At 71.6% G+C, this 55446-nt stretch carries 54 protein-coding genes (1 of these 54 only partly in view); 14 read left to right on the top strand and 40 right to left on the bottom strand.

Annotated features, from left to right (window positions below; translation table 11 throughout):
- Positions 1–275 carry the beginning of a putative bifunctional diguanylate cyclase/phosphodiesterase gene (locus tag ACFWPS_RS12925; protein ID WP_383704319.1) on the bottom strand. The gene continues 2677 nt to the left of window position 1, outside the view, so the window shows 275 of its 2952 coding nt (coding positions 1–275); the start codon lies at positions 273–275; the stop codon falls past the left edge of the window.
- Positions 276–743: 468 nt separating this feature from the next.
- Entirely contained in the window at positions 744–1694 is a 951-nt protein-coding gene (locus ACFWPS_RS12920) for a 2-hydroxyacid dehydrogenase (protein ID WP_383704158.1), read from the bottom strand.
- Positions 1695–1768: 74 nt separating this feature from the next.
- Here ACFWPS_RS12920 and ACFWPS_RS12915 point away from each other — a divergent pair, with 74 nt between their 5' ends.
- Together ACFWPS_RS12915 and ACFWPS_RS12910 are read left to right on the top strand one after the other, a co-directional pair.
- Positions 1769–2770 (top strand): aldo/keto reductase, encoded by a 1002-nt coding sequence (locus ACFWPS_RS12915; protein WP_383704155.1) that lies wholly within the window; start codon positions 1769–1771, stop codon positions 2768–2770.
- Positions 2771–2932: 162 nt separating this feature from the next.
- Positions 2933–4108 (top strand): PQQ-dependent sugar dehydrogenase, encoded by a 1176-nt coding sequence (locus ACFWPS_RS12910; RefSeq protein WP_383704154.1) that lies wholly within the window; start codon positions 2933–2935, stop codon positions 4106–4108.
- Positions 4109–4121: 13 nt separating this feature from the next.
- On the opposite strand, the gene ACFWPS_RS12905 is transcribed toward ACFWPS_RS12910, so the two are convergent.
- The 6 genes from ACFWPS_RS12905 to ACFWPS_RS12880 all read right to left on the bottom strand — a co-directional run bounded on the left by ACFWPS_RS12905 (position 4122) and on the right by ACFWPS_RS12880 (position 9708).
- The gene (locus ACFWPS_RS12905) at positions 4122–4367 is read right to left on the bottom strand and encodes a DUF6191 domain-containing protein (protein ID WP_383704152.1); all 246 of its coding nucleotides are present in this window, start codon (positions 4365–4367) and stop codon (positions 4122–4124) included.
- Between the two features lie 22 nt (positions 4368–4389).
- Positions 4390–7425: an AAA family ATPase gene (locus ACFWPS_RS12900; RefSeq protein WP_383704150.1), complete on the bottom strand. Its 3036-nt coding sequence runs from the start codon at positions 7423–7425 to the stop codon at positions 4390–4392.
- Between the two features lie 188 nt (positions 7426–7613).
- Entirely contained in the window at positions 7614–7799 is a 186-nt protein-coding gene (locus ACFWPS_RS12895) for a hypothetical protein (RefSeq protein ID WP_383704148.1), read from the bottom strand.
- 206 nt (positions 7800–8005) lie between these two features.
- Positions 8006–8671 (bottom strand): hypothetical protein, encoded by a 666-nt coding sequence (locus tag ACFWPS_RS12890; protein ID WP_383704145.1) that lies wholly within the window; start codon positions 8669–8671, stop codon positions 8006–8008.
- Positions 8672–8706: 35 nt separating this feature from the next.
- Entirely contained in the window at positions 8707–9282 is a 576-nt protein-coding gene (locus ACFWPS_RS12885; protein WP_383704143.1) for a GNAT family N-acetyltransferase, read from the bottom strand.
- Positions 9283–9381: 99 nt separating this feature from the next.
- Positions 9382–9708, bottom strand: a complete 327-nt coding sequence (locus tag ACFWPS_RS12880; RefSeq protein WP_383704141.1) for a hypothetical protein — start codon at positions 9706–9708, stop codon at positions 9382–9384.
- A gap of 186 nt (positions 9709–9894) precedes the next feature.
- Here ACFWPS_RS12880 and ACFWPS_RS12875 point away from each other — a divergent pair, with 186 nt between their 5' ends.
- Positions 9895–10704 carry a methyltransferase domain-containing protein gene (locus ACFWPS_RS12875; RefSeq protein WP_383704139.1) on the top strand — a complete coding sequence of 270 codons (810 nt, stop codon included), beginning with the start codon at positions 9895–9897 and terminating at the stop codon, positions 10702–10704.
- 56 nt (positions 10705–10760) lie between these two features.
- Here the strand turns inward: ACFWPS_RS12875 and gatB are convergent, their stop codons facing one another.
- The 6 genes from gatB to ACFWPS_RS12845 form a co-directional block, all read right to left on the bottom strand.
- On the bottom strand, positions 10761–12275 hold the full coding sequence (gene gatB, locus ACFWPS_RS12870; protein ID WP_383704137.1) for an Asp-tRNA(Asn)/Glu-tRNA(Gln) amidotransferase subunit GatB: 1515 nt from the start codon (positions 12273–12275) through the stop codon (positions 10761–10763).
- 15 nt (positions 12276–12290) lie between these two features.
- Positions 12291–12533, bottom strand: coding sequence for a hypothetical protein (locus ACFWPS_RS12865; RefSeq protein ID WP_089098594.1), 243 nt, complete (start codon positions 12531–12533; stop codon positions 12291–12293).
- Positions 12530–14023: an Asp-tRNA(Asn)/Glu-tRNA(Gln) amidotransferase subunit GatA gene (gene gatA / locus ACFWPS_RS12860; RefSeq protein WP_383704135.1), complete on the bottom strand. Its 1494-nt coding sequence runs from the start codon at positions 14021–14023 to the stop codon at positions 12530–12532. Before gatA ends, ACFWPS_RS12865 begins: the two co-directional genes overlap by 4 nt.
- A gap of 6 nt (positions 14024–14029) precedes the next feature.
- Positions 14030–14326, bottom strand: a complete 297-nt coding sequence (gene gatC / locus ACFWPS_RS12855; RefSeq protein ID WP_007384860.1) for an Asp-tRNA(Asn)/Glu-tRNA(Gln) amidotransferase subunit GatC — start codon at positions 14324–14326, stop codon at positions 14030–14032.
- Between the two features lie 113 nt (positions 14327–14439).
- Positions 14440–14931, bottom strand: a complete 492-nt coding sequence (locus ACFWPS_RS12850; RefSeq protein WP_383704133.1) for a cupin domain-containing protein — start codon at positions 14929–14931, stop codon at positions 14440–14442.
- 36 nt (positions 14932–14967) lie between these two features.
- Positions 14968–15339, bottom strand: coding sequence for a DUF4267 domain-containing protein (locus ACFWPS_RS12845; RefSeq protein WP_383704131.1), 372 nt, complete (start codon positions 15337–15339; stop codon positions 14968–14970).
- A 97-nt stretch (positions 15340–15436) separates the two neighbouring features.
- Here ACFWPS_RS12845 and ACFWPS_RS12840 point away from each other — a divergent pair, with 97 nt between their 5' ends.
- Complete coding sequence (locus ACFWPS_RS12840) at positions 15437–16015, top strand: TetR/AcrR family transcriptional regulator (RefSeq protein ID WP_383704129.1); 579 nt, start codon at positions 15437–15439, stop codon at positions 16013–16015.
- A 156-nt stretch (positions 16016–16171) separates the two neighbouring features.
- On the opposite strand, the gene ACFWPS_RS12835 is transcribed toward ACFWPS_RS12840, so the two are convergent.
- The 3 genes from ACFWPS_RS12835 to ACFWPS_RS12825 form a co-directional block, all read right to left on the bottom strand.
- A complete protein-coding gene (locus tag ACFWPS_RS12835; protein WP_383704126.1) occupies positions 16172–18412 on the bottom strand; it encodes a putative bifunctional diguanylate cyclase/phosphodiesterase in 2241 nt (746 codons plus the stop codon).
- Positions 18413–18625: 213 nt separating this feature from the next.
- Positions 18626–20821, bottom strand: coding sequence for an NAD-dependent DNA ligase LigA (ligA, locus tag ACFWPS_RS12830; RefSeq protein WP_383704124.1), 2196 nt, complete (start codon positions 20819–20821; stop codon positions 18626–18628).
- Positions 20822–20834: 13 nt separating this feature from the next.
- Positions 20835–21836, bottom strand: coding sequence for a methionine synthase (locus ACFWPS_RS12825; RefSeq protein WP_383704122.1), 1002 nt, complete (start codon positions 21834–21836; stop codon positions 20835–20837).
- Between the two features lie 316 nt (positions 21837–22152).
- On the opposite strand from ACFWPS_RS12825, the gene ACFWPS_RS12820 reads away from it, so the two are divergent.
- Both ACFWPS_RS12820 and ACFWPS_RS12815 read left to right on the top strand, forming a co-directional pair.
- Complete coding sequence (locus ACFWPS_RS12820) at positions 22153–23346, top strand: cytochrome P450 (RefSeq protein WP_383704120.1); 1194 nt, start codon at positions 22153–22155, stop codon at positions 23344–23346.
- A 156-nt stretch (positions 23347–23502) separates the two neighbouring features.
- The gene (locus ACFWPS_RS12815; protein ID WP_383704118.1) at positions 23503–24726 is read left to right on the top strand and encodes a cytochrome P450; all 1224 of its coding nucleotides are present in this window, start codon (positions 23503–23505) and stop codon (positions 24724–24726) included.
- Between the two features lie 11 nt (positions 24727–24737).
- Here ACFWPS_RS12815 and ACFWPS_RS12810 read toward each other — a convergent pair whose 3' ends face one another.
- Both ACFWPS_RS12810 and ACFWPS_RS12805 read right to left on the bottom strand, forming a co-directional pair.
- Positions 24738–25439, bottom strand: a complete 702-nt coding sequence (locus tag ACFWPS_RS12810) for an SDR family oxidoreductase (protein WP_383704116.1) — start codon at positions 25437–25439, stop codon at positions 24738–24740.
- 16 nt (positions 25440–25455) lie between these two features.
- Positions 25456–25995: a TIGR00730 family Rossman fold protein gene (locus ACFWPS_RS12805; protein WP_383704114.1), complete on the bottom strand. Its 540-nt coding sequence runs from the start codon at positions 25993–25995 to the stop codon at positions 25456–25458.
- A 157-nt stretch (positions 25996–26152) separates the two neighbouring features.
- Here ACFWPS_RS12805 and ACFWPS_RS12800 point away from each other — a divergent pair, with 157 nt between their 5' ends.
- Positions 26153–26479, top strand: coding sequence for a DUF427 domain-containing protein (locus tag ACFWPS_RS12800; RefSeq protein WP_383704111.1), 327 nt, complete (start codon positions 26153–26155; stop codon positions 26477–26479).
- Here the strand turns inward: ACFWPS_RS12800 and mnmA are convergent.
- Positions 26455–27591: a tRNA 2-thiouridine(34) synthase MnmA gene (gene mnmA / locus ACFWPS_RS12795; protein WP_383704109.1), complete on the bottom strand. Its 1137-nt coding sequence runs from the start codon at positions 27589–27591 to the stop codon at positions 26455–26457. The genes ACFWPS_RS12800 and mnmA overlap by 25 nt on opposite strands.
- Positions 27592–27651: 60 nt before the next feature.
- Between mnmA and ACFWPS_RS12790 the strand changes: the two genes are divergently transcribed.
- Both ACFWPS_RS12790 and ACFWPS_RS12785 read left to right on the top strand, forming a co-directional pair.
- Positions 27652–28314, top strand: a complete 663-nt coding sequence (locus ACFWPS_RS12790) for an N-acetylmuramoyl-L-alanine amidase (protein WP_383704107.1) — start codon at positions 27652–27654, stop codon at positions 28312–28314.
- Between the two features lie 223 nt (positions 28315–28537).
- Positions 28538–30169: a multicopper oxidase family protein gene (locus tag ACFWPS_RS12785; RefSeq protein WP_383704104.1), complete on the top strand. Its 1632-nt coding sequence runs from the start codon at positions 28538–28540 to the stop codon at positions 30167–30169.
- Positions 30170–30243: 74 nt separating this feature from the next.
- Here ACFWPS_RS12785 and ACFWPS_RS12780 read toward each other — a convergent pair whose 3' ends face one another.
- Both ACFWPS_RS12780 and ACFWPS_RS12775 read right to left on the bottom strand, forming a co-directional pair.
- Positions 30244–31377, bottom strand: coding sequence for an FG-GAP repeat domain-containing protein (locus tag ACFWPS_RS12780; RefSeq protein WP_383704102.1), 1134 nt, complete (start codon positions 31375–31377; stop codon positions 30244–30246).
- A gap of 40 nt (positions 31378–31417) precedes the next feature.
- A complete protein-coding gene (locus ACFWPS_RS12775) occupies positions 31418–32467 on the bottom strand; it encodes a formylglycine-generating enzyme family protein (RefSeq protein WP_383704100.1) in 1050 nt (349 codons plus the stop codon).
- A 323-nt stretch (positions 32468–32790) separates the two neighbouring features.
- Here ACFWPS_RS12775 and ACFWPS_RS12770 point away from each other — a divergent pair, with 323 nt between their 5' ends.
- Positions 32791–33579 (top strand): SDR family NAD(P)-dependent oxidoreductase, encoded by a 789-nt coding sequence (locus tag ACFWPS_RS12770; RefSeq protein WP_383704098.1) that lies wholly within the window; start codon positions 32791–32793, stop codon positions 33577–33579.
- An 87-nt stretch (positions 33580–33666) separates the two neighbouring features.
- Here ACFWPS_RS12770 and ACFWPS_RS12765 read toward each other — a convergent pair whose 3' ends face one another.
- The 6 genes from ACFWPS_RS12765 to ACFWPS_RS12740 form a co-directional block, all read right to left on the bottom strand.
- The gene (locus ACFWPS_RS12765; protein ID WP_383704096.1) at positions 33667–34407 is read right to left on the bottom strand and encodes a GntR family transcriptional regulator; all 741 of its coding nucleotides are present in this window, start codon (positions 34405–34407) and stop codon (positions 33667–33669) included.
- A 122-nt stretch (positions 34408–34529) separates the two neighbouring features.
- Entirely contained in the window at positions 34530–35027 is a 498-nt protein-coding gene (locus ACFWPS_RS12760) for a carboxymuconolactone decarboxylase family protein (RefSeq protein WP_383704094.1), read from the bottom strand.
- Positions 35028–35046: 19 nt separating this feature from the next.
- Positions 35047–36528, bottom strand: coding sequence for a carboxylesterase/lipase family protein (locus ACFWPS_RS12755; protein ID WP_383704092.1), 1482 nt, complete (start codon positions 36526–36528; stop codon positions 35047–35049).
- Positions 36525–37745, bottom strand: a complete 1221-nt coding sequence (locus ACFWPS_RS12750; protein WP_383704090.1) for an amidohydrolase family protein — start codon at positions 37743–37745, stop codon at positions 36525–36527. Before ACFWPS_RS12750 ends, ACFWPS_RS12755 begins: the two co-directional genes overlap by 4 nt.
- Entirely contained in the window at positions 37742–38563 is an 822-nt protein-coding gene (locus tag ACFWPS_RS12745; protein WP_383704087.1) for a fumarylacetoacetate hydrolase family protein, read from the bottom strand. The genes ACFWPS_RS12750 and ACFWPS_RS12745 overlap by 4 nt, the downstream gene beginning before the upstream one ends.
- A 7-nt stretch (positions 38564–38570) precedes the next feature.
- A complete protein-coding gene (locus ACFWPS_RS12740; protein WP_383704085.1) occupies positions 38571–39455 on the bottom strand; it encodes a fumarylacetoacetate hydrolase family protein in 885 nt (294 codons plus the stop codon).
- Between the two features lie 107 nt (positions 39456–39562).
- On the opposite strand from ACFWPS_RS12740, the gene ACFWPS_RS12735 reads away from it, so the two are divergent.
- Both ACFWPS_RS12735 and ACFWPS_RS12730 read left to right on the top strand, forming a co-directional pair.
- On the top strand, positions 39563–40315 hold the full coding sequence (locus tag ACFWPS_RS12735; protein ID WP_383704083.1) for an SDR family NAD(P)-dependent oxidoreductase: 753 nt from the start codon (positions 39563–39565) through the stop codon (positions 40313–40315).
- Between the two features lie 39 nt (positions 40316–40354).
- Positions 40355–41137: an SDR family NAD(P)-dependent oxidoreductase gene (locus ACFWPS_RS12730; protein WP_383704081.1), complete on the top strand. Its 783-nt coding sequence runs from the start codon at positions 40355–40357 to the stop codon at positions 41135–41137.
- Positions 41138–41336: 199 nt separating this feature from the next.
- Here the strand turns inward: ACFWPS_RS12730 and ACFWPS_RS12725 are convergent, their stop codons facing one another.
- The 8 genes from ACFWPS_RS12725 to ACFWPS_RS12690 all read right to left on the bottom strand — a co-directional run bounded on the left by ACFWPS_RS12725 (position 41337) and on the right by ACFWPS_RS12690 (position 50288).
- Positions 41337–43364, bottom strand: coding sequence for a hypothetical protein (locus ACFWPS_RS12725; RefSeq protein WP_383704078.1), 2028 nt, complete (start codon positions 43362–43364; stop codon positions 41337–41339).
- Between the two features lie 133 nt (positions 43365–43497).
- Entirely contained in the window at positions 43498–44307 is an 810-nt protein-coding gene (locus tag ACFWPS_RS12720) for an ABC transporter ATP-binding protein (RefSeq protein WP_383704075.1), read from the bottom strand.
- Positions 44304–45131 carry an ABC transporter permease gene (locus ACFWPS_RS12715; protein WP_383704072.1) on the bottom strand — a complete coding sequence of 276 codons (828 nt, stop codon included), beginning with the start codon at positions 45129–45131 and terminating at the stop codon, positions 44304–44306. The genes ACFWPS_RS12720 and ACFWPS_RS12715 overlap by 4 nt, the downstream gene beginning before the upstream one ends.
- Positions 45128–45895 (bottom strand): ABC transporter permease, encoded by a 768-nt coding sequence (locus tag ACFWPS_RS12710; protein WP_383704069.1) that lies wholly within the window; start codon positions 45893–45895, stop codon positions 45128–45130. Before ACFWPS_RS12710 ends, ACFWPS_RS12715 begins: the two co-directional genes overlap by 4 nt.
- Positions 45892–46899 (bottom strand): ABC transporter substrate-binding protein, encoded by a 1008-nt coding sequence (locus ACFWPS_RS12705; protein ID WP_383704066.1) that lies wholly within the window; start codon positions 46897–46899, stop codon positions 45892–45894. Before ACFWPS_RS12705 ends, ACFWPS_RS12710 begins: the two co-directional genes overlap by 4 nt.
- A gap of 25 nt (positions 46900–46924) precedes the next feature.
- Entirely contained in the window at positions 46925–48295 is a 1371-nt protein-coding gene (locus ACFWPS_RS12700; RefSeq protein WP_383704063.1) for an FAD-binding oxidoreductase, read from the bottom strand.
- A gap of 234 nt (positions 48296–48529) precedes the next feature.
- Complete coding sequence (locus tag ACFWPS_RS12695; RefSeq protein WP_383704060.1) at positions 48530–49369, bottom strand: amidohydrolase family protein; 840 nt, start codon at positions 49367–49369, stop codon at positions 48530–48532.
- 82 nt (positions 49370–49451) lie between these two features.
- Positions 49452–50288: an SDR family NAD(P)-dependent oxidoreductase gene (locus tag ACFWPS_RS12690; RefSeq protein WP_383704057.1), complete on the bottom strand. Its 837-nt coding sequence runs from the start codon at positions 50286–50288 to the stop codon at positions 49452–49454.
- A 164-nt stretch (positions 50289–50452) separates the two neighbouring features.
- On the opposite strand from ACFWPS_RS12690, the gene ACFWPS_RS12685 reads away from it, so the two are divergent.
- Complete coding sequence (locus ACFWPS_RS12685) at positions 50453–51778, top strand: hypothetical protein (protein WP_383704054.1); 1326 nt, start codon at positions 50453–50455, stop codon at positions 51776–51778.
- Positions 51779–51849: 71 nt separating this feature from the next.
- Here ACFWPS_RS12685 and ACFWPS_RS12680 read toward each other — a convergent pair whose 3' ends face one another.
- The 4 genes from ACFWPS_RS12680 to ACFWPS_RS12665 all read right to left on the bottom strand — a co-directional run bounded on the left by ACFWPS_RS12680 (position 51850) and on the right by ACFWPS_RS12665 (position 54634).
- Positions 51850–52680, bottom strand: a complete 831-nt coding sequence (locus tag ACFWPS_RS12680) for an intradiol ring-cleavage dioxygenase (RefSeq protein ID WP_383704051.1) — start codon at positions 52678–52680, stop codon at positions 51850–51852.
- Between the two features lie 147 nt (positions 52681–52827).
- Positions 52828–53991 carry a cysteine desulfurase family protein gene (locus tag ACFWPS_RS12675; RefSeq protein WP_383704048.1) on the bottom strand — a complete coding sequence of 388 codons (1164 nt, stop codon included), beginning with the start codon at positions 53989–53991 and terminating at the stop codon, positions 52828–52830.
- 167 nt (positions 53992–54158) lie between these two features.
- The gene (locus ACFWPS_RS12670) at positions 54159–54431 is read right to left on the bottom strand and encodes a DUF4190 domain-containing protein (RefSeq protein ID WP_383704317.1); all 273 of its coding nucleotides are present in this window, start codon (positions 54429–54431) and stop codon (positions 54159–54161) included.
- Between the two features lie 35 nt (positions 54432–54466).
- Positions 54467–54634, bottom strand: a complete 168-nt coding sequence (locus ACFWPS_RS12665; protein ID WP_383704045.1) for a hypothetical protein — start codon at positions 54632–54634, stop codon at positions 54467–54469.
- Between the two features lie 120 nt (positions 54635–54754).
- On the opposite strand from ACFWPS_RS12665, the gene ACFWPS_RS12660 reads away from it, so the two are divergent.
- A complete protein-coding gene (locus ACFWPS_RS12660) occupies positions 54755–55390 on the top strand; it encodes a TetR family transcriptional regulator (RefSeq protein WP_383704042.1) in 636 nt (211 codons plus the stop codon).
- The last annotated feature ends 56 nt before the right edge of the window (positions 55391–55446 follow it).

Raw genomic sequence — 55446 nt, 5'->3', positions numbered from 1 at the left:
ACCGCGTTGCCCAGGGCCGCCATCGCCGAGGAGAGGGCGAAGAGCAGCCAGGCAGGTCGAAAGCGGACCCGCGGGGAGCGGGCGTAGAGGAAGCACGACACGGCGGCGGTGCCGGCGGCCGCGGTCAGACCGAAGTCGCCCATGAACAGGGCGATCTGGTTCGAGCCCCAGTCGAACGCGGAACCGACGGCGTATCCCGCGCAGATCAGGGCCAGGACGAGTTGGCGGACCACGCCGGTCCCGCCGCCGGTGACCGGCGGCCGGGGGTGCGGCATCCCCGCCGGAGGCTGTGCCCGCAGCGCTCCGGGGAGGGTGGTCGTCACAGGCGTCGACGCTGTCACCGGATCCTCCCGGTCCGCGCCGTTCCCGGGTCCCTCGGGTCCCGGTGCGCTGGGTGCGCATGCCTTCTGCGGCCGCTGTGCCTGCGGTGGTGGTGATGGCTGGTGTGGTGGCCGCGTCTGCGCGCAGCTGTGCGCCAGGGTCGCCGCCGGCGGCTCCGCCGCGTCGGATCGTTCGTCCATAGGCCGTGCATCGCCCGTCGCCCCCCTCACAAATCTGAAATGTCCATCCCCGGCGCCGAACGGTGCGCGGCGCAGCCCCTTCCGGGACGATACACCAGTCTCGTCACTCAGGGACATAGCTTCTCTACGCTCCGTAACGACCAGCGGCTATGCGCGCACGCACCGCGTCCGGAAGGTTGCGGACCGTACCGGAAGCGGATTACACGCGTATTGCCGCGATGGTCAGTTGTCGGTGGATCCCGTCGTCAAAATCACGTTTCGCAATGGCTCCCGGTTCACGAAACGGTTCAACTGCTGGGTGACGACGCGCTTGGCGCGCGGCAGGAAGGCCGAGGTGGGGCCGCCGACATGAGGGCTGATCAGCACTCCCGGCGCATGCCACAAGGGGTGTCCGGCCGGCAGCGGCTCGGGGTCGGTGACATCCAGGGCGGCGGTGAGGCGGCCGCTCTCCAACTCGGCGAGCAGGGCCTTGGTGTCCACGACGGGACCGCGCGCGATGTTCACGAGCAGCGCACCGTCCTTCATCCGCGCGAGGAACTCCGCGTTGACCAGGCCACGCGTGGTGTCCGTGAGGGGCGTGGAAAGGATGACGACATCGGCTTCCGGAAGCAGATGTGGCAGTTCGGTGAGCGGAAGCACGGGACCGCGCGCCGAGGCGCGCCCGGAGCGCGCGACGCGCGCCACCCGCGCAACCTCGAACGGTACGAGCCGGTCCTCGATGGCCGCGCCGATGGCGCCGTAGCCGACGATGAGGACGGACTTGTCGGCGAGGGCGGGATGGAAGCCGCTCTCCCAGTGCTCCCGCTGCTGGGCGCGCACGAACCCCGGGATGCCGCGCAGGGACGCCAGCGTGAGGGCGAGGGCGAGCTCGGCGGTGCTCGCCTCGTGCACCCCGCGCGCGTTGCACAGCGGCACGCCGGGCGCGATGAGGTCGATGGCGGCGATCATGTCGTCGACCCCGGCGGTGAGGGTCTGGATGAGCCGGACGTTCCGCATCCCCTCCAGCGGCCGCACCTTGACCTGCTGCCGCTTCATGTAGGGGACGACGTACACGGCACAGTCGGCGGGGTCACCGGGAAAGTCCTGGTCGCCGTCCCAGAAGAGGTAGTTGAGCCCGTCGGGGAGGCCACTGAACTCGGCCGGCGGGATGGGGAGCCACACGTCGGAGGTCATGGTCAGGAGGCTATGTCAGAGGTGTGCGGGCCTGCGGGTTAGGTTGGGGGCCGGAGAAGGAGGTTCACGGGCTGGTGGAGCGCAGGACGATCGGCGCGGGGGCGCTCGCGGTGGGGGCCGTCGGACTCGGGTGCATGCCGATGAGCTGGGCGTACAGCGGGTCGCGACAGCGGGGCGACGAGTCTCTGAGAACGGTGCACCGGGCGCTGGACCTGGGCGTGACACTTCTGGACACGGCCGACATGTACGGCCCGTTCACCAATGAGCTGCTGCTGGGGCGGGTGCTCAAGGAGCGGCGCGCGGATGCCTTCGTGTCGACGAAGGTGGGCCTGCTGGTGGGCGACCAGCACATCGTGGCGAACGGCCGGCCCGGCTATGTGAAGCGGGCGTGCGACGCGTCGCTGCGCCGGCTCCAGACGGATGTCATAGACCTCTACCAGCTGCACCGCGCCGACCCCGAGGTTCCCGTCGAGGAGACCTGGGGCGCGATGGCGGAACTGGTGCAGGCGGGGAAGGTGCGGGCGCTGGGGTTGTGCGCCGTGGGGGCGCGCGGGGGGCGCAGGTCCGGCGCGCGACTGCATGACGCGACCCTGCGTCAGCTTCAGCGGGTGCAGCAGGTGTTTCCGGTGAGCACGGTGCAGGCGGAGCTGTCGGTGTGGTCGCCCGAGGCGCTGGAGGCTCTGCTGCCGTGGTGCGCGGCGCGTGGCGTGGGGTTCCTCGCGGCGATGCCGCTCGGCAACGGCTTCCTGAGCGGCACGCTCACGCCGGGTGAGGGGTTCGAACCGGACGATCTGCGGGCGCGGCACCCGAGGTTCACCGCGGAGATGATGGCGGCGAACCAGCCGATCGTGGCGGGGCTGCGGCGGGTTGCGAGCCGGCAGGGGGGCGACGGTGTCACCGCCGCTCAGGTGGCGCTGGCGTGGGTGCTGGCGCAGGGGCGGCATGTGGTGCCGGTGCCGGGGGCGAAGCAGGGGCGGTGGGTGGCCGAGAACGCCGGTTCGGTGGGTGTCCGGCTGACCGCCGGGGATCTGGCGGAGCTGGGCGGGCTGCCTGCTGCGCGGGGCTCGTGGGATTGAGCGGTTGTCGAAAGTGCCGCGATCTGCCGGTGGTTCGGTGCGGCGACGTCGTGGCTGGTCGCGCCCACTCGGCGGAGCCGCAAATCGATACAGCCCCGCGCACCTTACGGGGCGCCTTGTACTAACGTCGGTCGGAGGAGCCGGGGTTGTTTCGAAGGGACCGTGAGCGTGCGACGTCGAGGTGGGGCCGCGGTGTTGGCCGTGGCCGGGGTCCTGGTGGTGGCGGGGTGTTCCTCCGGGGGCGGTGGTGGGGGGCTGCCCACGGCGCCCTGGGCCGAGTCGTCGGCGAGCGGCTCCGGGGCCTCCGCGTCCGCCACGGCGAGTGAGTCCGCCGCGCCTGCCAAGGGCTCGGTCAAGGTGCTGCGTACGGTCGCCGAGGGGCTCAAGTCGCCCTGGGGGCTGGCGCCGCTGCCGGACGGAACCGGGCTGCTGGTGTCCGACCGGGACGACGGGACGATCAGCAAAGTCGACGAGAAGACCGGGAAGATCACGGAGCTGGGGATCGTCTCCGGGGTGTCCGCGGCCGGTGAGGGGGGCCTGCTGGGGATCGCCCTCTCCCCCGACTTCGCCTCGGACCACATGATCTACGCGTACTTCACGTCGGCCTCCGACAACCGCATCGTGCGCCTGCTCTGGGACGAGAGCAAGCCGGCCAAGGAACAGCTGGGCGCCCCCGACACGATCTTCAAGGGGATTCCGAAGGGGTTCATCCACAACGGCGGCCGCATCGCCTTCGGCCCGGACGGAATGCTCTACGCCGGCACCGGGGAGAGCGGGCAGCGGGGCCTGGCGCAGGACAAGGGCTCTCTCGGCGGGAAGATCCTGCGGCTGACACCGGAGGGCGACCCGGCCCCCGGCAACCCGTTCCCCGACTCCCCCGTCTACACCTACGGCCACCGCAATGTGCAGGGCCTGGCCTGGGACGACCACCAGCGGCTGTTCGCCTCGGAGTTCGGGCAGGACACCTGGGACGAGCTGAACGCCATCAAGCCCGGCGGCGACTACGGCTGGCCGAACGCGGAAGGCAGGTCCTCCGACCCGAAGTACGTCAACCCGATCGCCCAGTGGCACACCGACGACGCCTCCCCCAGCGGCATCGCCTATGTCGACGGCGTGATCTGGATGGCCGCTCTGAAGGGCCAGCGGCTGTGGCGCATCCCGCTGGACGGCACGACCGCGGCCGCCGCACCGCAGGCCTTCCTCACCGGCGAGTACCGCCGCCTGCGCACGGTCGTGACGGCGGGCGGCGACAAGGTGTGGCTGGTGACCAGCAACACCGACGGGCGGGGCAAGCCGAAGGCGGGCGACGACAGGATCCTGGAGCTGGAGGTGAAGTAGGCCGCGCCGCCGCTCACGCCTCGTCGTCCCGGGAGTCCGCCGAGGGCTCCGCTTCGGATTCCTCTTCGGACGCCGCCGCGGACGCCGCCGCGGGCTCCTCCTGTGGAACTCTGATGACGACCTTGCCGGACGCGAGGTCTATCGGTCCGCGTCCGGGATCCGTGTCCCCCACGTCCTCCCGGGTCAGCTCGAGCCGCTTCTGCTCCTCGTGGGTGTGTTTGCGGCCGGGTGCGAAGAGCTCCTCGAACATGTTGAACACGGTGCCTCCTGTGCCGGTCCCCTTATCTGGTCGGGTCGAGGGCCTCGGCGGGGAACAACCCGAGTCTGTGTGCCACCGCCGCCGCCTCGCCCCTTCCTGCAACGCCCAGCTTGCCCAAAATGTTCGAGACGTGGACGCTCGCGGTCTTCGGGGAGATGAAAAGCTCCTCGGCGATCTGGCGGTTGGTGCGGCCGGCCGAGACCAGGCGGAGGACGTCGCGCTCCCGGCTGGTGAGGCCGAGGCTCTCGGCGGGGTCGAGGACCCGCGGGGCGGCGCGGGTGGTCAGGGTGAGGCGGGCGCGCTGGGCGAGAAGGGCGACGGCCTCGGCGAGCGGGCGGGCGCCCAGGTGGTCGGCGACGGCTCCGGCCAGCCGGAGGAGTTCCGTCGCGCGGTCGCGTTCGTCGTCGCCGGTGGCCTCCTCGAGCAGGGCCTGGGCGAGGCGGCGGCGGACCCTGGCGAGGTCGTAGGGGCGGTCCAGGCACTCGAAGTCGGTGACCACGTCCGACCAGACGGCGGCGGTGTCGGTGCCCCGGGCGCGGTGCAGCTCGGCGCGGGTCCAGCGCTCGTACGCCTGCCAGACGGGCGCGCCGGTGGTGAGCTTGCGCGCGGCCTCGGCGAGCCGGTCGAGGGCCTCGGCACGACCGTCGGCCGCCGCGGGCAGGACGCGGGCGTCGGCCTCGGCGGTGGCCGCGGCCAGCAGCAGGGGCCAGCCGTAGCGGTGGGTGCCGGGCGGGAAGCCGGCCGTCAGGGCGCGGTCCAGCTCGGCGCGGGCGTCGAGGAGCCTGCCCTCCTCGGCGGCGACGTCGAGGGCGATGCGGGCCACGGGCAGCTGTACCTGGGGCATCGGGTCATGGGTGCCGTAGTGAGCCTGGGCGAGGGCCAGTTGGCGGCCGGCCTCGGCGGCGTCACCCCGGGCGAGGGCGATATGGGCGAGACGCAGGGCGCCGGCGCCGCGGGGCTTGGCGCTGGCCGCGGAGCCGAGGGAGGCCGCCGCGGCTTCGGCGGCCTCGTCCCAGTCGCCGAGCGCGTACAGCGATTCGGAGAGGTTGCCCCAGATCCATGCCTCCGAGTCCAGCAGGCCGTATCTGCGGGCGAAGGCGAGGCCCTCTCGCATGATCGGCACGGCCTCCCGGGAGCGGCCGACCGACTCCAGCTCGGAGGGGAGGTTCGTGTAGACGCGTCCCGCGACATGGGCGACGCCTTCCCGGAGCACGGCGTCCTTGACCCGGTGCAGCTCTTCCAGGCCGTTGTCGACGTCACCGGCGTCGACCATGAGGCAGCCGAGGGTGACCCGGGCATTGAGCTCGATCTCACGCGCACCCACCATCCGCGCGTACTGCACGGCCCGCTCGGCGGCGGCGAAGGCCTCGGGGCCGGGTTCGTGCTGCATGGACCAGCTGGCGGCGTTGGCCAGCACATCGGCGTGCACCTCGGAGGGCGGCAGGCCGCGCACCAGGTCCTGGGCGGTGCCGAGCTCCTGCCAGCCGTCGCCGCGGGCCAGGCCCTGGACCAGCCGGGAGCGCTGCACCCAGAACCAGGCGGCACGCTGCGGGTCGTGCTCGTCCTGGAGGATCCGCAGCGCCTTCTTGGTGATCTTCAGGGCGCGTTCGCGCTCCCCGCAGAAGCGGCCGGCGACCGCCGCCTCCGCCATCAGGTCGAGGTAGCTCAGCGGAGTGGCTGCCGGATCGCAGCCACAGGGAGGGTAGACGTCGGTGTAGTCGACGGGGCGCAGGGCCGCGCGGATCTCCCCGGGGGCGATGTCCCAGAGCTCCATCGCCCGCTCCAGGAGCCGCAGCTGCTCGCTGTAGGCGTGCCGGCGGCGGGCCACGACGGAGGCGTCGAGGACGGCGGGCAGTGCCTTGGCCGGGTCGTGGGCCTGGTACCAGTAGCTGGCCAGGCGGGTCACGCGCGCGTCGGCCGGCACCAGTCCCGGGTCGGCCTCCAGCGCCTCGGCGTAGTGGCGGTTGAGCCGGGAGCGTTCGCCGGGCAGCAGGTCGTCGGCGACGGCCTCGCGGACCAGGGAGTGCCGGAAGCGGTAGCCGTCGCCGGCGGGGGTGGCGGTGAGGAGGTTGGCGCCTACGGCGGCCCGCAGCGCCTCTATGAGGTCGTCCTCGGCGAGCCGGGCGACGGCGGCGAGCAGCCGGTACTCGACGGTGGAGCCGCCCTCGGCGACGATCCGGGCCACCCGCTGGGCGCTCTCGGGCAGCGCCTCGACCCGGACCAGGAGCAGGTCGCGCAGGGAGTCGGTGAGCCCGGTGCAGCAGCCCTCGACGGCGGCCACGGCGAGTTCCTCGACGAAGAAGGCGTTGCCGTCGGAGCGTTCGAAGATCTCGTCGACCTGGGCGGGGTCGGGTTCGGTGGCGAGGATGCCGGCGATCTGGCGGCCGACCTCCTCACGGGTGAAACGGGCGAGTTCGAGGCGGCGGACGGTGCGCAGCCGGTCGAGTTCGGCGAGCAGGGGGCGCAGCGGGTGGCGGCGGTGGATGTCGTCGGAGCGGTAGGTGGCGAGGACGACGAGCCGGCCGGTGCGCAGGGTGCGCAGCAGGTAGGCGAGGAGGTGGCGGGTGGAGGCGTCGGCCCAGTGCAGGTCCTCCAGGGCGACGACCACCGTGCGCTCGGCGGCGACCCGCTCCAGCAGGCGTGCGGTCAGCTCGAAGAGACGGGCCATGCCCTGTTCGTCGTGGCGGCCCGAGGTGGCCTCGCCGAGCTCGGGCAGCAGCCGGGCCAGCTCGTCCTCCTGGCCGGCGGCGGCCGCGGCCAGTTCGTCGGGCAGGGCGGCCCGCAGCGCGCGCAGGGCGGTGGAGAAGGGGGCGAACGGCAGCCCGTCGGCGCCGATCTCCACACAGCCGCCCAGGGCGACGACCGCGCCTTGGCGGCAGGCGGCCGTGGCGAACTCCTCGACCAGCCGGGTCTTGCCGACGCCGGCCTCGCCGCCGAGCAGCAGCGCCTGCGGCTCGGCGGCCCCGGCACGCCCGAGCGCGTCGTTCAGTGTGTCCAACTCGTCGCTGCGGCCTACGAACACGGGACTCACGGACCTGGTTTCCACAGGCCAGAGCATCGCACGGGGCCCGGAGCCCACGGCAGCGGTTTTCCACAGCGCCGGTGCGCTTGTCGTACCTGTGAATGGCGGCGAGGGAAGCAACGGGGGAAACCGGTGGCCGACCCCCGTACGGCCACCGGCTTCCCCGTTCCGGGCTTGACCGTTCCCGGCCTCCGGGCGGTCGGCGCCGCCCGGCCGCCCCGTGTTCACGCGGCGCGCGGGAGCCGGCGCCGGCCACGGCGGTCGGTATGGGCCTCCTGCGCCACCGCGGCGTCCCGGGCCTCTCGGCGAGCGGCGCGGCGGGAGCGGACGGCCTCACGGGCGAGGCGGGCGTCGTCGGCCTGCCGGCGCAGTTCGGCGGAGCGGATCCGGTGGAGTTCGTACTCGAACATGGTGTGTCCCTTGTGAGAGCGGGTGGTTGGGCTTCGCTTTCCGCGATGCCTCCACCTTCGTCTCCCAGGGGGGTGCGCCACATCGGGAGAGTTCCGCATCTTCGCGGGGCCGCCTGACCCCGGACACGCGTAAGGGGCCTTAGTACGTCCGTAAGGTGCTTACGGACGCCCTAAGGCCCCTTCTGACCTGGGCTGTCGCGGCTGGGTCAGCTGGTCGACGGCAGGCCGAGGAGTGCTTCGGAGTACTTGAGGACGGCCAGCAGCAGGCCGATGACTGCGATCGCCACGCCGGCCCAGGCGACCGACTTGATCCACGGCGCCTGCGGCTTGCCGGGGGCGCCGAAGGCGGGCCGGGCCAGCACCACGACGGCGGTGAGCAGCGCGGCCAGCGCGAACAGGCCGGCCCACAGCGCGGTGGTCTGCCACGCGTCGCCGTACACCTCCTTGACCTGCGTGGCGACGCTCGCGGTCGACGAGGTCTGGAGCTGGCCGATGAGGGTCTCACGGGCCGCGGCCACCGTACCGATCCAGCCACCCGTGAGGGAGACCAGGCCGAGCGCGACGGAGACGACGGCACCGGCGCCCTGACCGACGCCGGACGGGCCCTCGGCCTCGGCCAGGTCCCCGGCAAGGTCGGCGTCGTCCTCCAAGTGCTCCACGTCCTCCGCGTCCTCCGCGTCCTCCGCGTCGAGGTCGGCGTCCGTGCCGTCGGCGGCCTCGGTACCGGCGGCCGCCGCCTCCGGCTCGGCCCCGGCCTCGGTACCGGACTCCGACGCGTCGTCGGCGCTCTTGGTGACGCTCACCTTCTCCTCGTCGGTCGTGGCTTCGGCGCCCGTCGCGGCACCGGTCTCGTCAACTGTCTTGGTTCCCATGTCCGGCACCGTACGGATCCTGTCTGAGAGGCGTCTTAATGATCGTTCTCTACGGCACGCGCGCGTGCTTCACGCCATTCCGGGGCGAGGATCGACCACACCTCCAGGTCGTGCCGTAGGCCACCATAGGGGTGCGCCTGGCGGCGTACGCCATCGCGGGTCATCCCCAGCCGCCGGGCCACGTTCAGGCTGGGCACGTTGCCCGAGGCGGCGACCCACTCGATCCGGTGGATGCCGCGCTGCTCGACCGCGAAGTCGAGGAGGACCCGCATCGCGCGCGTGACGAGTCCGCGCCCGGTGCCGGCCGGCTCCAGCCAGCAGCCGACCTCGGCGTTCCCTTGTTCGGCGTCGAAGTTCAGGAACAGCACCCCGCCGACGAGCGTGCCCTCCAGCCACAGGCCGTGCAGGGAGCCGGTGTCGGCGGCGCGCAGGTCGGCGTACCGCTGGAGCACGGCGCGTGCGGAGGGCACGTCCGTCGCCTTGGAGCCGAAGGGGATGAACTGCCCGATGAACTCCCGCCCGCGTTCCAGGTGGGCCAGGAACTCCTCGGCGTGCCAGGGCTCCAGTGGGCGCAGTTCGGCTCCGTCGTCACCCAGGGATATCGCGTACATCGTGCTTCTCCGGTTCCACCGCGTCCTCGGCCGGCACGTCGAGCCTCTCATGCGCGGCGCGGCACTCGGGCGGCTCGACGCCGGTCCGGGGCGGGCATGTCAGTCGAACTGGTCTCCGAGCGCCATCACCATGGTGCCCAGGATCATCAGCCAGAGGGCCCAGCGGGTACGGCCGCGGGCCCCGATCGCCCCCGCGAACACGCACACGGCGGATCCGGAGCCGTAGGCGGCCGGCACCACGGCGGCCACGCCCCCGCCCACTCTCATCGAGGCGGCGGTGAGTCCCATCAGGGCCAGCAGCACCCCGGTCACGGTGGCGGTCCAGCGGGCCCGACGGGCGTCCTCGAAGAGGTCCTCGTCCTCGTCTTCCGCGGCCTCCACCTCGGTTATCTCGGGTTCGGCGTCGGATTCGGCGTGTCCGGTCATGGCGGGCGAGCGTAGTACCCGCACCTGAGGAAACCGGCTGCGGACCAGGTCGGCAAATGCTAGCTTCCGCTGGTCAGCCTTGACCGGCCCCTCGCCGACGACCGAAGCGGGTGCATTGTTTGACGGTTCGAATGAGCTCCTACGCATCGCCCTTCACTACGAAGATCACAAGGAGCCCGTTCACCGATGTCCGACGCCGTCTCTCCCGCACCGTCGAAGGACGCCCCCCTCACTGACCGTCTGACCCTGCCCCGGTACCCGCTCAGCAGCACCTACGACGCCCGCTGGGCCGTCGAGAACCAGATGGGCCCGCACGCCCTGTGGCTGCTGGAATGGCTGGCCCCCGCCCTCGGCCTGGACGCGCTGCGCCCCTGCGCACGCGTGCTCGACCTGGGCTGCGGCCGGGCGATGACCTCGATCTTCCTGGCCAGGGAGTTCCATGCGCAGGTCACCGCCGCGGACCTGTGGATCAGGCCCGACGACAACGCCGGGCGCATCGCCGAGGCGGGGTTCGCCGACCGCGTGCAGCCGGTCCACGTCGAAGCGCACGACCTGCCCTTCGCCGAGGGCAGCTTCGACGCGATCGTCTCGGTCGACGCGTACCAGTACTTCGGCACCGCCGACCTCTATCTGCCCACGCTCACCCGGCTGCTGAAGCCCGGCGGACGGATCGGGATCGTCGTGCCCGCGGTCCGCGAGGAACTGGACGGCGCCGAGCCGCCGGAGCACCTCAGGGCGCACTGGGACCCCGGTTTCTGGGCGTTCCACTCCGCCGGCTGGTGGCACCGGCACTGGACCCGCAGCGGGGCCGTGCAGGTCGAGGCCGCCGACTGGCTTGAGGACGGCTGGCGCGACTGGCTGCTGTGGAGCGAGGTGTGCGCCGCGGAGAGCCCGTACCCGGAGATGGCCCGGATGGCCCGGGAGTCGGTGGAGCTGGTGAAGGCGGACCGGGGGCAGCTGCTCGGCTTCGCCCGGATCGTGGGCCGCCGCCGCTGACGCGGTACGGCCCCGGAGGCAGCGCCTCCGGGGCCGTACCAGGTGCGTGCCGCTGCTCAGCCCTCGCTGACGCCCAGCTTCTCCAGGATCAGTTCCTTGACGCGGGCCGCGTCGGCCTGGCCCCGGGTCGCCTTCATGACCGCGCCGACCAGCGCGCCCGCCGCGGCCACCTTGCCGCTGCGGATCTTGTCGGCGATGCCCGGGTTGCCGGCGATGGCCTCGTCGACGGCGGTGCCGAGCGCGGAGTCGTCGGAGACGACCTTCAGACCGCGCTTGTCGACGACCTCGTCCGGGGTGCCCTCGCCGGCGAGGACGCCCTCGATGACCTGGCGGGCCAGCTTGTCGTTCAGGTCACCCTTCGAGACCAGCTCGGTGACCCGGGCGACCTGCGCCGGGGTGATCGCCAGCTCGTCGAGTGAGGCGCCCGACTCGTTGGCGCTGCGCGCCAGTTCGCCCATCCACCACTTGCGGGCGGAGGCCGCGTCGGCCCCGGCGTCGATGGTGGCGACGATCAGGTCCAGCGCACCGGCGTTGAGGATCGCCTGCATGTCGAAGGCCGAGATGCCCCACTCGGCGAGCAGCCGGGTACGGCGGGCCAACGGCATCTCGGGAAGTGCCGCGCGGATCTCCTCGACCCACTCGCGCGAGGGCGCCACGGGGACCAGGTCGGGCTCCGGGAAGTACCGGTAGTCCTCGGCTTCCTCCTTCACGCGGCCCGAGGTCGTCGACCCGGTGTCCTCGTGGAAGTGCCGGGTCTCCTGGATGATCGTCCCGCCGCCGTTGAGCACGGCCGCGTGCCGCATGATCTCGAAGCGGGCCGCACGCTCCACGGAACGCAGCGAGTTCACGTTCTTCGTCTCGCTGCGGGTACCGAACTTCTCGCGGCCGTGCGGGCGCAGCGACAGGTTCACGTCGCAGCGCATCTGGCCCATCTCCATCCGCGCCTCGGAGACACCGAGCGCCCGGATGACCTCGCGCAGCTCACGGACGTACGCCCGCGCGACCTCGGGGGCCCGCTCGCCCGCGCCCTCGATCGGCTTGGTGACGATCTCGATGAGCGGGATGCCCGCGCGGTTGTAGTCCAGCAGGGAGTGGGACGCGCCGTGGATACGGCCCGTGGCGCCGCCGACGTGCGTCGACTTGCCGGTGTCCTCCTCCATGTGGGCGCGCTCGATCTCCACGCGGAAGGACGTGCCGTCCTCCAGCTGTACGTCGAGGTAGCCGTTGAAGGCGATCGGCTCGTCGTACTGGGAGGTCTGGAAGTTCTTCGGCATGTCCGGATAGAAGTAGTTCTTCCGGGCGAAGCGGCACCACTCGGCGATCTCGCAGTTCAGCGCGAGACCGATCTTGATCGCGGACTCGACGCCGGTCGCGTTGACGACCGGGAGCGCGCCGGGCAGGCCGAGGCAGGTCGGGCAGGTCTGCGAGTTGGGCTCGGCGCCCAGCTCGGTCGAACAGCCGCAGAACATCTTGGTCCTGGTACCGAGTTCGACATGGACCTCAAGGCCCATGACGGGGTCGTAGGACGCCAGCGCGTCCTCGTACGACACCAGGTCGATCGTGGTGGTCACGGTGAAACTTCCCTCTCAGCCCAGCAGGACGTCGTCGTCGCCCAGCCGCTTCAGCTCGCGGTACAGCAGGGCGAAACCGGTGACGATCGCGACGGCGGACACGGTGGCGTCGATCAGCCGGAGCGTGTCGTGCTCAGCTCGGGCCTTCTTGATCTGCTTGGCGACACCGACCGCGCCGAACGCGGTGGTGGCCATGGACAGGTACGTACCGGACTTCGACTTCTTGAAGCCCTTGGCCTTCGACAGTGCGTTGCTCACAGCGACGGTGCCTCCTCCAGGAGCGGGTGGCCCCACCTTTCCACGAAGGCGGCCTCGACGGCGGCGCCGACCTTGTAAAGCCGGTCGTCCTTCAGCGCCGGGGCGATGATCTGGAGGCCCACCGGGAGGTTGTCCTCCGGGGCGAGACCGCAGGGCAGCGACATCGCCGCGTTGCCCGCGAGGTTCGTCGGGATGGTGCACAGGTCGGCCAGGTACATCGCCATCGGGTCGTCGGCGCGCTCGCCGATCGCGAAGGCGGTGGTCGGCGTCGTGGGCGACACGATGACGTCCACCTGCTCGAAGGCCTTCTCGAAGTCGCGCGTGATGAGCGTGCGGACCTTCTGGGCGGAGCCGTAGTACGCGTCGTAGTAGCCGGAGCTCAGGGCGTACGTACCGAGCATGATGCGGCGCTTCACCTCCGGGCCGAAGCCCGCCTCACGGGTGAGGGAGGTGACCTCCTCGGCCGAGTGGCCGCCGTCGTCGCCCGTCCGCAGGCCGTAGCGCAGGCCGTCGAAGCGGGCGAGGTTGCTCGAACACTCGCTCGGCGCGATGAGGTAGTACGCCGACAGCGCGAGGTCGAAGGACGGGCAGTCCAGCTCGACGATCTCGGCGCCCAGCTCCTTCAGCAGGGCGACGGACTCGTCGAACCGCTGGATGACACCTGCCTGGTAGCCCTCGCCGCGGAACTGCTTGACGACACCGACACGCATGCCCTCGACGCTCCCGTTGCGGGCGGCTTCGACGACCGCCGGGACGGGCGCGTCGATGGAGGTGGAGTCCAGCGGGTCGTGCCCGGCGATGACCTCGTGCAGCAGCGCCGCGTCCAGGACCGTACGGGCGCAGGGCCCGCCCTGGTCCAGGGAGCTGGAGAACGCGACCATGCCGTACCGCGAGACGGCGCCGTACGTCGGCTTGACGCCCACCGTGCCGGTGACGGCGGCCGGCTGGCGGATGGAGCCGCCGGTGTCGGTGCCGATGGCGAGCGGCGCCTGGAAGGAGGCGAGGGCCGCGGACGAGCCGCCGCCGGAGCCACCGGGGATCTTGGTGAGATCCCAGGGGTTTCCGGTCGGCCCGTAAGCGCTGTTCTCGGTGGAGGACCCCATGGCGAACTCGTCCATGTTGGTCTTGCCGAGGATGACCACGTCGGCGGCCTTCAGCCGCTTGGTGAGCGTGGCGTCGTACGGCGGGATCCAGCCTTCGAGGATCTTCGAACCGACCGTCGTCGGAATGCCCTGGGTGGTGAAGATGTCCTTCAGTGCGAGCGGGACGCCGGCGAGCGGCCCGAGCTTCTCGCCCCTGGCCTTCTTCTCGTCGACGGCGCGCGCCTGCGCCAGGGCGCCATCGCGGTCGACGTGCAGGAAGGCGTGCACCTTCTCGTCGACGGCCTCGATGCGGGCGAGGTGTGCCTCGGTGACCTCGACGGCCGTGAGCTCGCCGGAGGCGATCTTCGCGGCGATCTCGGCGGCGCCGAGCTTGATGATGTCCGTCATGACTGTCTAGTCCTCCCCCAGGATCTGCGGCACCTTGAAACGCTGCTGCTCCTGGGCCGGGGCGCCGGAGAGCGCCTGCTCGGGGGTGAGCGAGGGACGGACCTCGTCCGCGCGCATGACGTTCGTCAGCGGCAGCGGGTGCGAGGTCGGCGGTACGTCTTGGTCGGCGACCTCGCTGACGCGGGCGACCGCGCCGATGATGTCGTCCAGCTGGCCTGCGAAGTGTTCGAGTTCTTCGGGCTTCAGCTCCAGACGCGCCAGCCGGGCGAGGTGGGCGACCTCCTCGCGCGTGATGCCAGGCATGCAGCGTTCCTCTGGGGTGAGTGTGTGTGGTTTGGAGCCAATCCTATGGGGCAGGGCCCGGTGACCGTGAAACGGTTTCCCCTCGGGCCCCGAAACCTCCGTACATCCGCGGCTCAGTGCCGGGTGTCCCAGGCCTCGCTGCGCAGGTAGTGGTTGTCGTACAGCTCCTGCACCTCCAGGAGGCTCTCCAGGGTGGCCTCGCCCAGGCGCAGGCGCTGGAGGTGGCGGAAGTACTCGAAGCGCTCCACGCCCGGGGTGATGACGATGAGGATGTCCGCGGTGCTGCCGGGGACGGCGGCGAAGGCGTGCGGCGCGCCGGGCGGGATGACGACCAGGTCGCCGCGTTCGGCGGTGACGACGTCGTCGCCGGAGAGCAGGTCGGCGGCGCCGTCGAGCAGGTAGAACATCTCGGCGGAGTTGCGGTGCAGATGCGGTACGGCGCCGTCGGCGCCCTCGCCGAGGGTGACGCGGACGGTGGAGAGCGCGCCCCCGGTGGCACTGCTGTCGGCGAGCAGCTTGACCCGGGTCGGGTCACCGCCGACCACCTCGGCGTCGGCCTCCCGCACGATCACGGACTCATCGAACTTCGGTACGAACAACGACATTTCAGAACCCCCTGTTGATGATGACGTGTCGCCTGGTCAGACGAGGAACAGCAGCACCGCACTGATCAGCACGACGACCGCGGTGGCGAAGTGGATCCCGAACGCGACCGCCTTCGTCCCGCCGTTCCGCAACACCACCAGCGTGTCGCAGAGCGGCACGAGTGCCACACAGAGCATGAACCAGGCCTCGGCGCGGGTACCGGCGAAGGCGAGCAGGGCGAGGCCTATGACACCGAAGGTGCCGTCCCTGATGCCTTTGATCGTGAGGTAGGCGCCGGCGTCGCCCTTCGGGTCGGCGGGGACGCCGTAGCCGACGGCGGCGGGCCCGGGCCGGAACAGGAACCGGTAGCCGAGGAACACGCAGAACAGGTCGAGCACGACGGCGAGCGTGTAGGCGGTGACAGTCATGACGGACTCTCCGTTTCCGTTTTTCTAGCATTGCTAGGCCTGAGAGCGAACCTAGCAGAGCATGGACAGATTGGCTAGCACTGCTAGAATCCGGAGCATGTCGATTCAAGGGCGCCGGGAGCGCGAGCGGGCAGAGCGGGAGCAGCTGATCGTCACGGCCGCGCGGGAACTCGCGGAGGCGGAGGGCTGGGACGCGGTGACGACCCGCCGGCTGGCCGCCGAGATCGAGTACAGCCAGCCGGTCCTCTACAGCCACTTCAAGGGCAAGGACGCGATCATGGCGGCGGTGGCCGTCCAGGGCTTCGCGGAGATGGCGACGGAGCTGCGGACGGCACGTGCCGCGGCGAAGGGCACACGGGAGTCACTGGCAGCGGTGGCGGAGGCGTACACCTCGTTCGGCCGTCGGCGCCCCGCGCTGTACGACGCGATGTTCACGCACCGGGTTGACCTGCCGTTCGCGACCCAGGAGGCCCCGGAGGCCCTGTGGGCGGCGTTCGGTGAGCTGCTCCAGGCGATCGAGCCGATCGCCACCGGCGACGACGACCCCGGCATCCTGACGGAGACGTTCTGGGCAGGCCTGCACGGCCTGGTGACGTTGACACGCAGCGGCCGCCTGCCGGAGGAGGCCCACGAGACGAGACTGGCGCTGCTGGTGGGGCACTTCACAACCCCGTAAGGACAGGTCTCTTGGGGGCGCGGGACTGTGTCTGATATGCGGCTCCGCCGCGTGGGCGCGAGCAACCACAACGCACCCGCAGCCGCCAACACGACCGCACCCCCACGGCAGACGCTCACCTCTTGAGAGACGGTGAACGGGCGGGCGGGTGGGAAACTACTCGGCGGCCGGCAACGCAGCCCGCGGACGCTGCCACCCCCGCGACCCCCGCGCCAGCAGCCACGCCGTGGCCTCCTCCGGCGGCATCGCCGCGGCCACCAGCCACCCCTGCACCGCGTCACACCCGAGGTCCCGCAGCCGCTCCCACGTCTCGTCGTCCTCCACACCCTCCGCGACGACCAGCAGCCCCAGCGAATGCGCGAGGTCGACCGTGCAGCGCACGATCTCCGCGTCCTCGTTGTCGACGGCCAGCCGGGCCACGAAGGACCGGTCGATCTTCAGCTCGCTGACCGGCAGCCGCCGCAGATGCACGAGCGACGAATACCCGGTGCCGAAGTCGTCGAGCGACATCTTCACGCCGTGCCCGTGCAGCCCCGCGAGGGTGTCGGCGGCCCGCTGCGGGTCCTCGAGAAGCACATGCTCGGTTATTTCCAGCTGCAGCGCCCCGGCCGGCACCCCGTGCCGTGCCAGCCGCGCCGCCACCAGGCCCGCGAACCCCGGCGTGTGGACGTCCCGCGGCGAGACGTTGACCGCCACCGGCACCCGCAGCCCCTGCGCCCGCCACCGGGCGACCTGCGCGAGCGCGGTCTCCAGCACGTACTCCGTCAGATGGGGCATCAGCCCGGACGACTCGGCGATCGCTATGAACTCGTCCGGCGGCACCTTCCCGCGCTCCGGGTGCACCCATCGCACGAGCGCCTCGAGTCCGGCCACCTGGCCGTCGAAGCGCACCTTCGGCTGGTAGTGCAGCTGCACCTCGTGGGCGTCCAGGGCGCGCCGCAGATCGCCCAGCAGGCCCAGCCGGTCGGGGGTGTTGGAGTCCCGCTTGGACTCGTACACCTCGACGCCGGTACGGTCCCGCTTGGCCTGGTACATCGCCACGTCGGCCCGGCGCAGCAGCCCCTCCGCGTCGAGCGCGTGGTCGGGGAAGACGGCGACACCCGCGCTGGCCTCAAGCACCAGGGTGAGGCCGTCGAGGTCGAGCGGCGAGGAGAGGGCCGTGACCAGGCCGCGGGCCACCCGGGTGGCCGAGGTGGTGGAGTCGGCGACCGGAAGTAACACCGCGAACTCGTCACCGCCAAGCCGGGCCGCCTCCGCTCCGCGCGGCAGCGCGGCCCGCAGCCGGTCGGCTATCTGGAGCAGCAGCCGGTCACCGGCGAGATGACCGAGCGTGTCATTGACCGAACGGAACCGGTCGAGGTCGATCAGCATGAGGGCGGAGCGGGCACCGATGCGTTCGGCGTCGTCGAGGGCGGTCCAGATGCGCTCAAGGAGCCACTGCCGGTTGGGCAGTCCGGTCAGCGGGTCGCGCAGCTGCTCCTCGGCGCGGGCCCGGGCTATCCACAGGGTGGAGTCGAGGGCGACCAACGGGATGGAGAACAGCGGCAGCAGCAGCGGCTGGGCGACGGCGACCACGCAGATCAGCGGGGCGATGCCGAGCAGGGCGACGGCGACCAGGCCCTGGCGCATCAGGGCGGTGCGGGCGACGGTGGGCAGGCCGCCGCCGCGTGGAGCGTGCAGGTACCAGAGCAGGGCCCGGGTGACGGCCAGGTAGGCGGCCGCGACGAGCACGACCTCGGGGGCGGCGGCGACGCTCCAACTGGCGGGGTTCCAGGGTGACTCGACCGTCGGGACGCGTCCGAACACGCCGAGCACCAGCGCGCCGGCCCCGATGCCGAGGATGTCCACCGCGCCGTGCAGGACACCCTGCCGCCAGCGGTGGCGCCTGGCTATGCCGACCAGGACGACGACGGTGAGGCTGACCATGCCGGCGGGCACCCAGCCGTAGAGCAGGAGGACGGCGAGGGTGAGGGCGGCGCCGGAACCGGTGCCGCCCCACCAGCGGGCGCGGCCGAGCAGGACGAGGTGGCCGACGATGATGCCGGTCAGCACGGCCAGCGACCAGCCGACCGTGCCGGACGGGAAGAGGGCGTGGTTGTCCGAGAACGCGCGGTAGAAACCGGCGCCGAGGACGAACGCGGCGGCCGCGACGACCCCGGCGGGCAGCGCGGGCCAGGACAGGTGCCGTTCGTGATCGGTGCCGACCAGGCCGGGCGGTGGCTCGACGGCGGCCAGCGGCAGCGGGTCGCGGGCGTCCGCCGCGATGCCCGCCATCGGCACACCCGGCAGGCCGGGGCGCCGATCGCCCCGCACCGTCCACCGGCTCCCCCGCCACGCGCACGCCCGGCGGCGCAGCGGCGGCCGCGCGCCCGGGGCGGCGCTCTCGGTCGGTTCCATTCCCGTCCCTCTCACAGCCGGCGGTGCCCACGCCATGCGGTCCGTGCCCAGCCGGAGCACGGGAATGCCCCGACCGCAGCTGGGCACGGCAGGTGCACATCTCAACAGTAGGCCGCAGAAGGCTTCCACGGGCAGCGGTCGTCTACGGTTGCCCGATTGCGCCCCGGCCACCCGTATGCATCTGATATGCGCCGAACGGGTGGCCTTCAACCACTACTCCTCGGTCGGAAGGGCGACTTCGGCCGCCGCGTCCGGTCCCTGCTCCAAAAGGACGACAAATCCGTCCTCGTTCAGAACCGGAACCTTCAGCTGCATCGCCTTGTCGTACTTCGATCCGGGGTTGTCACCCACGACCACGAACGCTGTCTTCTTGGACACCGAGCCGGTCACCTTGGCCCCGCGGCTCTGCAGTGCGTCCTTGGCGCCGTCGCGCGTGTAGTGCTCCAGGGTTCCGGTCACGACGACGGTGAGGCCCTCCAGCGGGCGCGGCCCCTCGTCCTCTCCGGTGGACTCGTCCTCCAGCGGGACTCCAGCGGCCTTCCACTTTCGGATGATCTCGCGGTGCCACTCCTCGGCGAACCACTCCTTGAGCGCGGTCGCGATGATGCCGCCGACGCCGTCGATGCTCGACAGCTCCTCCTCGGTGGCCTGCTCGATGCGGTCGATGGAACGGAACTCGCGGGCCAGCGCCTGGGCGGCGACCGGCCCGACGTGCCGGATGGACAGGCCGTTGAGGAAGCGGGCGAGCGGGCGGGTCTTCGCCTCCTCGATCTTCTCCAGCAGCGCGAGGGTGTTCTTCTTGGGCTCGCCCTTCTGGTTGGCGAAGACCGTGACGACCTTCTCCTCGCCGGTCTTGGGGTCGCGCTTGGGCAGCCCGCTGTCCGGGTCCAGGACGTACGCCTTGATGGGCAGCAGCTTCTCGACGGTGAGGTCGAACAGGTCGCCCTCGTCGACCAGCGGCGGCTCGGCCGGCTCCAGCGGCCGGGTGAGCGCGGCCGCCGCGACCCCGCCGAAGTGCTCGATGTCCAGGCACTCGCGGCCCGCGAGGTAGGAGACACGCTCTCTCAACTGGGCGGGGCAGGTCCTGGCGTTGGGGCACCGCAGATCGATGTCGCCCTCCTTCATGGCCCGCAGCGGCGTCCCGCACTCGGGGCACTCGGCAGGCATCACGAACTCCCGCTCGCTGCCGTCCCGCAGGTCGACGACGGGGCCGAGGATCTCCGGGATGACGTCACCGGCCTTACGCAGCACCACCATGTCGCCGATCAGCACGCCCTTGGCCTTGACGACATCCTGGTTGTGCAGGGTGGCGAACTCCACCTCGCTGCCCGCCACGGTGACCGGCTCGACCTGGGCGTACGGCGTGACGCGCCCGGTGCGGCCGACACCCACCTTGATGTCGATCAGCCTGGTGTTGACCTCTTCCGGCGCGTACTTGTACGCGATCGCCCACCGGGGGGCACGGGCCGTCGAACCGAGGCGCCCCTGGAGGCGGATCTCGTCCAGCTTCACGACGACACCGTCGATCTCGTGCTCCACGGAGTGCCGGTTCTCGCCGTAGTAGGCGATGAACTCCCGTACGCCGTCGAGGTCGTCGACCACCCTGTTGTGCGGGGAGGTGGGCAGACCCCAGGTCTTGAGCAGGTCGTAGGCCTCGGAGAGCCGGCCGAGGCCCTCGAAGCCCTCCAGGGCGCCGATGCCGTGCACGACCATGTGCAGCGGGCGGGTGGCGGTGACCCGCGGGTCCTTCTGGCGCAGTGAACCGGCCGCCGCGTTGCGCGGGTTGGCGAACGGCTTGTCGCCGGCCGCGACCAGCCGTTCGTTGAGCTCGGCGAACTTCTCCATCGGGAAGTAGACCTCGCCGCGGATCTCGACCAGGTCGGGTACCCGCTCGCCGTTCAGCCGGTCCGGGATCTCGGCGATCGTACGGACGTTGAGCGTGATCTCGTCACCGGTGCGGCCGTCACCGCGGGTCGCCGCGCGGGTGAGACGGCCGTGCTCGTAGGTGAGGTTGACGGCGAGGCCGTCGACCTTCAGCTCGCACAGGAAGTGGTACTCCTGGTCGCCCAGTTCCCGGTGGATCCGCTCGGCCCAGGCGGCCAGGTCCTCGTCGTTGAACGTGTTGTCCAGCGACAGCATCCGCTCGCGGTGCTCGACCGCCGTGAACTCCGTCTCGTACGCCCCCGCGACCTTCTGGGTCGGCGAGTCGGGCGTGCGCAGCTCGGGGTACTCGTCCTCCAGCGCCTCCAGCGTCCTGAGGAGCTTGTCGAACTCCGCGTCGCTGATGACCGGAGCGTCCTTCGCGTAGTACCGGAAGCGGTGCTCCTCGATCTGCTCAGCGAGCCGCGCGTGCTTCTCCCGTGCCTCGGCGGGCACTGCCGTCTCCGCCTGCTGCTTGTCGCCGGCCACCGTTTTCCTCCCGTTACTCTGGGTTGTCCGCGAGTGATCTCGCCGCCCGGACGCAGTGGGCGAGCGCCTGCCGGGCGTACGCGGGGGAAGCGCCCGCCAGCCCGCACGCCGGGGTGACCGTGACGGACTCCGCGAGAAGTCCCGGTCGCAGCCCCAGCCTGCGCCACAGCGTCCTGACACCCATGACGCTACCGGCAGGGTCTGACAATGCCGTGTCCGTGCCCGGCACGACACCGACGAAGAGCCGGGTCCCCGCTTCCACCGCTTCACCGATCACGTCGTCGTCACGTTCGGTGAGGAGCGAGAAGTCGAAGGAGACGGCGGCCGCTCCGGCTCGGCGGAGCAGGGCGAAGGGGACGTCGGGGGCGCAGGAGTGGACGACGACCGGGCCGTCGGCGTGCACGCCGAGCACGTCGCGCAGGGTGGATTCGACGATCTGGCGGTCGACGGCGCGGTGGGTGCGGTAGCCGGAGGCGCTCTTCACCTGGCCGCGCAGCACAGCGGTGAGGGACGGCTCGTCGAGCTGGAGCACCAGATGGGCGCCGGGGACGCGGCGCTGCATCTCGGCCAGGTGGAGCCGCAGGCCCTCGGTGAGGGAGGCGGCCAGGTCACGGCAGGCTCCGGGATCGGAGAGGACCGACTCGCCGTTCCGCAGCTCCAGGGCGGCGGCGAGGGTCCAGGGGCCGACCGCCTGCACCTTCAGCGGACCCTCGTACTCCTGGGTGAACTCCTCCAGTGCGTCCAGGTCCTCGCCCAGCCAGGACCGGGCCCGCCGGGTGTCCCGGCCCGGCCGGTCGCCGAGCCGCCAGCCGCTGGGCTCCACGCGCGCGTACAGCTCGACGAGCAGGCCCGCGGTGCGGCCGATCATGTCGGCGCCGGGGCCGCGGGCGGGCAGCTCGGGCAGGAAGGGGAAGTCCTCGAAGCTGCCGGTCGCGGTCTTGGCGGCCTCGCGGGCGTCGGTGCCGGGAAGCGAGCCGACACCTGTGGCGGGGCCGAAGTCGGAGATTGCGTTCACGTGAGGAGCCTAAGCGGGGCGGGCGGGGCGATGTGCGGCCGCACCACCCGGAACGCACCACCCGGAGCGCATCACCCGGAACGCATCACCCGGAACGCACCGCCGACAGGGCCCGGCGGACCGCTGGGCACATCGCACCATTCACCCCACTCATTCCGCTCGCCCCATTCGTTCCGCTCAACGGCACAACGGGCGACAGGGCGCGGCCCGCTCCGCAGGCTGGATCCGTCGGCCGGGGCGCCCCGCGCGGCACCGCAGACCGGCTTCCGCGGCTCTCCGCAGACCGCGGCCCCACCACCGCTCAGGGAGGACACCCATGACGTCGTCGCCGCACCGTCCCGTGCCCGGCGCCACCGGATCGTCCGGCCGGCACGGCGACGAGCTCTCCTTGCTGAAGGCGGAGTTCGAGGACGGGTCCGACGTGTGGCGCTCGGCGCTGGGCGGTGCGGTGTGCGTGGCCGACCCGGAGGCGGCGCGGGCGGTGATGGGCAACCGGCACGGTGTCGTCGCGGAGACCTCGGACTTCTACCACCACCGGCACGGCGTCTTCGGGCCGCGCTCGGCACAGCTCACGATCGGCCGCGCGGCCCGGAGTCTCGTACAGCGTCATCTTCTGGAGCACCGGGCCGACCTGCCCCGGCTGGTCGCCGAGCGGCTGGCACCGCGCAGCGAGTGGCCGGACGCCGGGAACCTGCTCGTCCTGCGACATCTGCGGGACGTGCTGCTGCACCCGGACGCACCGCCCCACCTGCACCGGACGGTGGAGGCGATCGTCGCCCGCGCGGTGCTGGCCGGTGCCCGGCGGCGCCACTCCGCGCCGTCCCGGCTGCTGTTCCGGCGTCGTGCGCTGCACGCCCTGCACACGGAGATACGGGCCCGGCAGCGCGCGGCACGGCCGCTGGACCACCCGGCGGGGCCGCGCGACCTCGTCGACGTCGTCGTCGGCGGGGGCGGCCCGGACGCGGATCCGCGCGAACTCGTCGAGGTCTACCTGTCGTTCCTGTTCGCCACGGCCGGGTCGATCGGGTTCGCGCTCGGCTGGTCGGTGCTCCTGCTGGGCACGCACCCGGACCGGGCCGCCGCGAACCCGGGCCGGACCGTCCGCGAGGCACTGCGGCTGTGGCCGGTGGCGTGGCTGTTCGCCCGCACCCCGAGCCGCGCGCAGGAGCTGGGCGGCACGTCGGTCACGCCCCGGGACCGGCTGATGGTGTGCAGCTACCTGGTGCACCGGCACCCCGGCTACTGGGAGCGGCCCGACGAGTTCGTCCCGGAGCGCTGGGCCGAGGGCGCGCCCGACGGGGCCTACCTGCCGTTCGGTCTCGGTCCGCACACCTGTGCCGGCGCGACCGTCACCGTACGGCTGCTGGAGGACCTGGTGGACCTCCTCACCCGTGACTGGCGGGTGTCGGTCACCCCTGACGGCGGCGGGCCCCAGGTGGGTCCGGCGCTGGCTCCGCCGCGGTTCACCGCGGTGCTGAGCCGTCCCGACGGCTGTCCCGAGAGGGGGTGACGAGCATGCGCGCGCTGTACCTCAAGACGAAGTCGGTCCTCAACGTCCGACGCACGTACGGGCAGTTCTGGTACCTGTACCACCACATCTGACCGGCCCGCGCGGGGAGGCGACAGCCGGTCGGCTCCCCGCGCTCCCACGAGGGGAACGCCCACGATGACCACCCCGCAGCACCCCGAGGACTTCCTGAGTGCCATGCGGCGGCGCAGCGCCCGGGAGGACGGGATCTTCTGGGCCGACGACCAGCGGCTCGGGGTCTTCGAGCCGGAGGCGGCCCGCCGGGTCAGCGCCGTCAACTGGCAGCGGTACGTCATGCACGACCGGCTGGTCGACATGGTGCGCCGGCGGCGCAGCCCCGAGATGCGGTGGAGCCGGATCCGCTCCGCCTGGATGACCCAGCTGCACGCCCTCGCGACGGAGGAGCAGCACGGCCTGCTGATCGAGCGCATGGAGCGGGTGCTGGACGCGCGGACCGGGCAGGACACCGACCTGACCATGCTGATGCAGGACGTGGCGCTGCGGTCGCTGCTGCCCGTCGCGCTCGGCGGGCTCACCGGCGCCGAGGCGGATCTGGTCCGCCGGGACCTGGAGATGAAGCTGGCGCGGCTGGTGTCGCCCGCGCCGGGCGGCGTCCTGCACCACCTGCGGCACGTCGCCGTCCAGGTGCGGGCCGGGCTGGTGGTGCGCCGGGTGCTGCGGCAGCGCGCCGGTGGCCGGCGCGGGCGTGAGCCGGACCTCGCCGACCCCTTCGTGGACCTGCTGCCGGAGCTCGGCATGGACCGCGCGCTGGACGTGGTGACCACCGTGCTCACCGCCATCGGGGGTCCGCCCGGGACCGCCGCCGCGAGCGTGCTGTACGAGTTCGTCCGGCAGCCCGAGTGGCAGCGCCGGCTCGAAGCCGAGCTGAGCGCCGTGGACCCGGTGGAGTTCCGTACGGCGCCCACCAGGGTCGCCCCGGTCACCCACCGGTTCGTGAAGGAGGTGCTGCGGATGTGGAGCCCGCCGCTGCTGCTGGTGCGCCGCTCCACGTTCGGGTTCGACCTGGGGAAGACCCGGCTGGAGCCGGGGCAGTGGTATCTGCTGAGCCCGCATCTGATCCACCGTGACGAGCGGGTCTGGAAACAGCCCGACGTGTTCGACCCGGACCGTTTCCTGCCGGGCGCGCCGCACGGTCCGGCCGACCGGACCTGTTACGTGCCGTTCGGCTGGGCGCCGAAGAAGTGCATCGGCGCGAACATCGCCGTCGTCCAGCTGATGGCCCTGTGCCACCTGCTGTGCACCCGCTACCGGCTGACCGTGGCGGATCCGGAGGCGGTCACGATGGCCCTGCGGTTCGCGCCGGTGCCGGAGAACTTCCGGGGCCGGCTGACGCTGCGGTGAGCCCCGCCGCCCTACTGGCCGGGCAGCGGGCCGGGGCGCACGGTGAGGTCGTTGATCTCCGCGTCCCTCGGCAGGTCCAGGGCGGTCAGGACGGTGGTCGCCACGGACTCCGGGGCGATCCACCGCGCCGGGTCGTACTCCTTGCCCTCCTGCTGGTGGACCTTCGCCTGCATCGGGCTCGCGGTGCGGCCCGGGTAGACCGAGGTGACCCGGACGCCGTTGCCGTGCTCCTCGGCGCGGAGGGAGTCGGCCAGGGCCTTCAGGCCGTGCTTGGAGGCCGCGTACGCCGACCAGCCCGCGTGCGCGTTGAGTCCCGCGCCGGAGTTCACGAACAGCACATGGCCGTGGGCTACGCGGAGCTGGGGCAGGAAGTGGCGGGTCAGCTCGGCCGGTGCGATCAGGTTGACGTTGAGCTGGTGGCGCCAGGACTTCGGGGTCAGCTCGCCGACCTCGCCCAGGTCGACGACGCCCGCGATGTGCAACAGCGAGTCCACGCGGTCCGGGAGGGTCTGGTGGGAGAAGGCCCAGGAGAGCTTGTCCGGGTCCGCCAGGTCGCCGACCAGGGTGCGGGCGCCGGGGAACTCGGCGGCCAGTTCCTTGGCGCGGCCCGCGTCGCGCGCGTGCAGCACGAGTTCGTCCCCGCGCGCGTGCAGGCGGCGGGCCACGGCGGCGCCGATGCCGGAACCGGCGCCGGTGATCACATGAGTTGCCATGGGGCCCATGCTCGCATCAGCGGGCGCCGAGACCCTGCTCCAGGCGGGCCAGGGCCTGTGCCGGTTCCTCGGCGAAGAACATCAGCTCCGCCAGGGGGCGGGGCAGGAAGCCCTCCGCCTCCATGCGGTGGAACTGTTCCTTCAGGCCGTCGTAGAAGCCGGCGGTGTTGAGCAGGACGACGGGCTTGTCGGTGCGGCCGTGCTTCTTCAGCTCCAGGATCTCGGTGGCCTCGTCGAGCGTGCCGGTCCCGCCGACCATGATGACCACGGCGTCGGCCTTCTCCAGGAGGAGCCGCTTGCGCTCCGCGAGGTCGGCCGCGATGAGCATCTCGTCGGCGCCGGGGCGGGCCTTGTTGGCGAGGAAGCCGACGGAGACGCCGATCAGCTTGCCGCCGGCTTCCTGGACGCCGTCGGCGACGACCTTCATGAGGCCGACGTTGGAGCCGCCCCAGACGAGGGTGTGGCCGCCCTTGCCGATCAGTTTCGCGAAGTCGCGGGCGGGGCGGGTGTAGCGGTCGTCGAGATCTGCCGCGGAGAGGAAGACACAGATTCGCATGGGGTCAGGGTAGGCGTTGACCGTTGGCGGCTGCGGGTGCGTTGTGGCTGGTCGCGCCCACGCGGCGGAGCCGCAAATCAAATACAGCCCCGCGCCCCTGAAGGGGCACTCCACCGAGCGTTGGGAACAAGTAGGCGTTCGCCAGCGTCACCCTTACATGGCCTCAGGACACACGATCACCATCGAGAACAGTGACCAGCACGTCCGTGTCACGCACGGGGACCTGGTCCTCGCCGAGAGCGACCGGCCCCTCATCCTGCGTGAGACGGGATCGCCCGTGCGCTACTACATCCCCGCAGAGGACGTCCGGCTGGACCTCCTCACGCCCTCCGAGACGCACACCGTCTGTCCCTTCAAGGGGACCGCCTCCTACTGGTCCCTGCCGGACGCGCCGGACCTGGTCTGGGCGTACCCCGAGCCGAAGGCCGACGTCGCCCAGATCAAGGACCACCTCTGCTTCTACGAGGTGGACGTCACCGGCTGACGCCGGACCGTCGAGGCGATCGTCGCCGAGCCGACGACGCGGGTGTCGTCGTACAGGACGATCGCCTGGCCGGGGGCGACGCCGCGGACCGGCTCGGTGAACGTGACGTGCAGTTCGCCGTCGGTCAGCGCCGCGCTCACCTCGGTCTCGCCGCCGTGGGCGCGGAGCTGGGCGGTGTAGACGCCGGGGCCGGTGGGGGCGGCGCCGCACCAGCGGGGCTTGATCGCCGTCAGGCCGGTCACGTCGAGGGCGTCGGCCGGGCCGACCGTCACCGTGTTGTTCACCGGCGAGATGTCGAGGACGTAGCGCGGCTTGCCGTCGGCGGCGGGGGTGCCGATGCGCAGGCCCTTGCGCTGGCCGATGGTGAAGCCGTACGCGCCCTCGTGGGTGCCGAGCTTCGCGCCCGTCTCGTCGACGATGTCGCCCTCGGCCTTGCCGAGCCGCTGGGCGAGGAAGCCCTGGGTGTCGCCGTCGGCGATGAAGCAGATGTCGTGCGAGTCGGGCTTCTTGGCGACCGCGAGGCCCCGGCGCTCGGCCTCGGCGCGGATCTCGTCCTTGGTGGTGAGGGTGTCGCCGAGCGGGAAGAGGGCGTGGGCGAGCTGCCTGTCGTCCAGGACGCCGAGGACGTACGACTGGTCCTTCGCCATGTCGGAGGCGCGGTGCAGTTCGCGGGAGCCGTCGGGGAGCGTCACGATCTTCGCGTAGTGGCCGGTGCAGACGGCGTCGAAGCCCAGGGCGAGGGCCTTGTCGAGCAGGGCCGCGAACTTGATCTTCTCGTTGCAGCGCAGGCACGGGTTGGGGGTGCGGCCCGCCTCGTACTCGGCGACGAAGTCCTCCACGACGTCCTCGCGGAAGCGGTCGGCGAGGTCCCAGACGTAGAACGGGATGCCGATGACGTCGGCGGCGCGGCGGGCGTCGCGGGAGTCCTCGATGGTGCAGCAGCCCCGGGCGCCCGTACGGAAGGACTGCGGGTTCGCGGAGAGCGCGAGGTGGACGCCGGTGACGTCGTGGCCGGCCTCGGCCGCGCGGGCGGCGGCGACGGCGGAGTCCACGCCGCCCGACATGGCGGCGAGGACGCGGAGGGGGCGGATGCGCTGCGGGGTGTCAGTCATAGCCCCTCCAGGGTACGGGGGCGCGGGAACCGGGGCCCGCGAGTATCCGTTGGAGATCGCATGGGGGCACATCAGACAGCGGCGGGGGATCGGGACCGGCGGATCGGACGGCGGGCGCTGCTGGTCGGCGGGGCGGCGGCGGCCGCGGGCACGGTGGCGCTGACCAGGGACGAGCTGTCGCGGCTGTACTGGCGGCTGCCGGGAGTGAGCAAGGCGCGGGTGGCGGGCGCGGTGGACTTCAGGACCGCACGCTGGGTGGCGGCGTCCCCGGCGAACTACCGGACGGCGGACCGGCCGGCCGACTACCCGATCGACCGGGTGGTCATCCATGTCACCCAGGGCGGCTACGCGAGCGCGGTGAAGGCCTTCCAGGACCCGGCGCACCAGGCCGCGGCGCACTACATCGTGCGCAAGGACGGGCGGATCACCCAGCTGGTCCGCGAGCTGGACGTGGCGTTCCACGCGGGGAACCGGTCGTACAACGAGCGCAGTGTCGGGATCGAGCACGAAGGGTTCGTGGACCGCCCGGAGGACTTCACCGACGCGATGTACGCGGCCTCGGCGCGGCTGACGGCCGCGATATGCCGGCGGTACGGCATGGCGATGGACCGCGAGCACGTGATCGGTCATGCGCAGGTGCCGGGGACGGATCACACCGACCCGGGAGAGCACTGGGACTGGGGTCGCTACATGGGGCTTGTTCGGCGCGTCGGACAGGCCTGACACCCGGTTCCACCTGTGACTTAATCGTTATCCTGTGGCTGCGCTGCACGTTGTCTGTGTCCGTTGCGTCCCGCACCTATGGCGCCAGCTGCGTCTGCTCAACTCGGCGCTTTTTCAAGGGAGTTAAGCATTACCAGGATCCATGGCCGCCTCACAGTTCCGCCGGTTCGCTCCTAACTTCGCCTCAGATTTCGCACAGACCCCAGGACAAACATCCGGGGCCATGACCCACACCACAGATCCCGCCTTCGAGGCGAACCGAGAAGAAGAGCAGGTCACCGGCGGCGGCAGGCGCCGTCGCGCCAAGGGCGCGAAGGACTCCAAGGCGGAGCACTCCAAGGCGGAGCGCACCACGGACGCCGAGCACTCCAAGGAGGGAACGGCCAAGCGCGGCAAGGGCGTTCACCGCCGGAAGTTCCTCGGCGGCATGGCCGGGGTCGGTCTGGGCGCCGTCGCCGCGGCCGGCGCGTCCTTCGCCCTGCTGACCGACGCGAAGGGCAACAAGGCCGGCGCGGCCACCAACACCGCCACCCTGAACATCCCGGACCTCCTGGAGGGCACCACCTCCGACAGCACCACCACCTTCACGCTGGAGGCGAAGACCGGCAGCGCCGAGGTGCTCAGCGGCGTCACCAGCACCACCGCGGGCTACAACCAGTCGTTCCTCGGCCCGACCATGAAGTGGACCAAGGGCGACGTCGTCCTGCTCAACATCACCAACAGCCTGGGCGAGGACACCACGGTCCACTTCCACGGCGCGCACGTCCCGCCCAAGATGGACGGCGGTCCCCAGGTCGCCTTCGCCGACGGAGAGACCTGGTCGCCGACCTTCACGGTCAAGGACGACCCGACGACGCTCTGGTACCACCCGCACGCGCTGGGCACCACGGCGAAGCAGGCGGTGCACGGCCTGGCCGGCATGATCATCGTCGAGGACAGCGACGACACCAGCGCAGCGCTGCCCAGCACCTACGGCACGGACGACATCCCGCTGATCTTCCAGTGTCTGGCCGTCGACAGCGCCGGCGACATCAAGTACGACGTCACCGGCTACCTCACCAGCGGCCTGAGCTTCCCGCTGCTGGTCAACGGCACCAACGTCGACGACACCACGCTCACCTTCACCGCGACCAAGACCCGGACCCGGTTCCGGCTGCTCAACGCCTCGCCGTCGGACATCATCACCATCCAGCGCAGCGACGGCGGCACCATGACGCAGATCTCCACCGACCAGGGCTACCTGGCCGAGGCGGCGGACGTGACCACGATCCGGCTGGTGGCCGGCGCCCGCGCCGAGATGGTCATGGACATGTCGGACGACGTCACCCTCCAGGCGGTCATCACCACCGGCTGGATCCGCGGCGGCAGCGGCACGTACGACTTCCTTGCGGTCACCGCGAGCGGCACCGACACCCCGTCCGACCTGCCCAGCTCGCTGCGGACCATCGACCGGTACGACACCAGCAGCTTCACGGCCCGCACGATCACCCTCGGCAACACCGGCGGCACCATGCTGATCGACGGCAAGGCCGGCACCAGCATGGACTCCATGACCATGATCAGCACCACGCTGGGGTCCAAGGAGATCTGGACGATCAAGAACAGCACGCAGTTGGAACACTCGTTCCACCTGCACGACGTGCCGTACCAGCTGATCTCCATCAACGGCGCGGATCCGACCGGCGTCGAACTCGGCTGGTACGACACGTACGAGGTGGTCGGCGGCGGCTCCATCGTGATCGCCATGGAGTTCACGGACTTCTCCGACAGCACGTACATGTACATGCTCCACTGCCATCTGCTGCAACACGAGGACGAGGGCATGATGGCGGCCCTCATGGTGACGGACAGCTAGTGGCCGCTCGGGCCTCCTGAGCAGGCTGCCGCCGGCAGTGGAAGTGCCGGCGGCAGCCGTTCGCGAGGTTCCGGTCACCGACAGCTCCCCCGGAACACATCGACCTGGCCGCCCGTGCTGTCCGCCACCACGAGGTCGCGGACGCCGTCGCCGTCCAGGTCGGCCGCCGTCGCGTCGTAGGCGCCGGTGGCAGGCACGTCGGTCAGCCGGGTGAGGGTACCCGAGCCGTCGCCCGTGTACGGCGTGACCGAGTTGCCCTGAAGAGAAGAGACCAGCAGATCCGTGGTGCCGTCCCCGTCCAGGTCGGCGGCGCCCACGGCGACCGGCAGCGCGGGCGTGCTGTAGGTGGTGGCCGCACCGAAGGTGCCGTCACCGTTGCCCGGCAGCACGTCCAGGGTGTCGGCGCCGTTGCTCACCGTGGCCAGGTCGAGGCTGCCGTCACCGTCGAAGTCGCCCTCTGCGAGGGAGTAGAGGCGGGCGGTGGCGGCGTACTCGGTGGCGGCACCCAGGGCTCCGGTGCCGTCACCGAGGAGCACGCTCACCCCGTCGGCGCCCACGCTCGCCGTGGCCACGTCGGCAGCGCCGTCGCCGTCGAAGTCACCGACGACGATGCCGTGCGGCTGGCTTCCGGTGGCGGTCCGGCCGGCGTCCGTGAAGGTGCCGTCCCCGTTGCCGAGCAGCACCCGCACGGTGCTGGTCTGCTGCTCGGCCACCACCAGGTCGGCCAGGCCGTCACCGTTCAGATCACCGGTGGCGAGCGCCCGGGGCGAACCGGAGACGTCGATCGCCGCGGCCGTACCGAAGGTGCCGTCGCCGGCGTTCGGCAACACACTCACCTGGGCGCCGCCGAAGTCGGCGGTCGCGAGGTCCGGATGCCCGTCGCCGTCGAAGTCGGCGACCACCGTCTGGTACGGGTGTGTCCCGACCGCGTAGGTGCTGCCCGCCCCCAACGTCCCGTCCCCCGCACCGGGCAGCACGGTCACCGAGTCGCCTTCGAGGTTGGTGGCGACCACGTCCACCACGCCGTCGCCGTTCAGGTCGCCGGTGACGACATGCCGGGTGTTGGTGTCGGCGGTGGCGGAACCGGTGAGGGTGTACGACGGGTCGCAGCCGGTCGCGTCGGCGGCCACGGCGGGGATCGCGGGCAGTGCTCCGCCGAGGAGCAGCCCACCGGCCACGGCGATCCGCAGGCAGAGCTGCCGGTTCATGCCGTACCGCCTTTCGTCTCGGGTGAGGTCATCGATCCGCTCAGCTCTGGTCGGCGGCGACCCGGAAGCCGACCGTGGGGTAGCCGCCGCTGCCGTCGCGGCCCTCGCCGCGGTAGTGGGTGGTGCAGCTGCGCCCTGTCGCGTACCAGGAGCCGCCGCGCACGGCGTTGACGTCCAGACCGGCCTCCTGGCCGTTGGTGGCGGTGACCACGCTGGAGGTCCACTCGAAGCAGTTGCCGGCCATGTCGTAGGCGCCGTACACGCTGACACCGTCCGGGTACGCGCCCACGGCCGAGGTGAGTCCGCCGGTCGCCATCAGCGCGTCGAAGAGGTCCGTGTAGACGAACCCGGTCCAGGTGTCGTGGTCGATCCAGCCGGTCACCCCGCCGGTGGCGGTGACGGTGAGGATCTCGGAGACCGGCTCGCTCTCGCCGTACCGGGTGGACTCCGGGCTGTCGTAAGTGGCCTCGGTGGAGCCGTAGTTCGCGAGGTAGTACGCGGCGCACACCGCGTTGTAGTTGTAGTTGCTGGTGAGCACGGGGGCCGTGTAGGTCGTCCCGGCCGTGGTGCCCCACGGGTAGGCGTAGGAGTCGGGGCCGCGGGCCGCGCTCTCCCACTCGGCCTCGGTCGGCAGTCGGAAGGTCCAGCCGTCCGCCTGCCCGGTGAGCCAGTCGCAGAAGGCCTCGGCGTCCGCCAACGCGACCTCCAGGACCGGGTGTTGCTCCTTGCCGGTGGGGACCGTGCCGTCGTCCCAGTAGGACGGGACGGTGTGGCCGGCACCCGCGTCCGTGTCGAGGAAGGCCGCGTACTGGGCGTTGGTGACCTGGTGGGCCCCCAGCCAGTAGGCCGAGTCGACCGGCGAGGCCTCGCCGGCGCCGGTGGTGTTGGACAGGTCGGCCGTGAACACGAAGTCCGGGTCCGCGGGGGCCGGCACCAGGATCTGCCCGGCGACGGTGGCCGGGTCGGCCGCGGCGGCCGGAGCCGTACCGAGGAGCGACACCCCGAACAGCGGCGCGGCGGCCGAGGCTCCGGCGACTTGCAGCAACTTCCTTCTGCCGAACGGCTGTCGGTGCGGTGGTACGACGGTCATGGGGCGGCCCTCCGTCGACTCGATGGCTGGGGCGGCCGGCCACGCGGCATTTCAGGGGGACAGCGCGCCGCGTGACCGGCCCTTCAACGGAACGTAAAGTGCGCGCCTTTGCTCCGGCCAATGCCGGCCTGTGACTTCTCTGGACGCGTTCACACAGGTTCCACGCCGGATGCGCGATCCTTCCCGTCGAGCCCGCAGTCTGCCCGAAGAGACGCGCAGTGTCGACACCTAGGGCTGTGAATGCCACAAGCCCCCTTGACCGAGCCTTACTGTCGACACTAGACAGGTGATGAAGGACCTTCCCACGCGACGAGGAGAACGTCATGACCGATCCCCGGGCCGGACAACGACTCTTGGGCAAGGTCGCTCTCGTGACCGGTGCGGGCGCGGGGATCGGCCAGGGCTGCGCGCTGCTCTTCGCCGAGCAGGGCGCGACCGTGGTCGGCTGCGACATCGACGCGGACGCGGCCGGACGCACCCGGAAACTGGCCGCCGAACGCGGGGTGAAGGTCGACGTCATGGCCCCGCTGGACATGACGGTCGAGGAGGACGCCCGGCGCTGTGCGGACACCGTGTTCGAGCGGCACGGCCGGATCGACGTCCTGGTGACGGCGGGCGCGATCGCCCCGCACATGGCGAGCGCCGCGGAGATGGACTTCGGCGCGCAGTGGACGCCGACCCTGCGCGGCGAGGTCGACGTGGTGTTCCTGCCGGTACGGGCCGCCTGGCCGCACCTGGTGGCCTCCGGCGGCGGCTCGATCGTCAACTTCGCCTCGGTGAACGCCTTCCGGGGCAGCGGCACCTTCGGCATGGTGGCGCACTGTGCGGGCAAGTCGGCGGTGCTCGGCCTGACCCGCCAGCTGGCCGTGGAGGGCGGACCGTCCGGGATCCGGGCCAACACCATCTCGCCCGGCATGGTGCGCACCCCGGCCACCGAGTCGGCCGGCGCGCACGAGGGAGCCGCCCGGGCGGCCCTGCTGGCCCGTATCCCGCTGGGCCGGGTGGGCACGCCGGAGGACATCGCCTGGTGCGCGGTCTATCTGGCGTCCGACGAGTCCGCGTGGGTCACCGGCGGCAACTTCCCGGTGGACGGCGGCGTGCTGGCGAAGTGAGGGGACCCCGGGCACCGGCGAAAGCCAGGGGGACCCGGGCACCGGCGACGCGAGGGTCCCCGGGCCGCCTCCGGGATCCCCGGGCCGTCACGTCGACGGGGTGCGCCGCCGGCGTGACGGCTTGCAGCCGGCCTCCTGCTCCTGGATCTGCTCCTCGACCGAACGCAGCGCCCGGACGGTCGCCCCCGCGATCAGCGCGGAGGCCAGCTCGCCGTCGCGCTCCTCGCAGGCCTGCATCAGCCGCTCCTGGTCGTCGACGCTGTAGGCGAGCCGGCCGGGGCGGGTCAGGCTGAGGTGGCGGAGCATGAGGGTGCGCAGCGCCAGGGAGTCGAGGATCTGCTTGAGGGTGGCGTTGCCGACGATCTCGGTCATCCGCTCCTGGAGCTGCACATGGCTCCAGAAGTACGCGTCCACGTCGCCCTCGTCGGCCAGTCCGCGCATCTTCTCGACCCGGCCGCGCAGCTCGCCGACCTCCTCGTCGGTGGCCCGCTCCACCAGCAGGGCGGCGAGCATCGCCAGGAGCTGGCGCCGGACCTGGTAGATGTCCCGGATGTCCTGGAGGGAGGGCGCGGCGACCCGGGGCCGGCGGCGCGCCTTCATCTCGACCAGGCCCTCCTGCTCCAGGACCATCAGGGCCTCGCGCACGGGGGTCCGGCTGGTGTCGAACCGACGTGACAGGTCGACGCTGTTGAGGTCCTGGCCCGCGGCCAGCCGCCCCTCGATGATCCCGGCGCCCACCCACTCCGCGATCTGCGCGACCAACGGCTCCCGCCGGTCCCGCAGCCGCAGCAGGCGGGCGAGCACGACATGCGTGTCCTGATCGGTCATCCGGCGGCCTCCCGGTCCGTGCCCGGCCCGGTGCCGGGTTCACAGCGGATCCATCGGTGTCGACACTATCGCACCCCGGAGCCGCCCAGAACACCGGTCGCCGCCTGTCTGTCGACAGCCGTCTAGGGCTGGACGTCCAGCGCGACCAGGAACCGGGACACCATGTTGTACACCGCCACGGTCGCCGTCAGTTCGACGAGCCCGGTCTCGTCGAAGTCGGCGCGCAGGGCGTCGAACACCGGGTCCGGGACCTCGACGTCCCGGGTCAGCGCGTCGGTGTAGGCGATGACCCGCGCGATGCGTCCCTCGAACTCCGGCTTCTCCTTGCGCACTTCGGCCAGCTGCCCGTCGTCCGCCCCGGCCCGCCGTGCCTCCGGCTCGTGCGCCGCCCATTCGTACGGCGCCCGGTTGAGGACCGCGATCCGCAGGATGACCAGTTCCCGGAGGTCGGCGGGCAGCGACATCCGCTCCCGTACGGCGCCGAGCAGGCTGTTCCAGCCGTCGGCCACCGGCGGGCTGTGCAGCAGCAGTCGGTCGAGCGGATGCAGACTGCCGCCGCGCCGGGCGCGGACGCGGTCGGCGATCTCGCCGCTGCCTTCGGTGCCGGGGAGTCGTGCCATGGGATGCGGATCCTTCCGTTCAGTCGAGCAGGGGGCGGGGCGCGCGGTCCAACAGCCGTAGGGCGTCGAGCCGTCGGACCGGACCGACCTCGACGGTGTCGCCGCCGAACACCATCGCCCTCTCCCCCGTGAACTCCGGCCAGGCGGGTAGCGACCCGCCGCCCGGGTCGTGGTCGGTGACGAAGCGCGCCCAGGTGTCGGCCATGGTGCGGGCCAGCTCCCGGTCGGCGTCGGTCCAGGGCCAGGCGCGGGCCGTCAACGTGTCGAGCGCGTAGGGCAGTTCGGCGGTGTGGTGGGCGCCGTAGCCGGGGAGCCCGTCGCGGGGCGGGGCGAGCGGAAGTCCGGGAGGCAGCGGCGGGGTCCGGGTGAAGCGGTACATCCAGGTGGGTGCGACGGCCGCGTGGGTCCGCGCCCAGTGCCACACCGGGTAGGCGAACCGGCTCTCCCCCGTGAACCGCCGTGCCGTACGGCGGACTTCGTCGCCGTCCCGCAGCGGGTACACGGCGTCCGTGCCGGGCTCGACGGGCAGCCGGCGCAGGATGTCCAGCGAGGCGTACACCGAGCCCTCGTCGTCGTTGGTCCCGACGAGGAGGGGTACGGCGTGCTGGCGGGCGGTGCCGAAGACGCCGTCGCTCGGTTCGGTGAGGACCCGGCCGTCGACGACCGGTCCGAAGTGGCCCTTGAGGACGAGTTCGACGCCGTCCAGGCGGCGCAGCACGTCGAGGCCGCGGTCCTCCGCCCAGCGCAGCCCCTGCTTCTGCGCGGCGGTCCGGTCCGGCAGCGGCCCCTCGGCCCGGCCGATGCCGGAGGCGCTCTGGCCGACGGCCGCGTGGAAGAGGTGCCGGGCGGCCGGGGCGGCCATGAGGTGGCAGACGTGGGCGGCGCCGGCGGAGTTGCCGGCGAGGGTGACCCGGTCGGGGTCGCCGCCGAACGCCGTGATGTTCTCGCGTACCCAGGTCAGCGCGGCGACGATGTCGAGCAGCCCGTAGTTGCCGGAGGCGCCCAGGTCGTCCTCGGCGGCGAGTTCGGGGTGGGCGAGGAAGCCGAGGGCGCCGAGCCGGTGGTTGAGGGTCACGACGACCAGGCCGCGCCGGGCCAGCGCACGGCCGTGGTGGATCTCCTGGCCGCCGTGGCCGTAACGGTTGCCGCCGCCGTGGATCCACACCATCACGGGCAGCCGGGCGCCCGGCGCCGGGTCCGGGGTCCACACGTTCAGGTAGAGGCAGTCCTCGCTCATCACCAGCGCCCGCCGGTCGGCGAAGTTGGTGTGGTACATGATCGAGTCGCGGGGCGGCTGGGGCTGCAGCGGCGCCGGGCCGAAGGCGTCGGCCCGGCGCTCGCCGTCCCAGGGCGCGGGCCGACGCGGGGGCCGCCAGCGGAGGTCTCCGACCGGCGGCTCGGCGAAGGGGACGCCCCGGAAGACGCCGGTCTCGCCGTCGTACTCCCCCGCCAGCCGCCCCGCGCCGATCGTGGCCCTGATGGTCCTGACGGTCCTGATCACCCGGTCGCCTTGTGCAGCACGCCGTCCTTCATGATCACCCGTAGTCGGTCGCGGTCCTGGAGGATCCGGATGTCGGCCAGCGGATCGCCGTCGACCAGCACCAGGTCCGCGAGATACCCCTCCCGGACCAGCCCCAGCTCCTCCCCCATCCCCATCACCTGGCCGCCGTACCCGGTGGCCGCGCGCAGCGCCTCGGCCGGGGTGAAGCCGAACCAGTCCACGAAGAGCTCCAGGTCCCGCAGATTGCGGCCGACCGGGTTCCAGGCGAAGCCGTAGTCGCCGCCGGGGACGACCCGGATGCCGCGCGCCACGAGTTCGGGTACGACCGCGCACACGGCATCCCGGGTGGCCTCGACCTCCATGCCGGGTTCGGGCTCGCTGCCGGCCTCGAAGAGGTTGGCGTGGATGATGCCCGGGGTCGGGGCGACGAAGACGCGGTCGCGGGCGGCCTGGAGGAGGTCGAGGGCCTCCTCGTCGGCGAAGGTGCAGTGGTAGACGGCGCGGATGCGGTGCCGTACGGCCATCTTGACCGACTCGGCCGCGTGCGCGTGCGCGGTGAGCCAGACGCCGTGCTTCTCGGCGGTGTGCGCGGCGGCGGCCACCTCCTCGTCGGTGAACTGCACGATCCGGGACGTGCCCTGTACGACGGCGCTCTCGCCGGAGAGGGACAACTTGACGATGTCGACGCCGAGTTCGGCCATGTCGGCGACGAACCGGGCGACCGACTCCGGGGCGGAGGCACGGCCGTCGATGCCCGGGAAGTCGTAGACACCCGGCTCGACCATGCCGGCGCTGCCCTCCCAGGAGGCGGCCTTGAGGCGCGGTCCTGGCATCCAGCCCTCGGCGAAGGCCTTGCGGGCGGCGACCTCCGTGCGGGGCAGCCGGTTGCCGCCGGAGTAGGCGCTGGTGATGCCGTGGTCGAGGAGGACCCGGCCGGCGTGCGCGACGAGCAGGGCCTTCTCCTCGTCGGGCTCGTCGCGGCGGCGGGAGAGGTGCTCGACGGTGGAGCCGAAGCCGAGGTGGGTGTGGGCGTCGACGAGTCCGGGGAGCAGGGTGCCGCCGCCCCCGTCGATCACCCGGGCCTCTGCGGTCCGGTCGCGGGAGATGCGCTCGGCGACCGCGGTGATGCGGTTGCCCTCGACCAGGACCTGCGCGGGGAACGGCTCGCGGCCCGTGCCGTCGAAGACGTGGACGTCGGTGAAGAGCGTGCTGGTCATGGGTTCCTCGGCCTCCAGAAGCGGTGCCGCATCTCGCCGACTCCCCCGATTCTGCTGACCAGTTCGTCGTCCGGGGTCAGGAAGCGCTGCGGGACCCGGCGGTTGCCCACCCCCGCCGGGGTGCCGGTGAAGATCAGGTCACCGGGGAGGAGCGTGCAGAACCGGCTGATGTGGGCGACCAGTTCGGGAATCGGGAAGATCATGTTGGCGGTGCGGTCGTGCTGGACGGTCTCGCCGTTCAGCTCGCAGGTCAGCTCCAGGTCGTCCGGGTCGTCGACCTCGTCCAGGCTGACGAGTGCGGGGCCGACGGGGCCGAAGCCGGGGTAGGACTTGCCGAGCGAGAACTGGGCGGGCCTGCCTGCGAGTTGGCTGATCCGCTCGGAGAGGTCCTGGCCGACGGTGAGCGCGACGACCGGTTCCCAGCCCTTCTCCTCCGGTACCCGATGGGCCTCCCGGCCGATGACGGCGACCAGTTCCAGCTCCCAGTCGACATGGCCGGGCGGCAGCGTGACCGTGGTGTGCGGGCCGGTGAGGCAGGTGGCGAACTTGGTGAAGACGAGCGGGACTTCGGGCTCCGCGTACCCCGCCTCGGCGGTGTGCGGGCGGTAGTTGAGGGCGACAGCGAAGATCTGGCGGGGGGCCGCCACCGGGGGCTCCAGCTCGGCCTCGTCGTACGGGCGGGCGCCGGTCGCGGCGGCGGACCACAGGCGCAGGTCGTCCCAGCGGGCGAAGGGGTCGGCGGCGAAGGCGGCCGGTACGTCGATGGCGCCGTCCGGGGTCAGCAGGACGGTACGGCCGGCGAGTCGGGCGAGGCGCATCTGCCGATCACGCCCAGTGCCCGGCGGGGGGCTCGGCCTCGCCGTACGCCTCTCTCCAGGAGACCACCGGGTTGCGCAGCACGCCCAGGCCCTCGATCTCGGCCTCGACCACGTCACCGGGCTTGAGGTAGTTGGCGAACGGGTCCTCGGTGCTCGCGGCCACGCCCGCGACGGTGCCGGTGGTGACGAGGTCGCCCGCGCTGTAGGTCTGCGGGGAGTGGTAGGCGACCAGCTGCGGGATGGAGACCGACATCCGGCCGGTGTTGGACTTCTGGCGCACGTCGCCGTTGACCCTGAGCTCCATGTCCAGGGCGTGCGGGTCGTCGATCTCGTCCGCGGTGACGATGTACGGGCCGACGGGGCAGAAGGTCTCGATGGCCTTGGAGAAGGAGAAGACCCCCGACTCCATCTCCCGGCGCTGGATGTCCCGCGCGGTGATGTCGTTGAAGACCACATAGCCGGCGATGTGCTCGACGGCCTGTTCGGCGGAGAAGAAGCGGCCCGGCTTGCCGATGACGATGGCGAGTTCGAGTTCGTAGTCGAGTTCCCGGGTGAGGTTCGCCGGGTACACGACGGGCTCGTCCGGACCGATGATCGCGTCGACGTTCTGGAAGAAGACGATCCCCTTGTTGACGGGGTGGGACCAGTCCACGCGGGCCAGGTCCTCGTGGTGCTCCCGGAAGTTGCCGGCGGTGTGGAAGAACTTCCTCGGCACGATCGGCGCGCGCAGCCGGACGTCGGCGAGCACGAACGTCCGCCCCGTCTCGGCGACCTGGCCCTCCCGCTCGAACCAGGCGCGGGTGGAGGGCACTTCCAGTTCCACGACGGTGTCTCCGTCGAGTCGGCCCACCAGTCCGTCGTCCAGTCCGTCGTAGAACGTCACCAGTTTCATCAGACCTCCCTCAACTGTCGACAGACAGCCTGTCTTGAGCCCGTCTGATCGTCAATAGGTGCGCAAAGTGTGGACACAAATCGCTGCGGTGACCTACCGTCCGAAGCATGCGGACGACATGGGACTTCACGGGGACCCGGGCGCTGGTCGCCGGGGCGGGCGGGATCGGTGCGGCGGTCGCGGACGGGTTCGCCGGGGCGGGGGCGACGGTGGTCGTCCTGGACGTCGACGAGCGCAAGGTGGCCGAGGTGGCCGCGTCGGCGGGGCCCGGTTCCGTCAAGGGGCTGTCCGCGGACCTGACTTCGGCGGACGCCTGCCGGAACGCTGTCGAACAGGCGGTCCACATGCTCGGCGGCATCAACGTGTTCGTGCACGCGGTCGGGGTGAACGACCGGCGGCCGGTGCTCGACACCCCGGACGAGGTGTGGGAGCGGATCACCGCGGTCAACCTCGACAGCGCGTTCTGGCTGGGGCGGGCCGTGGGCGGGGTGATGGTGGCGGCCGGGTACGGGCGGGTCGTCTACCTCTCGTCCGTGTCGGGGCTGCTGGCCCACGCCAACCACGCGCCGTACGCGGCGACCAAGGGAGGCGTCGACCAGTTGATGCGGGTCATGGCCAGGGAGTGGGCGGCCTGCGGGGTCACCGTCAACGCGGTCGCGCCCGGCTACACCGAGACCGGCCTCACGCGTGAGTACCTCGCCGGGCCAGGGGTCCGGGCGTCCCTGGAGTCCCTCGTCCCCGCGGGCCGGCTGGGCCGGCCCGCCGACCTGACCGGGCCCGTGCTCTTCCTCGCGTCCGATGCCGCGGCGTTCGTCACCGGACAGGTGCTGTACGTCGACGGCGGGCGGACGCTCGTCTGAGTTCCGACCCACGATGACCTTCGAGGCTTGGGAGGCCTTATGACCGCCGTGTTCGAACGATTCGCCGGGAAGACCGTGCTCGTCACCGGTGCCGGTACCGGGTTCGGTGCCGAGATCGCGGTGCGGGCGGCGCGGGAGGGGGCCGATGTCGCCGTCCACTACCGCGGTTCCCGCGAGGGGGCCGAGGCGACCGCCGAGCGCGTGACCGCGCTCGGCCGCAAGGCTCTCGTCGTGCAGGCCGACATCTCCGAGCACGCCCAGATCACCCGGCTCGCGGAGGAGGTGTGGGCGCACTTCGGACGGCTGGACGTGGCGGTCAACAACGTGGGGGACGTCGCCCGTGAGCAGATGTCCTGGCGGGACATCACGGAGGAGTCCATCGACCATGTGCTCGGCGTCGACATCAAGGGCACGCTGCTGTGCACGCACGAGTTCGGGGGGCGGATGCTGGAGCAGGAGGGGGGCGGGGCGATCGTGAACATCGGGTCGACGGTGGTGGTGCGGGGCAGCGCGCGGGCGCCGCAGTACGCTGCCGCGAAGTACGGGATCATCGGCCTGACCAAGTCCTATGCGCATGCGTTCGCGCCGAGGGTGCGGGTGAACGTCTTCGCGCCGGGGTTCATCGAGACCGCGGCGACGCTGGGGCGCGAGGACTGGAAGAGCGGGCGGGGGGATGTGTTGCGGGCCAATACGCCCATGGGGCGGATTCCGGGGCCGGAGGAGTTGGCGGGGGCGGCGCTGTTTCTGGCGACCGAGGATGCCGGGCACATCACCGGGGGCTTCTTGGTGGCTGATGGGGGATACAACATGATCGGGGCGTAAGGGCTGTTTGCCGGGTGCGGGTGCGTGGGGGCTTGTCGCGCCCACGCGGCGGCAGCCGCAGATTCAATGCAGCCCCGCGCCCCCAAGCAGGTAGGGACGCTCGCCCCCAGTTGAGCCAAGGCCCTCCGTTCAAAAGCTCCGGCCCCCGGGATTCGGTTCGCATCCTTCCCCGGGGGCCGGCTCTCTTCTGTTGGTCTACTTACGACACCGTCAGGGTCAAGGCGCCCGTGTAGCTCTTGCCCGGCGTGATGGTGGTCGCCGTTCCGTCGACCGTCAGGGTCACCGTCCGGTCGGTCGGGGCCGTTATCGACGCGGTCGAGGCCAGGGTGAGGGCGCTGAGGTACGACGTGCCCGTCACCGTCCAGGTCGAGGACTCGCCCAGGGTCACCAGGACGCCGTTGTTGACCACCGCGCTCGGGGTGTTGGTGACCTCGCTGATCTCGCGGTACTCCGTCTTGGTGATCGTGGAGACGCTGTGCTTGGCCGTGCTCGCCGAGATGACGCCCTCGACCGTGGTGCGGGTGAAGGAGAGGGTGAGGTTCTGGCCCTGGAGGCTCGCGTTGCCGCCGCCCCAGACCGAGTTGTAGAAGTCGCCGGTCAGGGCGATGTCGGTGAAGGTGCCCTTCGCGTCCGTGGACTGCGAGCTGGTGGTGACCCAGCTCGACGACTTGGTCGGGGAGCCGGTCGGCTCGGTGTAGGTGCCGGTCGTCTCGCTGGACCAGGGCTTGCCGGACACCGTGACGCTGCTCGGGCGGTCGGTGTCCATCAGCTGGAAGAGGACTCCGTTGCCGGTGGTGACGGTGGCGCCGTCGGAGCCGTCGACGGTGACGGTGCCCGCGACCGCCTTGCACATGAAGGTGGTCTCACCGGTGGTGACCTGGGTGCCGCCGTCGATGGCCACCGATCCCGCCGCGTACCACATGACCATGAAGCGGCCCGCGTCGATGGTGGTCGACTGGACCGGGAGGTCGTCCAGTTCGGCCGAGGTGAGGCCGAGGGAGAGGGAGTCGTTGAGGTCCGAGACCGCGTCCTTGGTGCTGTCGCCGTAGTGCGCCGAGGCACCCCAGTGGATGAGGGCGTAGTCGCCGACGTCGAAGGTGCAGCCGAGGAAGTGCTCGGTGACGTTGCCGATGGCGTAGCTGCCGTAGCCCTGGCCGCCGGTGTTGGCGATGGTGCTGTTGATGGCGGTGAGGGTGCAGTAGCTGCCGCCGTCGACCGACAGGGCGCCCCACTTCTCCGAGGAGATCGAGGAGTTGATGTACGAGGCCTTGGTGCTCGCGCCGAGCAGGTTGGTGGCGCGCACGTTGCCGGAGATGCCCAGCATCCACGGCACGGTGATCATGTACTTGGTGTCGCCGGTGCCGGCGGCCGGGTACTCGGCGGGGACGACGCCGTCGGCGCACTTGATGGTGGAGTTCTTGACGATCACGTTGGCGGTGGCGTCGGCGATCACCGCCGTACGGACCACTCCCACGTTGCTGATGTTCGCGCCGTCGAGGACGAGGGTGGTGCCCGAGCCGGTGCCGACCACGGCGGCGCCGTAGCCGACGAAGTCGCAGCGGCCGTTGCCGTCGAAGGCGATGGTCGGGTCGGTGAGGGTGTAGCTGCCGCCGGCGACGTAGACGCCGTTGAAGGCCTCGCCGTTGGAGAGCAGGGTGATGTCCGAGGCCCCGGTGTCGGTGACGGTGCCGTCCATCACGTCGGAGGGGACGGACTTGTCCTCGTCCACTCCGTCGGCGTCGACGTAGATGGCCTGGCGGAAGGGGAAGGTGAGGGTGGAGTAGGCGACGTCGGTGGCCTCGGCGACGTTCAGCACGATGGTGCCGGTGTAGGTGCCGGCCGCGATGGCGGTGGCGACGCCGCCGTATCCGTCGGTGAGCGCGGCGAGTTCGCTGCCGGTCTCCACGCCGTTGACGGTGAGGGTGAGGCTGTAGCCGTCGTCGACGGTGATGACACCGCCCTCCTCGATCACCAGCTCGGTCGCGGTGGTGGTCTCGGTGAGGGTGAGGGTCTCGTCGGAGCCGACGGTGATCGTGGTCGCCTTGGCCTTCTTGGCCTTCTTCGTACTGGCCGCCTGTGCGGTGGCGGGGGCCAGCAGGGTGGGGGCGAGGGCGGCGGCCACCGCGACGATGAGGGCGCGGGGGCGGGCCCGGTTGGCGACGGGACGGTCGAGCAGGTCGGTGACGGACGAGGTCTGCTCGTCGTCGGTCCTGTTGGTGGGCAGCACGGTGAACTCCTTTGTCTTCCGGTGTTTGTGCGCAGGGGGCATCGCCGGTCGGCGACACGGGGGATGCGCGGGCAGGGGTGAGCCACGCGTGGCGCCCGCGGGCGCACGCCCCCCTGCTCGGTGGTCTGGTGGGTCAGTTGTGGGCCGGCTCGGCGTCCTGGTCGAGGCGCTCGCCGCGGATCCGGGCCAGCACTCTGGTGCGCAGTTCCGCGAAGCGCGGGTCGGCACGGGTGGTGAGCTGGTCGCGGTCGGTGCCGAACGGGACGGTCAGGGTGTCGAGTACGGCCGTGGGGCGGCCGCCGAGCACGATCACGCGGTCGCCGAGGTAGACGGACTCGTCGATGTCGTGGGTGACCACGACGACGGTGATGCCGAGGCGGCGGCGCAGCTGGAGGGTCAGGTCCTCCAGGTCGAACCGGGACTGGGCGTCGACCGACCCGAACGGCTCGTCCATGAGCAGCACCGGGGCGTCGTAGGCGAGGCCGCGGGCGATGGCGACGCGCTGCTGCATACCGCCGGAGAGCTGCCAGGGGTACTTGTCGCCGACGTCCGCGAGGCCGACGGCGTCCAGGCACTCAAGCGCGGTCGCCTTGCGCGCGGCCTTCTTCACGCCCCGCCCCTGGAGCGGGAAGGCCACGTTGTCCCACACCCGCATCCAGGGCAGCAGGGAGCCGCGGTAGTCCTGGGAGACCACGGCGATGTCGGCGTGCGGCCCGGTCAGGTGCTGGTCGCCGTAGCGGACGGTGCCCGAGGTGGGCGGGGTGAGTCCGGCCAGGCAGCGCAGCAGGGTGGTCTTCCCGGCGCCGGAGGGGCCGACGACGCACACGGACTCCCCCGGGTCCACCCGCAGGCTCAGCCCGGCGAGCACCCGGTGCTCCTGCGGGCCGCCCCGGCCGAAGGTCATGCAGAGGTCCTCGACGTGGAGGGCGGATCCGCGGGTCATACGACCACTCCGTTGCTCTTCTTCTCGATGGGCGCGGTGGGCGAGGTGGGCGGGGTGGGCGTACGGCGCGCCCTGGGGGCCCGCTGGTGGTACCAGCCCAGCAGAGCGTGCTCGCAGAGCAGGAGCAGCACGCTCAGGCCGTAGCCGAGGACGCCGATGAGGAGGGTGCCGGCCCAGGTCTCGGCGACGTGGAAGCTCGATCCGCTCTGCAGGATGAAGTTGCCGAGGCCGATCGGCGAGCCGTAGATCTCGCTGACGACCATGAGGACGACGGCGATGGACAGGGCGACCCGGATGCCCGCGAAGACCTGCGGCAGGGCGCCCGGGAGGACCACCCGGCGGAGCTGGAGGTGCCAGGGGACGCGGTAGCCGCGGGACGTCTCGTGGACGGCGGGGTTGATCTGGCCCACCCCGGCGATGGTGTTGAGCAGGATCGGCCAGAGCGAGCCGAGGAAGATCAGGAAGACCTTGGGGCCCGAGCCGATGCCCAGGGTCAGGATGATGACCGGCACGAAGCCCACGGTCGGGGTGGCGCGGGCGAAGTCGAGGAGCGGACCGAGGGCCAGGCGCAGGGTGCGGACCTCGCCGATCACCAGGCCGGCGCCGACGCCCACGACGGTGGCGAGGGCCAGGCCGAGGACGATGTTGCGGAGGCTGAACCAGAGGTCGTCGAGGAGGCCGCCGCCCGCGAGCTGGTCCCACAGGGTGTGCAGGACGGTGGTGAGGGGCGGGAAGTAGAAGCTGGTGCTGCCCGCTGTCGAGACCAGCAGGATCACGAACACCAGGACGGGGAGCCAGAGGTGGCGGAGGATGCGACGGGTCATGTCGCCTCCCCCGCCCGGACCGGGGGCCGCCAGCGCAGCAGCCGTCGCTCGGCGTACTGGGCGAGCAGGGTGATCGAGTAGCCGATCGCGCCGGCCGTGAGGATGTAGGCGTAGGCCCGGTCCGAGGCGCCGGCCTGCTGCGACTCCATGATCATGTGGCCGATGCCGGGGAGCGTGGTGAGCACCTCGACGCCTATGGCGACCAGGACGGAGGTGGTGGCTGCGAGCCGCAGTCCGGTCATCACGGAGGGGACGGCGCCCGGCAGGATCACCCGGCGGAAGCGGAGCAGGCGTGGGATGCGGTAGCCGCGCACGGTCTCGTGGACGGACGGGGTCACGCTCCGGGCGCCGTACTGGGACTGCAGCAGGATCGGGAAGACGCAGGCGATGAAGACGACCGTGGCCTTCATGCCCGGGGTCGAGCCGAGGACCAGCAGGAACACCGGGAGCAGGGCGATGACCGGGAAGGAGCGCAGGATCTCGACCAGCAGCCGGGAGGACTCCTCGGCCGCCGCGTACACCCCGGTCACCAGGCCGACCGGGATGCCGACGGCGACGGCCGCCGCGAGCCCGAGGACCGCGCCGTCCAGGGTGTCGCCGACGGCCTGCCAGTACGTCCCGCTGCCGAGCAGGTCGCCGAGGGCACCGGCGACCGCGGCGGGTCCCGGCAGCGCCGTCGCGCTCACCACGTCCACCGCGGCGACGAGCGCCCACAGCACCACCACGCCGATCAGCGCGCCGATCTGGAGGAGGCGGACCTTCACGAGGTCACCACGGGTGCCTGGTCCCAGTACACGTCGTCGTCCTTGGGCTCGTTGTCGAGCAGGCCGAACTCGTGCATCTTCGTGATCACCGTGCGCATCATCGTCCTGTTCAGGTTCTTGTCGTAGTAGTTGGTGTCGTGCGCGTCGATGAAGCCGGCGTCGACCTGTGTGTACTTCTTGTCGATGGCCCGTACGGCGTCGGGGTGTTCGTCGGCGTAGGTGATGGCCTTGGCGACGGCGTCGATGAACTTCTCGGCGGTGTCGCCGTTGGACGACAGGTACTTCTGGCTGGAGAACAGCAGACCCTGGACCATGCCGGGCAGGTCGTTCATGCCGTTGCCGATGGTGCGCAGCCCGCTGTCCTTGCCGGCGAAGTAGAACGGTCCGAAGGAGTACACCGCGTCCGTCTTCCCGGACTTGGCGGCATCCGTGAGCGAAGTCGTCGGCAGGGCAACGAACTTGATCTTCGAGGGGTCGCCGCCGGCCTGCTGGGTCAGGTACTCGCAGATGAACTGGATGGTGCCGCCGAGCGCGGAGAGACCGACGGTCTTGCCCTCCAGGTCCTTGAACGACGTGATCCCGCTGTCCTTCTTGACCAGCAGTCCGTCGGTGGGGTCGGTCTTCGTCGTCGCGGACTGGAGGCCGGTGACGATCCGGATCCCCATGCCCGAGGCCACGCCCTTGAGGAAGCCGGAGCTGTCCGTCATCGCGAACTGGGCCTCGCCGTTGAGGACGGAGGGCGCGTTCTGCGAGGTGTCCTGGGCGCCGGCCTTGATGGTGACGTCCAGGCCCGCGTCCTTGAAGTAGCCCTGCTGCTCGGCTATGTAGAGCGGCTCGAAGATGGCGCCGTTGGAGCGCAGCACGGTGATCTTCGCCTTGCCGTCGGCGGTCTGGCTGCCGGCGGCCGAGTCGCCGCCGCAGGCGGTGGCGGTCAGCGAGACGGTGGCGGTCAGGGCGGTCAGCAGGACGAGGGCGCGGCGCCGCGGGATTCTCGAAGTGTGCATGGAACGGCTCTCCTTGAGAAGAAGGTCAATGCGTCCGCGCGGGGCCCGCGGCGGCGTAGGCGGTGGTGGACTCGGCGGGGGTCAGGTAGGTGCGGAACAGGCCGTCGGGGTCGTAGGCGCCCCGGATCTCCTCCAGGCGGGACGCGTTGGCCGGGCTGAGCCCGTGGTCGAAGCGGTCCGCGACGTTGTTGTCGGAGAACTGCAGCCCCTTCGACAGGTGCTGGATCGCGGCGAGTTCACCGTGTGCCCACCGCTCGTGGCGGAGGTCCTCGGCGGGGTCCGTCCAGCCCGCGTTGGGCGAGAGGTAGAGCTTGGCCTGGCTGGACCAGCAGGCGTCGGGGCGTTCCGGGAAGCCGCCCCACAGCATCCACAGGACATGGCTGGTGGTGCCGGGCGTCGAGTCGAACAGCGGCCGGGCCGCGTCCAGGACCTTGTCGACCGGCTCGTCGGTCCAGATCCCGTCGAGCGCCCAGCGCATCCCGGCCGGGGTCATCCGGTCGGCGTGCCCGTACAGCTCGGCCATGCTCGTCCGGGCGCTCCCGACCGCGCGCAGCGCTTCGGCCCGGAAGGGCGCGGTCTCCAGCAGCGCGAGCGGGTCGGAGTCGCCGTCCTGGGCGAAGGCGGTCGCGGTGACCGACACGGTGTGCCGGTCGAGGCCCTCCACGAAGCCGACCTTGGCCGAGAACTCCACCTCCTTCGGGAGCAGTTCGAGCATGTCGTACGCCCAGGCCAGCACCTCGTCCCGCAGGCCCAGGGGATAGCTGTGGAGGGTGCGCAGCAGCCGCTTCGGCGCCGGGTGCAGGTCGAGGTGGAAGCGGGTGACGACCCCGAAGAAGCCGGGGCCGCTGCCGCGCGCCGCCCACAGCACGGCGGGGTGGTTCGCGTCGGTGGCGTGCACCAGGGTGCCGTCGGCGAGGACGACGTCCACGGCCCGGATGCCCAGGCAGGCCGGGCCGAGGTGGCGGGAGTCCCAGCCGTAGCCGCCGCCGAGCAGGAAGCCGCCGAGGCCGACGGTCGGGGCGTGGCCGGTGGGGAAGAACAGGCCGTGCGGGGCGGCGGCTTCGAGCAGGGCGGGTCCGGTGGCCGCCGGCTGTGCGGTCGCCGTCCGGGTGGCCGGGTCGACGGTCACCTCCGTCAGGCGCGAGAGGTCGAGCAGCATCCCGCCGTCGCGGACGCCGTTGCCGATCCAGCTGTGCCCGCCGGAGCGGATGCCGATCCGCCATCCCTCGGCGCGGGCCAGCCGGACAGCCGCGACGACGTCCGACTCGCTTTCCGCGAGCGCGATGACGTCGGGGTGCCGGTCGGGTTTGCGTTCGTTCCAGACGGCGTCGAGACGGGCCCGTTCGTAGGCCGCGTCGCCGCGCCGGATGAGGGTGCCCTGGGGCAGCTGGTGCATGGCCGTCTCCTCACGCGTTTCATCCGGGACCATACTGTCGACACTTTCGGCCTTCAAGACATCTGCAATCGAAATATCTGGCATCTCTGGCGACACTAGGCGCTTCGCTGGGGAGGCCGGAAAGGCGGGTTGTCGGTTGGGTGCGGCTCCGTGGGGGCTGGTCGCGCCCACGCGGCGGCAGCCGCACATCAGACACCGCCCCGCCCCTTTGGGGCGCCTCACCTGCGGGCGCGTTCACTGAATCGGCTCGAAGTCGAAGAGTTCGGACGGGTTGTCCACCAGCAGCCGGCGCAAGTGGGCGGAGTCGGGGGCGATGGTCTCTAGGAGGTCGACCAAGAGGCCGTCGTCCGGGGGTGCGCCGGTGATGTTGACGTGTGGGTAGTCGGTGCCCCACACCACCCGTTCGGGCGCGTACGCGACCAGTTCCGCGGCGAGTTCGACGGCGTCGGTGTACGGCGGCCCCGGTACGGAAACCCGGTCGACCCCGCTCACCTTGACCCACACCGCCCCCGTGTCGAGCAGTCCGCGCAGACTGCGCACCGCCGGACCGTCCCGGCCCGCCGCGAGGTCGACCCGGCCCATGTGGTCGATCACCACCCGGCCGGGCAGGGCGCGTACGACGTCCTCCAGGCCCGGCAGGTCCTCGCCCCGTACATGGAGCTGGGCGGCCCAGCCGAGGCCGTCCACGCGTTCCAGCACGGCGTCGATCTCCGCACTGGTGGGCCGGCTCCGCAGATGCGGCAGGAAGTTGAGCCGGAAGGCCCGTACGCCCGCCCGGTGCAGTTCCTCGGCCTCGGCCCGGCCGGTCGCCTCACCGATCAGGGCCACCCCCCGGATCCTGCCCTCCCCGGCCGCGAGGGCGTCCAGCAGCACCCGGTGGTCGTGGCCGTGGCAGGACGACTGCACGACCACCGCCCGCGTCAGGCCCAGGTGGGCGTGGAGAGCCCGGAGTTGTTCCTTGGGCGCGTCCAGCGGGGTGAAGGTGCGCTCCGGCGCGTACGGGAAGACGCCGGCGGGCCCGAAGACATGGCAGTGGGCGTCACAACTGCCCGGCGGCAGGCGGAGCTTCGGCACCCGGGGCGCGGGATGCGGCGGCGGGCAGCCCGGCGAAGGGGCCCGGGGTGGAGGCGTGCGGGGCGGGGCGGTCCCGGCGGGTTCAGTCACAGCGCGCCGTCATTCCGCCGTCGACGACGATCTCGGTGCCGGTGACGAACCGCGCCTCGTCGGAGGCCAGGAACAGCGCGGCGTACGCCGTGTCCCGCCCGTCCCCCATGAAGCCGAGCGGGATCCGGGCCCGGCGCTGGGCGAGCAGCTTCGCCACGTCCCCGCCCGCACGCTGCCCGGCCAGCCGGGCCTCGACCATCGGGGTGTGCAGTTGCCCCGGGACGACGGTGTTGACGCGGATGCCGTCCGGCGCGTACTGGACGGCCGTCACCCTGGACAGCTGGATGACCGCCGCCTTGGCCGCCGCGTACCCGACCTGCGCGGCCCCGGTCCAGCGCAGCCCGGAGCAGGAGGCGGTGTTGACGATCGCCCCTCCCCCGCCCTGCCGCATGACCGGGATGACGTGCTTGCAGGCGAGGAAGGAGCTGGTGAGGTTGGTCCGCAGCTGGCTCTCCCAGTCCGCGAGGCTCAGTTCGGCGGCCCCGCCCGGCCGGGAGCCGCCCACGTTGTTGACCAGGATGTCGATGCGGCCGGTCCGGGCGGCCGCATCGGTGAAGTAGGCCTGGACGGCATCGGGTTCGGTGACGTCCAGGAGGTCGGTGCGGACCGTGCCGCCCTCGGCGCGGATCTGGTCCGCGGTCACCTCCAGCGCGTCCTTGTCACGGTCGGTCAGCAGGACGGTGGCGCCCTCGCGGGCGAAGAGCACGGCGGCGGCACGGCCGTTGCCCCAGCCGGGGCCGACGCTTCCGGCGCCGCCGATGACGGCGACCTTGCCGGCGAGCCGCCCGGAACGGGCACTGAGCGAGTGGTCTGGCGTGTCCTGAAGCACAGGAGCCTCCCTCCATGGGGGTTCGGAGCCTGCCGACAGTCATAGCCAAGTGTCGACACAAAGTAAACATGAGACCTTTGATGCACGGATCCTTGGCGTCTTCTTGCCAAGTGTGTCGACAGAGGGCTTGTATGGGGCGTACGCGAAGAACCTGGAGGACCCCTGTGCGGAAACCCCCCGTCTTCACCCCGGAGGAGATCGACCGCTTCCGCGCCGAGCTCGCCGCCCGGCGGGCGCCCGGCGCCCACGAGCCCGGCCGTTGGTCGGTGAGCCCGCTCAACCGCCGTACCGACGTGGTGGGTTCGCTGCCCGGGACGGTCCGGCTGCGGGACGCGACCCTGCGCTCCCTGGAGACCCTGCCGGGCGTCACGGCCCCGGCCGGGGCGAAGCGGGCGTTCCTGCGGCGGGTGGTCGCGACCGGGGTACCGGAGGTGGTCACCGCAGGACCCGGCGGGCGCGCCGAGGACGTGCTGAAGGCGGAGGTGGACCTGGTCAAGGGCGAGAACCCGGAGTGCCGGGTGATCTGCCCGCTGATGCGCTCGACGGACGACATCGACCGGGCCGCGCGGGCCGGTTACGACGCCGTGCAGGTGTGGGTGCAGGGCTTCGGCGAGACGGCGCTGCTCTACCGGCCCGACGTGTACGCGGCCGCGTGGCGGGGCGAGGAGTGGCGCACCCCGGACACCCCGCGCGACCGCACCGCCGTACTGGACCGGGCCGCACTGCTCATTGAGTACGCCCGCTCCCTCGGCGTGGACGTGATCGCCCCGATGCTGATGGTGTCGTACCTGACGGAGGAGGACCACGCCACGACCGTCGCGGCGCTCACCGGGGCCGGGGCCGGCGAGCTGACCCTCTTCGACGGGCCGGGCGCGCTGAGCCCCGAGGCGTACGGCCATCTCGTGCACCGAACGCGGGAGTTGGCGCCGGACGTGGCGGTGGGTCTGCATCCGCACAACACCTTCGGACTGGCCGTCGGCTGCGCGGTCGCCGCCGTCCGGGCCGGCGCCTGCGCCGTCGAACTGTCGGTCAACGGCTACTGCGGCGGCCCCGGCAACGCCGATCTCGCCGCCACGGCACTGGCCTTCGAGGCCGTCTACGGCGTCCGCACCGGCATTCGTACCGAGACTCTCACCGAACTCTCCCGGTTCGGTGCGGAGTTGACGGGCTACCGGACCGCCTGGAACCACCCGGTCACCGGCCCGGACGCCTTCTGCTGGGGCGGCCTGGACTTCATCACCCAGGAGACGGCCGTCGACCCGCTGCTCCACAACTGCGTGGAGCCGTCCCTGGTCGGCAACGAGCGCCGGATCCCCTTCACCCCGGACAGCGGCCCGTACACCCTGGCCGACCGGACGGCAGCCCTGGGCATCGAGCTGCCGCCCGCCGCCCTGGACCAACTGCTCGATCAGGTGAAGCAGTTGATGTCCCGGGAGAACCGCCTCGCCACCGACGAGGATCTCCGGGCTCTGGTCCGCGCACTCGGGTGAGCGGCCGGCCCGGTGGCCGTGACGGGCCGGCCACCGGGCCTGCGGTGTCAGGTGCTCCGGGCCCGTCGGCCTCAGGAGGAGCTGACACCCACGGTGAGCGTCGCCGCGAACCCGTCGGAGACGCTGTCACCCAGTGCGGTCAGGGTCAGCAGGCCGGAGGAGGCACCGCCGCCGTCGTAGATGCCGTCGTCGTCGAGCTGGGTCTCCGTGGTGGTGTTGTCGGAGTACGGCGACAGCGCCTGGACCTCGGAGTTGATGTCCGCGTCGAAGAACAGCTGACCGGTGTGGATGATCGAGCCGCCGGTGTACGAGTCGTCGGTCAGCGTCACGTCCGTGTGCACCCGCATGTGGACGTGGACGCAGCGGCCGGTGTAGTGCCCCGGCCAGATCGAGGTGATGCTCACCAGGCCGTCGGAGTCGGTCATCTGACCGCCCCGCAGGAAGGTGCCGTCGTCGTCCTCGGTGTGGTGGTTGCCGCCGACGTAACCGGAGTACTCGCCGAGGGCGTCGGCGTGCCAGATCTCGACCAGGGCGTTCTCCAGCGGCGCACAGTCGTTCGCCTGGTCGACGACGGTGAAGGTGAACTGGACCTCGAAGCCGTCCTTGTCCTCCCGGATGTCCTCGCGGACGAGCGCACCGGCCAGCCAGTACGGACCCTCGGTGACCTCCTCGGTGAGCGTGCAGACGTCGGCCGCGGCCGCGGCGGCCGATGAGGCACCGGTCTTCGTCTCGGCGGTGGCCGTGGCGGCGGAGGCGAGGCCCGCGGCCGCCAGGCCGCCGGCCGCGGCGACGGCGGCGCCGCCGATCAGCACGCGCCGCCGCTTCACGGAGTTGTCGACGGAGTCGACGTCGTGGGAGGCGGGTTCAGGAGTCTGCGCGGAGGCAGAAGTGTTGTCTGTCATGTCAGCAGAAGCTAGACACCGACCTGAGGTGACCCATGGCCACGCACTGTGAGATCTCTGGAGGCAAACCCCCCAACTCGCTCTGTTTGGAGCCGATTCGGTGCGAATTCCGCGTGTCGCGGAGGTGGTCGGGCCCGGCCGGTCCGGTCAGCTGAGCCCGGCGGCCCGCGCCCGCTCCACCACCGGGCCGATCGCCTTCGCGACCGCCTCGACGTCGGCCTGGGTCGAGGTGTGGCCGAGCGAGAAGCGCAGGGTGCCACGGGCCAGGTCGGGGTCGGTACCGGTGGCCAGCAGGACATGGCTCGGCTGGGCGACCCCGGCCGTGCACGCGGAGCCCGTCGAGCACTCGATGCCCTGGGCGTCGAGCAGCAGGAGCAGCGAGTCGCCCTCGCAGCCGGGGAAGGTGAAGTGCGCGTTGGCCGGGAGGCGGTCCACCGGGTCGCCGCCGAGGATCGCGTCCGGTACGGCCGTACGGACGGCGTCGATCAGCGCGTCGCGCAGGGTGCCGATCTCCCGGGCGAACCACTCGCGGCGCTCGGCGGCGCTGCGTGCCGCCACCGCGAACGAGGCGATCGCCGGGACGTCGAGGGTGCCGGAGCGGACATGCCGCTCCTGGCCGCCGCCGTGCAGGACCGGTACGGGGCTGTACTCACGGCCGAGGAGCAGGGCGCCGATGCCGTACGGACCGCCGACCTTGTGGCCGGAGACGGTCATCGCGGCGAGGCCGGAGGAGCCGAAGTCCACCGGGATCTGGCCGAAGGCCTGGACCGCGTCGGAGTGCAGCGGGATGCCGAACTCGTTCGCGACGGCGGCGAGTTCGCGGATCGGCAGGACCGTGCCGATCTCATTGTTGGCCCACATGACGGTGGCGAGGGCCACGTCGTCGGGGTCGCGGCCGATCGCCTCGCGCAGCGCCTCGGGGTGGACCCGGCCGTAGGTGTCGACGGGGAGGTACTCCACCGTGGCGCCCTCGTGTTCGCCGAGCCAGTGGACGGCGTCCAGGACCGCGTGGTGCTCGACGGGGCTGGCGAGGATCCGGGTGCGGGCCGGGTCGGCGTCGCGGCGGGACCAGTAGAGGCCCTTCACCGCGAGGTTGTCGGCCTCGGTACCGCCGGAGGTGAGGACGACCTCGCTGGGGCGGGCGCCGAGCGCTTCCGCGAGGGTCTCCCTGGATTCCTCGACCGTGCGGCGGGCCTTGCGGCCGGAGGCGTGCAGGGAGGACGCGTTGCCGGTGACGCCGAGCTGCGCGGTGAGGGCCGCGGCTGCCTCCGGGAGCATCGGGGTCGTGGCGGCGTGGTCGAGGTAGGCCATGATGACGTCGATTCTACGGGGGGCTCCGCCGCAGGACCGAGGGGCACCGTGTTCAGCTCGGGCCGGTGGGACACTGCGGGCCGTGCGGGGCTGGTCGCGCCCACGCGGCGGAGCCGCAAATGGACACAGCCCCGCGCCCCTTTGGGGCGCGCCGCCCTGGACCCCGTTTAAAGGCTCCAGGAGACCGTGTTCGAGGCCTCCATGGCGATCGCCAGGACCGCGAGGTCGGCTACGCCGAGCGCCAGGCCCAGGTATGCGCGGCCCTTGCGGGCCGTGCCGCGCCACAGGGCGACCAGGGACAGGATGATCGCGATCGGGCCCAGGAACAGGTTCAGGACCAGGAGGCCCAGGAGGCCCAGGATGAAGGACGCGACGGCCATGCCGTCGGCGTCGCGGGTGCGGGTCTGGGGGCGGGGGGTGACGGGGGCGGTGAGTTGCATCATGCTCAGCTCCTGAAGTGAGCGGGGACGGAAGGTCAGTTGGCCGAGGTGTGACGGCGGCGGGCGACGCGCTCACGGAGTGCGAAGACGGCCAGCCAGACGGCGATCACGGCGGCCAGTCCTGCGGTGACGTCGAGCGGCGCGTGGGCCACGGTGCCCAGCACCACGCCGAGCAGCATGAGTGCGGCTACGAGGAACAGCATGGGATCGATCCCCCTCCGTTACATTTGGGTGAACGGTTGTAGTAACAGTTGTTCACTGACTTTGAGTCTAGCAACTCGCACGGCTTTCCAATTCCGGAGAACAGTTGTTAACTGGATGACATGAGTCACACCCTCGGCATCCGACAGGCCCAGAAGCAGAAGACCCGCCAGGCCTTCCTGGACGCGGCGCTCGCCCTGCTGGAGGAGCAGAGCCTGAGCAGCCTGGGCCTGCGCGAGGTCACCCGGGCCGTCGGGGTCGCCCCGACCGCCTTCTACCGGCACTTCCGCTCCACCGCCGACCTCGGTGTCGCCCTGGTCGACGAGGCGCTCGGCAGCCTGCACCCCATGGTCCGCACGACGGTCTCCACCTCCGGCGAGGAGCGCATAACCCGTGCCGTGCGGCTGATCTCCGACTACGTGGCCGCCCATCCGGCGCACATCAGGTTCATCGCCCGGGAGCGGCACGGCGGGGTGCAGCCGGTGCGGGAGGCGATCCGGGACCAACTCGCCCGGTTCGCCGAGGAGGTCAGGACCGAGCTGGCCAAGGACCCCGAGGCAAAGGGGTGGAACGACGACGACCTGCTGATGCTCGCCCACCTCTATGTGGACCAGATGCTCATCACCGCCTCCCTGTTCCTGGAGACGCTGGAGTCCCCGGACCCGGAGCCCTCGGAGGCGGAGCGGGAGCGCGTCGCCCAGGTCGCCGCCCGGCAGATGCGGCTGATCAGCCTCGGCCGGCAGCACTGGCTCGACTGAGCCGCGCGGCGGGACCGTGACACACAGGGGCGGGGCGGCCGGGAGCCCGGGCCGCC

It is taken from the genome of Streptomyces sp. NPDC058457 (assembly GCF_042720695.1).
In the GTDB taxonomy this organism is placed as follows: Bacteria; Actinomycetota; Actinomycetes; order Streptomycetales; family Streptomycetaceae; genus Streptomyces.
This window is presented reverse-complemented; position numbering and strand designations above follow the sequence as displayed.

Coding starts and splice junctions, on each gene's coding strand:
- ACFWPS_RS12660 (WP_383704042.1), top strand. CDS start 54,755: ATGAGTCACACCCTCGGCATCCGACAGGCCCAGAAGCAGAAGACCCGC.
- ACFWPS_RS12840 (WP_383704129.1), top strand. CDS start 15,437: ATGTCGATTCAAGGGCGCCGGGAGCGCGAGCGGGCAGAGCGGGAGCAG.
- ACFWPS_RS12815 (WP_383704118.1), top strand. CDS start 23,503: ATGACCACCCCGCAGCACCCCGAGGACTTCCTGAGTGCCATGCGGCGG.
- ACFWPS_RS12740 (WP_383704085.1), bottom strand. CDS start 39,455: ATGAAACTGGTGACGTTCTACGACGGACTGGACGACGGACTGGTGGGC.
- ACFWPS_RS12715 (WP_383704072.1), bottom strand. CDS start 45,131: ATGACCCGTCGCATCCTCCGCCACCTCTGGCTCCCCGTCCTGGTGTTC.
- gatA (WP_383704135.1), bottom strand. CDS start 14,023: ATGACGGACATCATCAAGCTCGGCGCCGCCGAGATCGCCGCGAAGATC.
- ACFWPS_RS12890 (WP_383704145.1), bottom strand. CDS start 8,671: ATGGGAACCAAGACAGTTGACGAGACCGGTGCCGCGACGGGCGCCGAA.
- ACFWPS_RS12805 (WP_383704114.1), bottom strand. CDS start 25,995: ATGCGAATCTGTGTCTTCCTCTCCGCGGCAGATCTCGACGACCGCTAC.
- ACFWPS_RS12835 (WP_383704126.1), bottom strand. CDS start 18,412: ATGGAACCGACCGAGAGCGCCGCCCCGGGCGCGCGGCCGCCGCTGCGC.
- ACFWPS_RS12680 (WP_383704051.1), bottom strand. CDS start 52,680: ATGACAGACAACACTTCTGCCTCCGCGCAGACTCCTGAACCCGCCTCC.
- ACFWPS_RS12670 (WP_383704317.1), bottom strand. CDS start 54,431: ATGCAACTCACCGCCCCCGTCACCCCCCGCCCCCAGACCCGCACCCGC.
- ACFWPS_RS12775 (WP_383704100.1), bottom strand. CDS start 32,467: ATGACCGTCGTACCACCGCACCGACAGCCGTTCGGCAGAAGGAAGTTG.
- ACFWPS_RS12800 (WP_383704111.1), top strand. CDS start 26,153: ATGGCCTCAGGACACACGATCACCATCGAGAACAGTGACCAGCACGTC.
- ACFWPS_RS12780 (WP_383704102.1), bottom strand. CDS start 31,377: ATGAACCGGCAGCTCTGCCTGCGGATCGCCGTGGCCGGTGGGCTGCTC.
- ACFWPS_RS12750 (WP_383704090.1), bottom strand. CDS start 37,745: ATGACCAGCACGCTCTTCACCGACGTCCACGTCTTCGACGGCACGGGC.
- ACFWPS_RS12730 (WP_383704081.1), top strand. CDS start 40,355: ATGACCGCCGTGTTCGAACGATTCGCCGGGAAGACCGTGCTCGTCACC.
- ACFWPS_RS12705 (WP_383704066.1), bottom strand. CDS start 46,899: ATGCACACTTCGAGAATCCCGCGGCGCCGCGCCCTCGTCCTGCTGACC.
- ACFWPS_RS12875 (WP_383704139.1), top strand. CDS start 9,895: ATGTCCGACGCCGTCTCTCCCGCACCGTCGAAGGACGCCCCCCTCACT.
- ACFWPS_RS12720 (WP_383704075.1), bottom strand. CDS start 44,307: ATGACCCGCGGATCCGCCCTCCACGTCGAGGACCTCTGCATGACCTTC.
- ACFWPS_RS12810 (WP_383704116.1), bottom strand. CDS start 25,439: ATGGCAACTCATGTGATCACCGGCGCCGGTTCCGGCATCGGCGCCGCC.
- ACFWPS_RS12920 (WP_383704158.1), bottom strand. CDS start 1,694: ATGACCTCCGACGTGTGGCTCCCCATCCCGCCGGCCGAGTTCAGTGGC.
- ACFWPS_RS12900 (WP_383704150.1), bottom strand. CDS start 7,425: ATGCTCTGGCCTGTGGAAACCAGGTCCGTGAGTCCCGTGTTCGTAGGC.
- ACFWPS_RS12845 (WP_383704131.1), bottom strand. CDS start 15,339: ATGACTGTCACCGCCTACACGCTCGCCGTCGTGCTCGACCTGTTCTGC.
- ACFWPS_RS12880 (WP_383704141.1), bottom strand. CDS start 9,708: ATGACCGGACACGCCGAATCCGACGCCGAACCCGAGATAACCGAGGTG.
- ACFWPS_RS12885 (WP_383704143.1), bottom strand. CDS start 9,282: ATGTACGCGATATCCCTGGGTGACGACGGAGCCGAACTGCGCCCACTG.
- ACFWPS_RS12675 (WP_383704048.1), bottom strand. CDS start 53,991: ATGGCCTACCTCGACCACGCCGCCACGACCCCGATGCTCCCGGAGGCA.
- ACFWPS_RS12895 (WP_383704148.1), bottom strand. CDS start 7,799: ATGTTCGAGTACGAACTCCACCGGATCCGCTCCGCCGAACTGCGCCGG.
- ACFWPS_RS12820 (WP_383704120.1), top strand. CDS start 22,153: ATGACGTCGTCGCCGCACCGTCCCGTGCCCGGCGCCACCGGATCGTCC.
- ACFWPS_RS12790 (WP_383704107.1), top strand. CDS start 27,652: ATGGGGGCACATCAGACAGCGGCGGGGGATCGGGACCGGCGGATCGGA.
- ACFWPS_RS12770 (WP_383704098.1), top strand. CDS start 32,791: ATGACCGATCCCCGGGCCGGACAACGACTCTTGGGCAAGGTCGCTCTC.
- ACFWPS_RS12665 (WP_383704045.1), bottom strand. CDS start 54,634: ATGCTGTTCCTCGTAGCCGCACTCATGCTGCTCGGCGTGGTGCTGGGC.
- ACFWPS_RS12700 (WP_383704063.1), bottom strand. CDS start 48,295: ATGCACCAGCTGCCCCAGGGCACCCTCATCCGGCGCGGCGACGCGGCC.
- ACFWPS_RS12850 (WP_383704133.1), bottom strand. CDS start 14,931: ATGTCGTTGTTCGTACCGAAGTTCGATGAGTCCGTGATCGTGCGGGAG.
- gatC (WP_007384860.1), bottom strand. CDS start 14,326: ATGCCTGGCATCACGCGCGAGGAGGTCGCCCACCTCGCCCGGCTGGCG.
- ACFWPS_RS12735 (WP_383704083.1), top strand. CDS start 39,563: ATGCGGACGACATGGGACTTCACGGGGACCCGGGCGCTGGTCGCCGGG.
- ACFWPS_RS12785 (WP_383704104.1), top strand. CDS start 28,538: ATGACCCACACCACAGATCCCGCCTTCGAGGCGAACCGAGAAGAAGAG.
- mnmA (WP_383704109.1), bottom strand. CDS start 27,591: ATGACTGACACCCCGCAGCGCATCCGCCCCCTCCGCGTCCTCGCCGCC.
- ACFWPS_RS12765 (WP_383704096.1), bottom strand. CDS start 34,407: ATGACCGATCAGGACACGCATGTCGTGCTCGCCCGCCTGCTGCGGCTG.
- ACFWPS_RS12745 (WP_383704087.1), bottom strand. CDS start 38,563: ATGCGCCTCGCCCGACTCGCCGGCCGTACCGTCCTGCTGACCCCGGAC.
- ACFWPS_RS12760 (WP_383704094.1), bottom strand. CDS start 35,027: ATGGCACGACTCCCCGGCACCGAAGGCAGCGGCGAGATCGCCGACCGC.